Origin of the sequence: Chitinophaga sp. (assembly GCF_039596155.1) — a bacterium.
Lineage (GTDB): Bacteria > Bacteroidota > Bacteroidia > Chitinophagales > Chitinophagaceae > Chitinophaga.
The window spans coordinates 288,358-332,782 of sequence record NZ_JBCNKF010000003.1 but is presented as its reverse complement, the minus strand read 5'-3'; the positions used below and the strand labels follow the sequence as shown (position 1 = coordinate 332,782).

The following is a 44,425-nucleotide window of genomic DNA, read 5'->3' as shown; positions in this document are numbered from 1 at the left end:
TCTCGAAATCAGACGAATTATCTAATGTTTTCGCTTAAACAATTACCTGTGTTTATTATGCTGTTGTTTCCAATCTTTCAAAGAGCTTATTTCTGTTGCCAGAAAATTGTTGATGTTTCAGATTCGATCTGCGTGAATCCTTGTGATTCGAACATCTTAGCTTTTTCCGTTTCGCATCGTTTGCGTTGGGGTTGCAAAGGTAGCCATTTTTTCATTTCTACCAAATCTTTTTTTTAAGAATTTTTATCTTTCGATAATCGGCTCAAATGCTTGACTGGAGAGAGTTCTAGCTTATTGCAAAACGGATAAATAAAGAGCTTTTTGTGCCGTGCTTTCTATCAAAGCGGGATGCAAAAGTAGGACTTTTTTCTTTACTGCAAAATCTTTTTTGAAAGATAACTGGCACAAAACACTCAACTAGCTGAAAACCAATACTATATTTTTAAAACATTTCTTTCTTAAGCACTCCTGAAGCATATGCTACCTGCACCAGGAACAACCCCTGAGGTGGTACCGCAAAGTCTGCATATGTACAATCCCTCTTCTCTATCGCTTCCCTGAACCCCGCTATACTCAGCTTTCCACGCCCTACCCGCAGCATCGTACCTACCATCCCCCGTACCATGCCTCTCAAAAAACGGTTAGCCCGTACACGATATACCAAATGCCCCTCCTCTATCGCCCAAGCCGATTCCATGATGTTACAGTTGTAAGTTCTCACCTGCGTATTCCGCTTACTAAACGTCATAAAGTTCTCATACGTTTTCAATATGCCCGCCGCTTCCTGCAACAGATCTACATCCAGGCTATAAGGATAATAATATCCCCTATCCTGCATAAACGGATCCTTCTGTGTATATAATGTATATCTATAAGCCCTGTTCAATGCGTCAAACCGGGAGTGCGCTTCATCACTCACCTCATACACCTGTTTTAATACAATGTCCCTCGACAGAATTGCATTCACCTTATAGAGAAATTGCGGATGTAAAGGCTGCCCGATATCAAAATGCAGGAAGTTCTGCAACGCATGTACCCCCGCATCCGTACGGCTGGAACCTGTCGTTTCCACCTTCTCCCTCATCAGCAGGCTGATTGCCCGGTCTATTTCAGCCTGCACCGTATGCGCTGTATCCTGCACCTGAAAACCACCGAATGCTGTTCCCTTATATGCTACCTCTAAAAAATATCTCATAATGCCGCGAAGGTAAGACGCAAAAAGCAGAAGGCCACAAGTTGACATGCAACCTGTGGCCTTCTGCCCTGCTATCATGAGGTGCTTACCTGTGGACCATTGCCTTGAAGCGACCTTTGTAATAATTATCAGTGAGCACACTTTCCAGTGATGCGAAATGCTCAGAATCATACACCTTCGGATAAGCCTGATCCAGCAAACGATAACGGGATTCATCCGTTCCCAGCAACTGCACCAGCGTCTTTACCTGCGATGTCTCCAGACAATATCCCTTTGTCTGTTTCTTAAACGCATCGATCATACCGTCATCATCCTTCCCACCTACATACTTACGCAGCAACTTACGGAATGTCTCCTCATCCATCACCTTACCACAATCAGAATTGATCATCTTCACAGCAGAAGACTTCTTTGTTTCCCCGGTTGCTGCCGGAGCTGTAGCCGGCACCTCAGCGACCGCCGTTGCAGGAACAGCCGTTCCATCCTCAGCAACTTCGGCCTTTTTCTTCTTACGATCCTTCCTGGTCGGATGATCTATATTCAGATCAGTTACGGCATACCCGGAAGAATCATCTGTCAGTACATTATTAGAATGCTCTTCCGTATCTATACTCGCTTTACGTTTCTTCTTTTTAGGCGTAGGTGCCGGTTCTTCGTTCGTTACAACCGGAGCTGTAGTGACTGGTACAGGTGTACCTTCTGTTACAGTTGCCTGTGCATTACCATCCTGAAAATCTATAAATGCCGGGTCATCCGCTTTTTTCTTCTTCGACTTTTTTGACTTCTTTTCCGGAGCAGGTGCAGGTGTTTCTTCTACAACCGGAGCTGGTGCTGATTCAGTTACTGTACCTGTTGTTGCGACATCCGCCGGAGCCTGAGCAGGTGTTGCAGGTGTTTCTGCTGTTGCCGCCGCCTTATGCTCTTCCGCCATTACATCAGCCAGGATCTGTTGTTCTTCTGGTGTCAACGGTTCTCTATCCCTGCGTTTCTTACGTCCTTTCTTTGTCTCGGGCTGCTGTACGGCTACGGTTGAATCTTTTGCCGGTGCCAGGATCATACCTGTTCCCGCATTAGGATCTACCAATGGTTCCTCCGGTCTGTCATCCTTCACGACCTTATCCAGGGACTCTGAAAACTTATTCGCTGGTTTCACGGGCCGGCTACCAGGTCCTACTGTTACACCTGCATCTTTATTAGGGAAAGCTGCTGCCAGATCTTTCTGCATGGAATCCATCATCGCTTTCTGAGAGTCTGCCGGTACCGGTGGAGCAGGCGTTGCTGCTGCCGTTTCTACAACAGGAGCCGGTTCAGGCGCAGGTGTTTCTACTACCGGTGCAGGTGCAGGCACTTCAGTGGCCGCCACAGCCTCTTCTCCCCTCTTCACAGGCTTCGTAGCTGCAAACGTTACAATATTATACAAGCCATCCTGCTTCAACAGATAACCCTGGTCGTTGGATCCACCCACTTTAACCATGTATTGCTGCTCAGGCACATCACTTTTTGCAAATCCAATACGCATGTTGGCCGTACCAGCAGGTAATTTCGAGATAATAATGTAACCTTTATCTGAAGAGCTGAGAAGTTTACCATCAAAGCGCACATAGAAAGGCTGGGACCTTTCGCTTTGTATATAAATATAATACTGCTTATCCTGCGCTGTCATTTGCAATGCCATCAGGAGAAAGCACGGTATCAATAAAGATTTTTTCAAATACTTAATCATAGAAATATAATATAGACCCGTATGGGTATTCATCAAAACCCACGCGCCCGGCTTAGAAAACAAATACTATTCCAATATAACGAGGATCTCTCCCTTTTCGACTGCTGTCCGCTCGGAGACCTTGATTTCCTTTACAATGGCATCTGTAGTTGCCTTAAATACATTCTCCATTTTCATGGCTTCCAGTATTAATACCGGGTCCCCCTTTTTAATTGCCTGCCCAGGCGAAACCAGTACTTTCAGTACCAAACCTGGCATAGGTGCTTTAATATCGTTCACCTTGCGGGCAGCTCCCTGGTTGATACCCATAGCTGACAGCAGCTGATCAATTGGCTCTTCGATAGCGACCTCGTATTCCTGTTGCTCAATCAGGATCTTTACTTTTTTTGCGTCTTTGTCTATGTTGATGACCTGAGCTATATAACTCCGCCCATCCAATAATACACTATAATTACCCGCAGGCAACTCCAGCCCAGACCATTCTACGGCCTGTCCATTGCAGGAGATACCTTCTGGTGCCGTATTGATAGCAAATGGCGTGGCGCCATTTACGATTGCTTTGATCATAAGTTGTTTTATCTGAACTGTGACAAAAATAGCTTTTTTAGATGGCCCGCGGCAGGGCGATGGAATTTTTTTGGTGTAATATCCCGTATTAAAACCAATTATCCCGTTTATACGAATATTAACAACCCAAAAACTGTTTATTTCTAAGAATAGCCGTTAATTCGTGGCAAAAATATATTTCTTACAATGTCTAAATCTTTAAAGCAAGCACTAAAAGGCCTGCTGGTAGCATGTCTGACTGGTAGCATGTGTTATTCCCCCGCTTATGCACAACAACCAGACAACGCCAATGATCCTCTCCTGAAGATCTACAGGGCCACTGCAACAAGAGTGAACGATCTCTCCCATACTAAACTGGACGTCCGGTTTGATTATGCCAAAAGATACCTGTATGGTAAAGCCTGGTTGACCCTCAAACCACACTTCTATGCTACTGATTCACTGACCCTCGATGCCAAAAGCATGGATATCAAAACAGTTGCTCTTGTAAAAGGTGGTAAAAACGTTCCGCTGAAGTATACTTACGACAGCACCCAACTCCATATTCAACTGGATAAAACATATAGCCGCACTGAATCTTATGTCGTTTATATCGACTACGTAGCCAGACCTGAAGAAATCTCCGCTACCGGCAGCGCTGCTATCACCGACGCCAAAGGACTTTATTTCATTAACCCCGATGGTACCGACAAGAACAAGCCTATCCAGATCTGGACACAGGGCGAAACAGAGTCCAACTCTGTATGGTTCCCTACTATCGATAAAACTGCCCAGAAATGTACAGAAGAGATCAGTATGACTGTTGATAAGAAATACGTAACGCTCTCTAACGGCAAAATGGTCAGTCAGAAGAATAACCCGGACGGTACCCGTACCGATACCTGGAAAATGGATCTTCCCCACTCTCCCTACCTGTTTATGATGGCTGTAGGCGACTTTGCCATCGTAAAAGAACAGTGGCGTGGCAGAGAAGTGAGCTATTACCTGGAAAAAGCATATGAACCCTATGCCAAAGCCATCTTCGGCAATACGCCCGAAATGCTCACCTTCTACTCCGATCTGCTTGGCTATGAATATCCATGGCCGAAGTACGCCCAGATCGTCGTGAGAGACTATGTATCCGGTGCTATGGAAAATACCACTGCTACCCTCCATGGCGACTTTGTTCAGAAAACAGCCAGGGAACTGCTGGACAACAACAACTACAATGAATCTGTCATTGCCCATGAACTGTTCCACCACTGGTTCGGCGACCTGGTAACCGCAGAATCATGGAGTAACCTGACCCTTAACGAATCTTTTGCCGACTACAGTGAATACCTGTGGCTGGAGCATAAATATGGTAAAGACGAAGCAGATGCCCATTCTCTGGAAGCCGGGGAAAGCTACAAACAGTTTGCAGAATATGCCGGTGACCGTGACCTGGTACGCTTCCACTACCATGACAAGGAAGACATGTTCGACGCTATCAGCTACCAGAAAGGTGGCCGTATCCTCCACATGCTTCGCAATGTTGTAGGAGACAGCGCATTCTTCAAATCCCTTAACCTGTACCTGAAAACCAATGCCTTTAAACCAGCTGAAGCACACCAGCTTCGCCTGGCTTTCGAAGAAGTGACCGGCGAAGACCTGAACTGGTTCTTCAACCAATGGTACTTTGGCGATGGTTTCCCTAAACTGGACATCAGCTACCAATACAATGATGCTGCTAAAAATGTGACGGTGACGATCAACCAGACACAGGAATCCGGTAAGATCTTCCAGCTGCCGATAGCCATCGACGTATATGCAGGTGGTAAAAAAGTACGTCACCTGGTGACCATTACCGACAAAACATCCACTTTTACTTTCCCTTATTCGACCAAACCAGACCTGGTAAATGTGGATGCGAACAAGGTATTGCTGGCTGATATCAACGACCAGAGAGACCTGAATACCTACATTTTCCAGTTCAACAACGCACCGAACTACCTGGATCGCCACGAAGCACTGGAAGCATGTCTGAAAGAGCAGGCAAATCCTGCTGCCCGTAAGGTAGTAATCGCCGCCCTGAAAGATAAGTTCTACGGTCTGCGCGCGATGGCTGTTAAAGGCCTGAATATGAGCGATGGCGATGTGAAGACAGCCGCCCTCCCGGTATTACAGCAGCTGGCTAAAGACGATAAAAATGCCACTGTACGTGCTGCTGCCCTGAAACAACTGGGTAGCCTGCGGGATGCACAATACACTTCCCTGTTCGAAGCAGCGACCAAAGATTCATCTTATGCTGCTGCCGGTGCAGCACTGACCAGCCTCTCTTCACTGGATGCTGACAAAGCTTATACTTTAGCCAAACAAATGGAATCTTCTTCCAGAGGTTCACTGCGCAATGCCATTGCCAATGTGTATACAAAGAAGGGTAACGAAGATGACATCGCTTTCTTCGCCAGTACTTTCGACCAGGCCAGCGGTCAGGAAAAAGTAGAAGATGCTATTCAATATGTTACCATCCTGGCAAATGTGGATAATGCTGATATCGTGATCAAAGGCATCGGCCAGATCAAGGATATGGTAAAAACATTCAATAATAAGATGGTAACCAATTACATGGTGAACATGCTGCAACCCTTAGCCAAAAAGAAACTGGACAAGGCAAGCATCGCACCTGCCGATAAAAAAGCCGACCTGATGAAACAGTATGATTACATCAAAAAGGTAATCAGCGAGATAAAGGAATAAAATTAATCTTATAAGTAGAAAGAGCGCCGCTTTGCATTGACAGCAAAGCGGCGCTCTTTCTTTATGATTACTATACATCCAAAACGCCGGCAATAGGGCATCTAAAGGGCATCTAAAGGGCACCAAAAGGGCACTTCAATATCCCCCGGATATACAGGTGTACTTTTGGTGTACTATTAGTGTAGTAGTGATATCGAACAACAGTCGAAGAAGCGTCGAAGAAGCATCGAACAAGCACCACCCCAGCTCCGCATTTTTAACCTATCCTAAGCCCACCTCAGCATGCCTCTCAGGCACTTCTATATCCTTAAATCCCTTTTTCAGCAACCAATCCCTGAATATCGTCTGCACCTCATACTCCCCGTGCACCAGGAACAACTTCTTCACGGCTCTCGGATCCTGGCAGGACAACCATTGGCTCAGATCCTCATAATCGCCATGCGCACTCATCGACCGGATACTTCCTACTTCCGCCTTCACCTCATAGCGGGTACCATAGATCGAGACCTCCTTCGCGCCTCTCATCAGCCTCCCGCCCAGGGACTGTGGTTCACAATAGCCCACCATCAGAATAGTATTCCGGGCATCTCCGATATTATTAGCTATATGGTGCTTTACCCTGCCCGCTTCCGCCATACCTGACGCAGAAATGATCACACAAGGCTCCTGACGGAAGTTCAGGTTCTTCGACTCATCGACCGATTCTATAAAGTGTAATCCAGGGAAATCAAATACATCATCATCTATCTGCAACAGCTTCGCTACTGACTTATTGAACAACTCCGGGTGGCTGGTCACCACTTCAGTCGCTTCCATAGACAAGGGGCTATCCACAAAAATATCCACCCTGGGCAATTGGCCATCCAGCTGCGCCTTGTTCAGGGCATACAACAATTCCTGGGTACGACCTACACTGAATGCCGGTATAATCAGCTTTCCCTTTTTCACCTTACAGGTCTCATGTATAAACCGCAGCAACACATCGGTACTGGGTGACGCCTCTGCATGCAGGGTGCTGCCATAGGTAGATTCCATCAGGATGAAATCTGCCTGAGGGAAAGTATCCGGCGATTTCAGGATCGCATCATTATACCTGCCGATATCCCCACTGAAAGTGACCAGGGTTGGCTTGCCACCTTCGATAATCCGGAGGGTCACAGCAGCGCTCCCGATGATATGGCCCGCATCGGTAAACATCACTTCCACGTCATTGTCTATCCGGTGCCATTCCTTATAGGTCTTTACCTTCTTGAAAACGCTGATGCTCTTCCGGGCATCATCCACAGTATATAGCGGTTCTTCCTGTGGTAAACCTACCTTTCTGCGTTTTTTATTTGTATACTTCACGTCCTCTTCCTGGATCCGGGCGGAGTCCATCAGCAGGATCTGTGTGAGATCGAATGTAGCGGGGGTACAATAGATATGCCCTTTAAAGCCTCTTTTTACCAAAAGCGGAATAAGGCCGGTATGATCAATATGTGCGTGGGATAATACCATCATGGTGACGGTAGCAGGGTCAAACCCGAGGTCAAAGTTCATGGCATCCGTGTCCTTGCCCATTCCCTGGAACATTCCACAATCCAATAAGATCTTTTTCCCATTCTTTAATGTAATCAGGTGTTTCGAACCCGTAACGGTACGTGCCGCCCCATGGAAGGCTATCTTCATAATGATTGAGTTTTTATCAGCGTTTCTTAAACGACCAGGTGATCGCGAACGTGGCAATTACTGTGCCATCGTGGCTTTTGCCAGTTGTATCGACTGTAATGGTGACAGGTTCTCCCGAAGCAACAGCCTGTTGTACGGCTGCCTGCATCCCGCTCAGTTCTTCACATGTAAAGTAAGTAGTTCCCGTAGCCTTCTTCAGGAAGCTGGCCTGCATGCCGGTGACCAGCATGGATACCCGCGCAGGCGAAGCCGCAGCCGTAAACCACATGGCAGGTATGCCGGTACTCATTTCTGCCGCCATCGCCAGGCAGGCGAAGTAGGTGGACCTGAAAGGATTCTGTGACAACCACCTGAAAGGTACGGAAGTGATACAAACTGCAGGGGTTAATTGTTGTACACGTACCCCTGCCAGCCATGCTGCAGGTAATTTATACAACAAAAACAGGGAAAACTTCCATCGCTGCTGTACTAAACGCTGGAACCGGGACATAACGTGAGTTATTGGTTAGTGTAATAGGCGGGGTTCAGGGCATCTGGCCCCCATTGCTTCAGTAACGTGGCTATCTTTTTCTGATCATATGAATCTGCCGATTCCAGTAAACCTGAATCCTGTGTATGGAGTCGGTTGCCCTTTGCATCCAGTATGACAATCACCGGAAACCCAAAGCGCTGTGGATAACCCAGTTTCTGCAGGATGGGCAGGTTCTTGTTCTCCTTACTATAGTTAAGATGGTATACAACAAAGTTCTTTTCCAGCAGACTTTTCAGCGTGCTGTCTTCTTCTGTGAATTTATAAAACCGCTTACACCAGATACACCAGTTGCCACCTATCTGTACCAGTACATGTTTTTTAGTAGCCGCCGCCTTTTGCTGGGCAGCAGCCAGGTCTGCTGCAGCATCCGCAGCCGGGTTATAGATATGCTCTAAATCCAGTCCATGCTTTTCCTGGGCATGCAGGGTAGCATTGGTAAACAGGCAGAGCATACCGATGAATAAGTGACTAAATACTTTCATGTTCCAATGATTGAATGTATTGATAAATTCCCAGCTGGGCATTCACAGCTCGTGCACCTTTTTCAGGGCTCAGGGGTACATTATGTAATGCTGCATCCAGCATAACTGCATTGGTATTGTCAGCCAGCTGAAGGTGGATAATCTCCCTGAGCTGCGCCGCCAGTTCCTTTGTATAAACAGGGAAACACACTTCTATGCGCCTGTGAATATTACGGTTCATCCAGTCTGCAGACCCCATATACACTTCCTCTTGTCCATTGTTATGGAAGATGAATACGCGTGCATGCTCCAGGTAGCGGTCCACAATCCTTCTGACGCGGATCTTACTGCTTTCGGGCTGACCGGGTTGCAGGCAACAGATACTGCGTGCAATGAGATCTACCTGTACACCAGCTTCACTGGCTTCGTACAGTTTGGCAATCATATCCTTTTCCTGCAGGTTATTCAGCTTGATAATGATATGTGCGGGCTTTCCCGCTTTTACATTGGCAATTTCCCTGTCTATCAGTTCTATGAACCTTGTCTTCAGATTGAATTGCGCAACCAGCAGGTGCTGAAATTGCAGGTAGCGGTATTTATCCGGTTGCTGGCGGGCCTGGAGGTATAAGAACAACAGCTCCAGTTCCTGCGTAATACCCGGATGTGCTGTAAGCAATACATGGTCTGTATAAAAACGGGCCGTGCTTTCATTGAAATTACCGGTGGCCATGAGCCCTACATAATCCCATTCATAACCGCGTTTACGTTTTACAAGCGCGATCTTGGCATGTACTTTTAGTCCCGGTATGCTATAGATGATCTTAACACCGGCAGCCTTCATTTTCTTCGCCCAACGGATATTGTTGGCTTCATCGAAACGCGCTTTCAGTTCTACGAATACCGTCACCTGCTTACCATTGCGTGCTGCGCTGATGAGCGCATTGGCGATCTGAGAACTGGCGGCTATACGGTAGAGTGTAATGTAAATTTCCCTGACAGCAGGGTCAGTTGCCGCTTCATTGAAGAAACGAAGAATATATTCATACCGCTGGTAAGGGGGGTGGAGAATGATATCGCGCTTCAGCACCTCTTCCAGCAAATGCGGCACCTTATCCAGTTGCGACAGGTGAGCCGAGGGCTGTTTCGGATAGGTAAACAGCGGCGACTTCACCGGCATTGGCAGGTCGGCCAGGTCTTTCAGGTTGTGATATCGCCCGCCAGGCACCATTTCCTGTTGTACGATATTGAAGTAAGTACCCAGTAATTGTCTCAGTGCCAGTGGCATACTGCTATCATACAGGAAACGGGTAGGGATGCCCAGTTCCCGTTTGGCGATCATGGTTTCCACCTGGTCCAGGATATCGCTGGCCAGTTCGTTCATATCAGTTTCCGCATCGCGGGTGATCTTGATACTATAACAACCATTTACAGTATATCCCGGGAACAACCACCCAACGTTCTCCCGGATGATGTCGTCCAGCATTACGATATAACTTACTTCCCGGATCTGAGGCAACTCAAAAAAACGAGGCAACTCATTGCTGGGGATATTGACTACAGCATATTTCAGCCGATCAGGTTCGTCTTCCGGGGAAAGAGAAATCACCAGATAGAGTTGATTATTCTCCAGGAATGCATCTTTGGGTTTCTTCTGATCCAGCCAGAAAGGCTGCAGGAAGCCCTGGATCTTCGTCTGGAAATATTCCCGCATAGGCGCCAGATGTGCAGGCAGGATCTCCTGATTGTAGTAAAGATCGATCCCATTATCTCTTAAAGCAGGCAGCAGCTGCTGGGTAAGAGTAGCTCCAAACTCTCCCAGTTGCCGGTTGATTTCCTGTTGAATAATGGGAAGTGTATGGGTGGAAAGGGTTTCCTCCCCTGCTACATCAGGATTGTCGCGCACCAGTTTGTGTACTGTCATGACAGCAGGCATACGTACGCGAAAGAATTCGTCTAAGTTGGAAGAGAAGATGGACAAAAAACGGATACGCTCATATAGCGGTACCGCAGGGTCTCTGGCCATGCTCAGCACCCTGTAGTTAAATGATAACCAGCTCAGATCACGGTCATACAGCGGAGTATTCATATTTCACTTAGTTATTCACTGGAAAGAACAGCACAGCAATCACAAAAGCCAACACTGATATGATCAGGCCAAACATAAATATGTTATACGCTATACGTAGTTGTTTATACTTTTTACCCAATACTACCCCCAGGTGATAAATATCCTGGATCATGCTACCATACAGGTAATCACTGTCCTTCATCATTTCAGTCATCCCCCAGGCATACTGGTCCAGTTGCATTTCATGGAAGTTACCAAAGAAGAGCAGGTTGGTCTTCTTATTGGCAATGTCTTCTCTTGTAAACTGGCCTTTATTCACATTAGGACGGGTAGCGAGTACGGAAAAGATAATGGTGACTACGCCCGTTGTGAGAAATAATATCGAGGGGATCACCAGATTGGGATAATCTTCCAGCTTGCGGAAGAGTACACCCAGGATAACAGATACGATGATAGAATTTACCGAAATCATAATGTGCGCCTTACTATCGGCCATTGCACTCAGGCGTATATGGTTGGACGAAGTGGTACGGAACATGGTTTCTACCCCTCTTCCAGCTTTCGGCTCCTTATTCTTCTTCTCTGGTTTATCGACCTTAATCTTATTTTTTTCTTTTTCTTCCGTCTTTTCCTCTTTCTTATCGTCCTGCTTCTCTGCTTTCCTTTCAGCCTTTTCCTCCTGCTTTTCAAGGCGCTTCTTCAGCCATGCAATGTTCTCTTCTTTCTGTTCCTGCAATAATGCCTGGCAATAGGCGGTATGATAGTGATGTTCGGTCAACAGTCTCAACGTGCCTTCTGTCCATGTGGCGCCGGATATTTCCGTACCATGTGTCAGTTCTATTTCCTCGTGCAGTACCTTGGTACGCTTCTTAAATTCTTTGGTACCAAAGTTGAACAGATCCGCATCACACACGATCTCTTCCAGCAGGTTGTGCGGTTCCTGTGGCATTTTAGTTGCCATGATACAACCGGTTACCTGCTCTTGTATATTTAGCGGTACTTTTTGTTCATTCAGGAAGTTGCAGGCCAGTGAAGCACCGGTCTCCTCATGCGTTTTAGACTCTCCCAGCAGATAACCCAAATCATGAAACCAGGCGGCTATGTACACTACAAGAAGGTCGGTATCCTGCAACCGATAATGCGCTGAAATTTGTGCTGCTGCGGCAACGACCTGTCTGGTATGCTCCAGGTTATGATATACCAGATTGGGATGCGGGTGGTCCTGGTATTGTGCTGTCACATATTGTTGCGCGGCGTCGATGATTACACTTGTCTGCATAAGGATTAGTTAAAAAGCAAAACTGAGATCAGCAAGTTACTGCATTTTTTGAGTTAATTTTATTCTACCATACGGCTCATTCTATGACTCTACGACATTTATTACTCATCGCGCTGATGCTCTCTTCCTGTAATTATTACAACAACAGGACTAAAAAATACGAATCTCCCAAAGGTTATAACCTCGCGGAACCCACACGGTTTCGTGTGAGACAGTCCATGCAGGAGATCTCAGGCATCGTGCTGGCGCCAGATGAGCATCATATTCTCGCTATCAATGACGAACAGGGGAAGATATTTGCGATCGACGTAACAGCACAAACGCCTTATGCCAGCTGGAAGTTCCATAAAAGCGGAGATTATGAAGACCTCGCTACTGATGGTAAAAACTGGGTGGTACTGAAAAGCAACGGACATCTCTATCATGTAACAGGACTCTTTTCTGACTCAACGGCTTCTGAAACATACAAATTGCCGCTGGAAGGTAAGAAAGAGTTTGAAACGCTTTACTATGATGCCCGCAATGATGGGATGATCATGTTATGCAAGGAATGTGCTGATGATAAAGGGAAGGGCTATAACACTGCCTACCGGTTTGATATGCGGACCTGGACCTTTGATGAAAATCCTTTTTATCGGATCAATATTGCAGATATTGAGCGCCTTTCCGGCGAAGACATGAACTTGTTCAAACCATCTGCAGCAGCGATACATCCGATTGAAAAGCGATTGTATATACTGTCTGCCGTGAACAGAATGCTGGTGATCACTGACCCGGACGGGAAAGTGCAGGAAGCTTATAACCTGAAGCACACTATCTTCGGACAGCCTGAAGGCATCTCTTTTGCAGCGAATGGAGATATGTATATTTCCAATGAATCGGCCGATGAATCGTCGGCTAATATCCTCAAGTTTAAATACAACCAAAGACCTCTGTAACGATGAAGTACCTTTTACATCTCTCCCTGCTGTTCCTTCCATTCGTAGCCCAGGCACAGGATACACTGGCCAGAAGGATCATCCTGATCGGGGATGCCGGCGAACTGCACCAGGATGGGCACAATCCCGTTATAGATGCCGTTAAGAACCGCTTTGACCTGCAGGATGCAAGAAATACTGTGCTTTACCTGGGAGATAACGTCTACCCATATGGGATGCCTGACCCTACCAGCAGCCGGTACCCACTTTCCAAAGAGATACTTGATTACCAGGTGAACCTGGTACGCAATACCAATACCCAGGCGATCTTCATTCCCGGCAACCATGACTGGGAAAAATCAAAGCCCAATGGCTGGCAGACCATCATCAATGAACAGCTGTATGTAGATTCACTGAATCTGCCCAATGTAAATTTCCTGCCGAAAGATGGTTGCCCGGGTCCGATTGAAATCCCGCTGGATAATAACATTACTCTCGTGGTGATGGATACCGAATGGTGGCTGTTTCCATATGCAAAACCAGGTCCGGAGTCTTCCTGCGATTACAAGACCAAGCAGGATGTACTCACTGAACTGAGTGACATTGTGATCCGCAACCGGAACAAACTGGTCATCTTTGCCTCACACCATCCTTTCCGTAGTTATGGTATTCATGGCGGCTACTATACCTTGAAGCAACATATCTTCCCACTCACTGATCTGAAAAAAGGATTGTACATTCCGCTGCCGGTGATAGGTTCTATCTATCCCCTCACCCGTGGCGTATTTGGCACGCCTGAAGACCTGCCTAACCCTGACTACCAGGAACTGGTGGATGGTGTGGAAGCGGCTTTTAAAGCACATGGCCCTGCCATTTTTGTAGCGGGTCATGATCATGCACTGCAGTTCATCAAAGACAAAAGGAATTACTATATAGGTAGTGGTAGTGGTGCCAAAGAAAGCCGTGTGAAGAAAGGTGCGAAATCATTGTATGCAAGTAACGAAAACGGCTATGCGGCTTTGGAAATTTCAAAGAATGGAAACATCACCGTACAATACTATACAGTCGATAAAAAGGATGGCCCTTCATTTGCCGGCACGCTGTTCAACATCCAGGATATCCGTTCTGAACAACTGGCGAATGCGAGTCCGACCGCTAAAGAGTTGCCTCCATTCGTTACCATGCCTGCAGATACACAGTATATACATAAAACCGGTATTCACTACTGGCTACTGGGCCAAAACTACAGGAATGTATGGGCTGCCCCGGTTAACTTCCCGGTTCTTGATATCAACAAAGAAAAAGGTGGTCTGAAAATATTGCAAAGAGGTGGAGGTATGCAAACCCTCTCCCTTCGTATGGAAGATAAGTCTGGCACCGAATGGGTACTGCGCTCCGTAAAGAAGTACCCTGAAAAAGCCATCCCTGCCGAACTGAAAAATACTATTGCCAAAGATGTCGTGCAGGACCAGATATCTGCCTCTAACCCATATGCTACCATGGCAGTGGCGGCGCTGGCGGAAGCAGCGGGTGTACCACATACCAACCCAACCTTTGTATACCTGCCCAAGGATACTTCACTTGGTATCTATGCCGGTACACATGGTGATGATGTATACCTCTTTGAGGAAAGGGAACCTGTCGTGAAAGGTAAAACATACAATACCATCAAAGTACTGGAACAAATACAGGGAGACAATGATAACACCGTTGACCAGGAAGCGGTAGCCCGTGCACGTATGCTGGATCTGCTGATGGCTGACTGGGATCGTCATGATGACCAGTGGAGATGGGGGGTGAAGAAACATAAGAAACGTGATACCAAGGAATATTACCCTGTGCCCCGCGACCGTGATCAGGCTTTCTTTGTAAACCAGGGTGTGATCACCGCGATCGCTGCCAGGAAATGGATCATGCCTAAATTCCAGGGCTTCAAACCTTACTTTCCAAATATCGAATACCAGAACCCATCTGCCCAGCCATTTGACCGTTCTTTCATGAATGAGATTGACGAAAAGAAATGGAAAGAAATCAGTCATGAGCTGGTAGTTAGTCTGCCAGATTCCGTCATTGCAGCGGCAGTAGCGCGTTTCCCTGATACGGTGCGGAAACAGGTTGGTGATTTTACCATCAAAACCCTCATTGCACGACGGGATAAATTAGAGCAATCATCTCTTGATCTGTATCGTTTCCTCTCCAAAGATGTGGATGTAACCGGTACGAAGAAGGATGAGCTATTCACCATCGAAAGACAAAAAGATGGCTTTGTGTCGCTGAATGTGAATAAGATCAGTAAAAAAGGAGAAGTACAGCAAACTATCTATTCCCGCACTTTCGATCCGAGTGTTACCAGAGAAGTGAGGATCTTTGGCCTGGGTGGTGAAGACAAATTTGATATCAAAGGAGATTACCATACACCGATTCACATCCGCATCATTGGTGGTAAAGATAATGATACCTACAGGGACAGCACTTCACAGCATGCAGGCAATCATATCCGCATCTATGAGAAAAAGGGCGGTGCAGATACTTTCCAGCTGGCAGGTAATGAACGTAGAATACTTTCTTCCGATCCGGCGAATATCAAGTATGAACGTACACCGCTATTGTACATCTACGACAAGCTCATGCCGCTGGCTACTGCTGGTTTTAACAGTGATGACGGGTTATCGCTGGGTACAGGTTTTCAATATACAAAACAAGGTTTCCGCAAGCGCCCGTTTGCTTCCAGGCAAACAGTAACAGCAGCACATAGCCTGGGTACCCAGGCATGGCAATTCCGCTATCTGGGCGAATTTACTGACGTGATCGGAAATACAGATCTGGCCCTGACGGCAACTGCAAAGGCACCGAACAATACGATCAACTTCTTTGGATATGGTAATGAGACCGTGTTCCAGAAAGATCTGAAGATTAAATATTATCGTACCCGATTCAGCCTGTTTAATGTAGAACCTTTGTTCAAAACCAACCTGTCTAATAAGTTCCAGCTGATCTACGGACCTACCTTTACTTACTACACACTGGACAAGGATGCTACAGAGGGCAGACATATTGAAGACTTTGCGCACAATGGGCTGGACTCATTATCAGTATACCAGCCCAAAACATATGCTGGTTTAAAACTGGGCTATCAGCTGGATACCCGCAATAATATTATAGCGCCTACGCGGGGCTTCTACTGGAATACCACCTTACATGGCAACCAGGGCCTGGATGCACAACAGCGTCACTACCTGCAACTGTCTACAGACATGAGCATTTATACCAGTTTTAATTCAGCAGCTAACCTGGTGCTGGTGACAAGGTTTGGTGGTGGTAAGCTGTGGGGACATTATGAATATTTCCAGGCAATGTATTTAGGGGGTGTGCAAAACCTGCGTGGATATCGTAACTATCGCTTTGCGGGCGATGCCATGGCCTTCAACAATACAGAGCTGCGCCTGAAATTATTCGAATTCCGTTCGTACCTGTTCCCGGCTTCAGTAGGATTAATTGCCTTCAACGATGTGGGCAGGGTCTGGAAGAGTGGAGAGCAATCTTCCGCATGGCATGATGGATATGGAGGAGGGCTCTATTTTAGTCCGGTGAATATGCTGATACTCACAGCGACGGTAGGTAGATCTGAAGAGGAAGTGTTACCTTATATAACGTTTGGATTCAGATTTTAGCTGAAAAAGAGTATGCATTCACATAACACCTGAGCAATGATTAAAGCGCTACCTGATTTCATCAGGATATACATAAAAAAAAAGGTTGTATCTGTTCGATACAACCTTTTTTTTTATGCTTTATGCGTCCATGTTTACTTTCACTCTTAGTGCCCTTAGGCCGCTCACGCCTTGCAGGTCTTCCAGGTCCAGCATTTCTACATCCGGCAACAGGATATTTTTGTTCTGCAGGAAATTGATATACTTCAGGTATTCTTCCATCTCTTTCGCATAGGCATATACGATTGCGATGGTACCTGGTTGGGTAAGGCGTTTACCTGTCTGGCGGATGTGCACCTTGTCAATACGTTTTTTCAGTATTTCATAGCGGATGTTGTATGCACCTTCTACGTCGAAGCGGCGTTCATCCTGTCTGAAACTGATGTCGATCGGATTGCTATGGGCCAGTACCAGCTGGGTTGTTTGCAGCGGCACCTTCAGTGATGGGATCAGCTTGTTGGTGAGTCTTGCAATATCGGCCATAGACTGGATTTGCCACAGGCGCAGGTTACGCAGGTAGAGCAGGTCGAACTTGCGGGATTGCGCAATGGCCTGTCCTATATAGATATTGTACTCAACTCCATCCGTACGGTACTTCTCAAAGTAGCAGGGGAAGGAGTGTTGTATATTTTCTTTTTCTTTATCCAGGTACATGTTCAGCTCAGCATTGATCATGGCCAGGCTATCTTCATAATCCTGGCGGTGGTGCTGAATGTGACCTTCGGTCTGGTCTACCAGTGAGAAATAAGTTTCCAGTGCCGGCTGCAGTTCAGGATGACTTTCGTGCAGGTGACGGAACAATGGACCGATCTCTTCGTCGAGGTAATTATTGGTGCGCAGCTCATCTTCGGAGAGCATGCCACTGGTAATACCGGTGATCAGCTCATCGTTCTTGAACTTCAGCTCTTCCAGCAATGGCAGGTAGATGGTATTGCCAATGTGGTCCAGGGTTTCCCTGATCAGGAGGAGTTGTTCGCGCAGGTCTTCATGAATCGCATTGCTACGTTCGGTAGAAGAGTTCCGGATATCTACTGCACCATACAATGGATAAACATCTTCGAAGGCAATGTTGCCTATATCTTTCCTCTTGGCTTTAGGGGTGTGCAGGTAATGCCATGCGGCATCGATGAATTTCCATTCAACGGCAGGCTGCAGGGCAGTGAACTGTTCTTTGATCACCTGTGTGATACGGTTAGCAGTAATATCTGCACCTCTGTTCAGCAACATGACCATTAGCGGGTAGGCTGGCATCGCCTGCGCCATCATTTCGCCCGTGATCTTATTAGGTGTACCTGAGGCCAGTTCCACAATCCCCAGCAGGGTGTCTTCGTGCCATACCGGTATCAGTACAAAGCTATTGATGCCTTTCAGGGGCAGGTAGCGCAGGAATGGATAAGCATAGAGTGAGCTTTCAGTTACCACCGGCAACATGAGGGGTGTTTTATTCTGCCCTACATATTGTATCAGCTGCTGGAATAGCTGTTGCTGTTGCTTCTCGCTACCTGTTACACCCAGGGTTACACCACTTTCACATTGTTCGCATTCCAGTACATAGCGACCGTTGATCTTTGGGATAGGAACCACATGCACACTTATATCGGTATCTGCGAGCAGTGCCTGTACTTCCTCTTCCATGCGGCGATAGGTACGTCTTTCGTTGCCCTCATGCATGTTCAGGATGAGGTTCTTCATGACATTCTGCACCTCGTCTTTGGTAACGTCCTGTAAAGTCCAGATCACAAATCCTTCGAGGGCGAAGTTATCCAGTGGTAAGATATCCTTCAGGCCTTCCGCACTGAATTTTTTCATACATACGGTATCGTATGTAAGCGGGGGTAGTTCGCCTTTTACTTTTACATCTACAAAGCGAGGGTCTACATTCACTTTTACATATCTCTTTCCGCCGTTGCTGTCGGGCATATTGATATGGTGAATGATCTCATTCTGGTAAGTAACAGGAAAACCGTATGCCTTTTCAAGAATCAGCTTATAGAGCCACTCCAGTTTGTCCTTCTTCATTTTCTCCGGGGAAATACCTTTAGGTACCTCCAGCATCCTGTCGCTGTTACCGGCGAAGATATTCTTGAAAAGGTCGGAGTAATAAAATATAGCGAACTTCTGAGGGACACCGATACCATAGATATCTTTGTCCATATCGGCAGTGATTGGAAAAATAGTAGCGATAATGAGGTCGATATACTCCTGGTAGGCAGACAGGTCATCTGCTCCGGCTATTGGGCCCAACAGTGCCGGGTTGCTTTCAAAGCGTTCGGCGATCTTTTGGTAATACGCCGCCCGGCTATCTGATTTGCTGGCCGCTTTCTCCTTCAAAAACCTGACATAGGGAGCAAAGGAGATATGGGAATCTATCAGCGCCTCCTCCTTTAATTGATCGGGACCGGCTGTTAAAACTTTCATAATCTAAAATATGTAAAAATGACTCATCTAGTTATTTGACGAATGGGCAAATGAAAAATTGTAAGTGTTACTTAACAGTGAATTACAGCATGCAGGATTAAGAAGAGAAAGGTGTTGGTTGATATAAGGTACAAATTTAGTGCAAAACTACCATTCCCTACATAAAAAGTTATAGGTCTGCCAATCCGGCAGACCTATAAATATATTGTAATCTGTAAATTATTCTGATTATAACTCGATCTGATTTTTTAGCAGGTCTTCGAAGGTATCTCTTCTACGGATCAGTTGGGCTTTACCATCTTTTACCAGCACTTCGGCAGGTTTAAAACGGGAGTTGAAGTTCGATGCCATTTCAAAACCGTATGCGCCGGCATTATAGAATACGAGGAGGTCGCCTTCTTTCACTTCGTTCAGTTTACGATCCCAGCCAAAGGTATCGGTTTCGCAGATGTTCCCTACGACGGTATAGATCCGCTCAGTACCTTTTGGATTAGAGATGTTCTTGATAAGGTGGAAGGCATCGTAGAACATGGGGCGGATCAGGTGATTGAACCCGGAGTTTACGCCAACGAATACGGTAGCGGTAGTTTGTTTGATCACATTTGCCTTTACTACGAAGTAACCGCTCTGGCTTACCAGGAATTTACCTGGTTCGAACCATACCTGGAGGGGGCGGTTGTATGTTTTGCTAAACTTATTGAAAGCATCGGAGAGCTTTTTACCCAGCAGCTGGATGTCTGTTTCAGGGTCGCCCTGTTGGTAAGCAACTTTGAAGCCGCTACCCAGGTCGATGAATTCCAGGTCAGGGAAGTTCACGGCCAGTTCGAACATGATGTCGACCCCGCGGAGGAATACATCTACGTCCTTGATTTCGGAACCGGTGTGCATGTGCAGGCCCGTTACTTTCAGTTTGGTGCTTTTTACAATGCGTTCAATGTGGCGGATCTGGTGAATGGAGATACCGAACTTGCTGTCTACGTGACCGGTAGAGATCTTGTAGTTACCGCCAGCCATGATGTGTGGGTTGAGGCGGATGCAGATCGGGTAAGAGTCACCGAAACGGTTACCAAATTGCTCCAGGATGGAGATATTGTCGATATTGATATTTACTCCCAGGTCTTTGGCAGCAACGATTTCGTCGAGGTCTACGCAGTTAGGGGTAAAGATGATGTTCTTAGGATCGAATCCTGCCCGGAGGCCGAGTTGTACTTCGTTGATAGACACGGTGTCCAGTCCACAACCCAGGGAGTTAATGTACTTCAGGATGTTGATATTGGTGAGCGCCTTACAGGCATAGAAAAAGCGTGCGTCCGTCTTTTGGAAGGCGTCCTTTAACTTTTCGTACTGGATGGCAATCTTTTCTGCATGGTATATATATACCGGAGTTCCAAATTCTTCCGCTACTTTGACAAGGAAGTCTGTAGAGAGTACGTCGCTTTGCTTAGGCATTTATTGATTGGTAATTTTAGAGGATGCGAATTTACGCAGCAAATTTTAAAGTTTCCGGGAAAAAAAGAGGCCCGGGCTAAAAGCCCGGGCCTCTTTTTCTTATTCTTCTTCGTCTCCGGTCATGAAACCGTCCAGATCCCGGCGCTCTTTCTTCGTAGGCCGGCCGATCTTGCTGGGTCGTTTGCCGGTATGGAAACTGGCGGCTATTCTTGTATTCATCTCCTTATCTTCTTCAGGGGTCAGATCTACATAGTGCTTAATAGCCTCTGCGTACTGCACCCTGTTTGCCAGCAGACTTACCACCTCAATTGTCCATTTCCGGGATTCAGCCCTGATTTCATACTTATCACCGATACCGACTGCGCGTGCAGCTTTCACGTTGTTGCCGTTCATTTTCACCCGCCCGCCATCACAGGCAGTTGCAGCCTGTGAGCGGGTTTTAAATATTCTGATCGCCCAGAGATACTTATCCAGGCGGAGTTTCTCTGTGTTTTGCATAATTATTTCTTATTCATTTCCGCAAAGAACTTGTGGAAATAAGGAATGGTTTCAATTCCTTTATAATAGTTAGCCAGCCCATATTTCTCATTGGGAGAATGCAGGTTATCGCTATCTAATCCGAAGCCCATCAGGATGGTCTTCAGTCCCAGTTCTTTTTCAAACAGTGCTACGATAGGAATGCTACCACCACCACGCACGGGAATCGGAGATTTACCAAAAGTTGTCTTGATGGCCTCGCTTGCTGCTTTGAATGCTACGTGGTCAGTAGGTGTAACATATGGGCTGCCACCGTGGTGAGCAGTTACCTTTACCTTTACTGACTTTGGAGCAATCTTCTCAAAGTGGGCTGCGAACAGTTCGGATATCTGAACCCAGTCCTGGTTAGGTACCAGGCGCATAGAGATCTTTGCATTGGCCTTGGAAGGGAGTACGGTCTTGGAGCCTTCGCCGATATAGCCACCCCAGATGCCATTTACCTCCAGGGTAGGACGGATACCTGTACGCTCGATGGAAGTATATCCTTTTTCGCCCCACAGTTCTTCAACGCCCAGGTCTTTTTTGTATTCCTCTTCGTCGAATGGAGCTGCGTTCAGGGCGGCTCTGTCTTCCTTGCTCAGTTCCTGTACGTTGTCGTAGAAGCCAGGGATGGTAATGTGATTATTTTCGTCATGCAGGGACGCGATCATCTGGCAAAGAATAGTAGCGGGGTTGGCTACAGCGCCGCCATAAACACCGCTGTGCAGGTCACGGTTAGGGCCGGTTACCTCTACTTCCATATAAGACAGACCACGCAAGCCGGTATCCAGGCTGGGGTTCTCCAGGCTCAGCATAGAGGTGTCAGAGATGAGCACCACGTCTGCCTTCAGTCTTTCCTTATTTTCTTTGATAAAGATACCCAGGTTGGCAGAACCTACTTCCTCCTCCCCTTCGATCATGAACTTAATATTGCAAGGTACAGAGTTGGTGTTCATCATGGTTTCGAACGCCTTTACGTGCATGTAGAACTGACCTTTGTCGTCTGCAGAACCACGGGCGTAGATCTTCTCATCCTTGATCACAGGTTCAAACGGACCACTATGCCACAGTTCAAGCGGATCAGCAGGCTGTACATCGTAGTGACCATATACTAATACGGTTGGGAGGGCCGCATCGATGATCTTTTCTCCATATACGATCGGGTGACCGGCAGTAGGGCAAACTTCTACATTGTCAGCACCTGCTTCTACCAGGCGTTGTTTTACCGCCTCAGCGCAATCCGCTACATCTTTATTGAAACGGGAGTCAGCGCTTACGGAAGGAATGCGCAACAAGGCCAGCAATTCTTCCAGGAAACGTTCTTTATTCTTTGTCTGATAATCTTTCCAAACTTGCATATTCCACTAAGTTTTTCTTTTGAAAGCTGCAATTTAAGGGAAAGTCTATAAATAGGAGATCAGAAAAATCGGATTTCGTTAACATGGTATTAACGAAATTGTCATCCTTTCTTTCGAAATTTAAAGAGTATTGGGGACACAATACCTAGCGCATTATTGGAAGACAACTAACCGCAAAATAACCTTATTCATATGATTACCAGCGAGGATACCGCTATGTTATCCGCATTAAAGAAGGATAATACCCTGGAGGCCTATCAATACTTCTTTATGAAATACTACAAGCCCCTTTGCCTGAAGGCCTGTGCAATGTTGGGAAATATGGATGAGGCGAGGGAATTAGTACAAAAGATATTCATAGAAGCATGGAAGACCCGGCAATATCAGCAGATAGAGCATGCCCCAGGTGGTTTTTTCTATCAGCTCATTGATGCCCGCTGTCGTCAGCTGCAGGAAAAAGCTGTGGTTGCTGCACAGCAATACAAAGCGCCCTGCCCGCCCTGTGAAACGGGACCGGCTTTGGTGCCCACTTCGCTTACAACACCACTGATCATGGCTATAGAAAGGTAACCCGGCCCCATGACACAATATATAAAACCAAGACTCAACTGATTATTATCTTAAAAAACCCTCGTAACCACGCTAATAAGCAATGAAATACGACCAAGAGTATATCTATAGTTTACTACTGCGTAAGCAACTTGGCGATTTAACTGAAGTGGAAGACAAGCTGCTGCAGAAAGAAATGCACCAGAATGAAAATGTGCGTCGCTGCTGGCAGGAATATGAAGAAGCCATATTGTTCACCAACAATGCTTTTCTGGACGACCTCCGGGTAGAAGCTGACTGGCTGAAAGTAAAAGCCATCCTGGAACCACCACCTGTACACATCAGGGTATTGAAATACCTGAAAAAAGTGCGGGTTGCGGCGGCCCTGATATTTACTATAGGCGCCGCCGCCGCAGGTTATTACTTTATGGCTGCCAAACAGCCAGCTCCGCAGCCAACCGCCAGCCATTACCGTATTGTACTGCCACAAATGGCCAGCGTACCGATCATGTCGATGCCTGCACCTCCTGCTGCTACGGAAGAGGAAGAAGCACCAACAACAGACTCCGCTATCAAAGTGACAGGTGACTCAGGCACAATTGCCATCAGATCGATACGCCCGGATACTATCTATCAAAGTAAATCGCTGGAATGGAACACACTTACCGTGCCCCCCATGCAGGATTACCATATTGAACTGGCAGACGGTACAGAGGTACATCTCAATGCAAGTTCCACCCTCCGCTTTCCTTTTATCTTTGCGGGGAAAACAAGGGAAGTATACCTGGAAGGGGAAGCTTACTTCACAGTAGCCCACAACCCTGCAAGACCGTTCATTGTACACACAGGAACGACCTCCGTGATAGCCCTGGGTACGGCTTTCAACGTCAATTCTTATGACAATAATACTGTTACAACCTCTCTGGTACAAGGTACAGTAGTGACAGATGTAGGAGATAGTCTTGATGTAACGCTCAAACCCGGGTTTGAGGCCATTTATCACCCTGGTGAGCGGTTCAGGGTAAAACGGTTCGACGAAACCGTGACGCTGGGGTGGAGAGAAGGTGTTTACCGCTTCCGCAACAGGCCGATTGAAGAATTAAGACCTGTATTATTACGCTGGTTTGGACTTAAACTGGACTTTTCTGCTGCGCCTTCCGCTGAAACTGCACATTTCTCAGGCAGCCTTGAAAAAGATAAAAAGGTGGAAGATTTTCTCAGCGAGATCTGTAGACAATTAAAGCTGGACTATCAGATATACGATAACACGATTCACTTCGCTAGGAAATAAGTTTCTGACGGAGCAGGAACTCCAGCTTCTCATTCACATCCAGCAACTTTGCTGTCAACTCCTTATTCTCTTTACGAAGGGCATACACTTCGAATGCCTTTTCAATGTTGTGCCGGAGATCCTCGTCATTCCACGGCTTGGAGAAATACTTATACACCTGACCTTTGTTAATGGCGTCAATCACCGCGTTGATATCGGCATAGCCTGTCAGGAGAATCCGGATAGGTTCAGGATACTTATCCAGGATAGATTCAAAGAACTCAATCCCGGTTATCCTGGGCATCCGCTGATCTGAAATGATGATGTGGATTTCCTCCTTTTCTAACACCTTTTCTGCTTCCTCAGCCGAACTTGCCGTAAATATTGTGTAAAGCCTACGGAAAGATGCTTTGAACGCATTTAAGTTGTGTATTTCATCATCGACATATAGAATATGGATGTGTTGTGCACTCATTAAAGCAGACTTAAATACAAGTTATTAAAATAGAGGCGTACAAAACGAATGAAAAGTATATTTAAACCACCAAAATTATAGAGAAACCTACATTTGCCGGCTGATTTTTTCACCAATGGTGATTTCTTTCCTGTGAAAGTAAAATATACTCCTTTTATCGTTCCTGCAGTCATTGTTCAGTAAGCTGGTTAGCAGGCTTTAGTATAATAACTCCTTGTACTTTGCGTAATTTCTTGTAGGTTTGGATAAGCCTGTCATTACTCACTATACTAATTTACAGAAAATCAGGGCAATACAAACAGGCATTAACATTGTTATTATTGTAAATAAATCTTAGCACAAATGAAAAAGAGTACGCTCACACTTATTATTATTCTTGTCGTGGTAGTCATTTTTGGAGGCTGTGGTGTTTCCAAATACAACAACATCGTGCGTCAGGACCAGGCTGTAAAAAGCAAGTGGAGCAATGTGGAAGCACAGTATCAGCGCAGGGCGGACCTGATCCCCAATCTGGTAGCTACTGTAAAAGGTGCAGCCAATTTTGAGAAAGAAACCCTGACACAGGTAATGGAAGCGAGGGCCAAAGCTACCCAGATCACGATCAAAGGTGAAGACCTGACTCCTGAAAAAGTACAACAGTACCAGGCTGCACAAGGTCAGCTGAGTACTGCGCTGGGCCGACTGCTGGCTGTATCTGAAGCTTATCCTGAACTGAAGGCTAACCAGAACTTCCGCGATCTGCAGGCACAACTGGAAGGTACTGAGAACCGTATTACCGTAGCCCGTAACGACTTTACTACTGCTGTGGAAACCTTCAACGGTACTGTCAGCACTTTCCCTAACAATATCGTAGCTGGTTTCGGTGGCTTCAAAGCCAAGGAATACTATATGGCTGACAAGGGTGCCGAAAACGCTCCTAAAGTACAGTTCTAATATTATAACAGCTCACTCATTCGTCTATGCGTTTATTCCCTAAAAAAGAACTGCTCACTGATGCAGAAAAACAGCAACTGGTACAGGCTATCCGGAATGCGGAAAGAATGACCAGCGGAGAAATCCGGGTATATGTTGAAAGCCATTGCAAATTTGTAGATCCGATAGACAGGGCACAGGAAATCTTTGTTCAACTGGGCCTGGAGAAAACAAGGTTTCGCAACGGTGTGCTACTATATTTTGCGTTGAAAGACAAGCAATACGCCATTGCAGGGGATACTGGCATTCATGAAAAAGTGGGCAAAGATTTCTGGAAAGAGAAAACACACCGCATGCTCGCACATTTTGCGAACGGCCAGCTGGTAGCAGGTATCGAAGCCTGCATCAACGAAATCGGCGAAGCACTGTGTGTACACTTTCCACACGAAGGAGATGACATTAACGAATTACCGGATGATATCGTAGTAGGGAGATGAGGGCAATAAAATTTATTAAAATGAGGCAAGTATATTGCCTGCTGATAGGTTTCTTCTTGGCCATGGGTATGGTACAGGCGCAGGAATTAAAAATTCCTCCCCGGCCCAATCCACCCCGGCTGGTGAATGACCTGGCAGGCGTTCTGCAGGGAGACCAGGTGGCGAGTCTGGAAAACAAATTGTTGGAATTCAACGATACTACGTCTACACAGATTGCCATTGTGACCATCCCATCCACCAATGGAAGGGACATTGCCGAAGTAGGGCTGGCTATACTCCGTAGCTGGGGTATCGGTACCAAAGACAAAAACAATGGTATCCTGATACTGGCAGCTATTGAAGATAGAAAGATCCGTATTGAAGTCGGCACTGGTATGGAAGGCGTAGTACCCGATGCGATCGCTAACCGTATTATCGATGAGAATATTAAACCCAACTTCAGAAACGGCAACTATTACCAGGGCTTTGATGAAGCGGTAGACAGGATCATCGAGGCGTCGAAAGGCGAATACAAAGGAACCCCCAACAGACGGGATGATTCCAGCAATGCACCCGGATTGGTGATACTGCTCATTATTATTGTCGTGATCATTTCCATCCTGCGTAACCGTGGTGGCGGTGGTGGTGGCGGCACGACTATCAGCCGTCGTGGATGGGGCGGATGGATCGGCCCAATGGGTGGCTTTGGCGGCTTTGGCGGTGGTAGCCGTGGAGGCAGCTGGGGCGGTGGCGGAGGAGGCGGCTTTGGCGGCTTCGGTGGTGGTTCCGGCAGCGGCGGTGGCGCCAGCGGTAACTGGTAAAATATTCAAAAGGGGGGTCTTGAAAAGAATGACATCCTGATCACTTTCCTGAAGCAATACCTGTTTGTTCCAGGTATTCAAAATATGGGCTGACCAAAAAATGGTCAGCCCATATTTTTTATGGTACCTGATGGGAATATATCTCTGGTGGGGCAGCCTCCTTATAATGAAAAATATCTCCCATTCTTCCGGGTCCATTAATATGTTACTTTTCATCCAACGGGAACCATACGTTCACACGGGTACCTGATGGCTGATTTTCTTCATCATACAGGTCTTCAATATTAAAGGTCACATCCAGATTGAATCGCTTGTTATACAAAGCCAGCCTATCGCGCGTGATCTGGATCCCCCTGGAATGATGCTCCTCTCCCGCCTGCTGTTTTAAGGCTGCTGACCTTTGCCTGCCAATACCATTGTCTTCTATGGTACACTGCACACGATCTATCTGCTTCGTAAATATTATCCTTACTATCCCCTTTTCCTTTTTATGTAACAATCCGTGCCAGATGGCATTCTCTACAAATGGCTGGAGGATCATTGTCGGGATATCTGTAAAATCAGGATCCAACTCTTCGTCTATATGGATATCACAATCAAATTGATCGGCAAAGCGAAGCTTTTCCAGCTCCATATAATTTTCCAGCATCCTGATCTCCTTTGCAATGGGAATGCTGTTCAGCTGTGAACTATCCAATACATTCCTGATCAGCCTTGCAAAACGCCCGAGGTATGAGAGTGCCTGTTCTGTTTCGCTTTTCATCATGAATGTCTGAATAGAGTTCAGGGCATTGAAAATGAAGTGGGGGTTCATTTGTGCTCTCAGGGCCTTCATTTCCAGCTGGGCTATCTGGTGCTCTATCTCAGTGCGCCTGCGCGCCTCTCTTTTGATGAGGTAGATCCTGATCCTGAAATAAGTGTAAATAACGGCGATGATCAGTAACAGGCCGAGTAACCTGAACCAGGTGGTTTGCCAGAATGCCGGCATGATATTAAAGTACAAAGTCGTTACCCCCGACGAAAAAGTTCCTGCGGTATTCATACTTCGCACCCTGAATACATAGTTGCCGGGAGACAGGTTGGTATACCTTGCTACCAACACCCCATTCGCCTGCACCCAGTCTTCATCTACCCCATCCAGCTGATAAAAGTACTGGATGGCTTCATGGTGGTATTGCAGGCTTTTAAATTCTATGTTGATAAAGTTCTGACGGTGATTCAATGCCAGCGGCGCCGCTTTGTCAAACAGGGTATTCAGCTGTATGCTACTGTCCATCGCCCTGAAACTGATGATTGTCACTTCAGGAGGGGAAGGTGCCACCTTCAGGGCAGCCGTGTCTAATATTACGAAGTGATCTGAAGCACCTATCATCAATCGCCCGTCCGCCAGCCGTACAATCCGTCTTCTTACCTTCCGGTTGTTGTCAATGATCTGCTCTGTCTGTACAAAGGTTTCCAGTCCAAAGTTCCTCCTGTTAAAACGATAAAAGCCATAAGGTGTAGTAAACCATAATCCCTTAGTGCCAGACGATAACATACTCAGTACCCATTCGTCAAAGAGCGCATCATTGATCAGGAGCGGATTGGCAGTATGACTCAGGATATTATATATCCAGAGGCCATGTTCTGTACCGGCTACCAGCGTGGAGTCGTCCAGCAATTCAAGACAGGTAATGTTACTAACGGATAACTGGCCATGCGCAAACAGCTCTCTCGACACGATCTTCTGCGAGATATGATCATACCTGATCAGGCCAGCATCACTGGTCGCCAGCCATAAAATACTGTCTCCCTGCCTGGCTATATCCATGATGGTGATAGGATGCCGGATCTTGTTCAGCAGGTTCCGGCAAACCATAAAAGTATCTGTGGCAGGATTCCAGCGTACCAGCCCATTCTTATATAACCCTATCCATACGGACGTGTCGCTTTCCGGCAATAGGGTCATGAGTGTCTGATTGCCAAACACATCTTTGTGCTTATGAGCAGCAAACTTCCCCCGGCGGGGATCAAATATTGAAAGCCAGCCATTCTCCTGCCCTATCAGTACATTACCATCCGGCATCTGCGCAAAGCTCCATACCAGTCCTTTTTCTTCAGGAATTTCCGACAGGAATTGTTTCTTCAATTGCAGGGAGGGGTTCAGCCAGCTGAAGCCCTTGCCCCAGTAACCCGCATAGATATTTCCTTCGTTATCCTGGAAAAGATCAGTGACTTCCGCCTGGGGTAATTTAGCATGGGGATTTCGCTGATCCATGATACGAAATGCCTGATCAGGTGGATTCAGAATATTCAATCCCCTGTCAGTGCCTATCCATAGCCGGCCATCTCTGTCGTTTAAAAAGCAGTTGACTTCAAAGTCATAGTGGAGTCTTTTGTCGTCTTCATTATTTGCGCGGATGTTGACGTGGAAATTGTTGTTCTTTTCATCATAACGGTAAATGCCTCCCTGTTCGGTAGCTACCCAGATCTGCCTGTCCTTATCTTCGGTAATGTCAGTGACCATATTCCCTTCCGGAGGTTTATTGATCCTGAAAGGCCAGGCCTTCAACTGGTTTTGTGCGGGCAGATAACAGTATAATGTGTCGTCAAGTCTACCGCCGGCCCACAACCGTTCGCGGCTGTCTATGAAAAACTGCTTCACGCTGGTTGGTAGATTGAGCAGGGGAATATGCAGGGGATTGTTATCACGGCCATATAGGTGTTTGCGGTCGGCACTTAGCATATAGATTCCCTTCTTTCCGCTGATCCAGAGGTTGCCGGCACTATCTTCAGCGATGGCACTGTACATTTCTTGTCGTGCTGCCTCAGGTACTTCTTTAGGAATGACAAAGGACGCTGAGTTTTCGTTGTAGCGGTACAATCCTTCCTGGGTAGTAACCCAAATGACGCCTGCATGATCCTGTATGATATGACTACAATATACATTACCGATGCCGGCAGGGAGCATATCCATTTTCAGGACTTTTACTTTGGATGTAGCAGGATCATAGAACCTGATGTTATCAGGTGCCCCCATCCAGATCCTCCCTTTTTTATCTTCACAGAGGCAGATGTCATCATAATAAATAGACCCCGGCACTTTGTCAAAACTGGCAATGGTGATCAGGTTACTCCCGTCATAACGTTGCAGGGCGGTACTGGCGATCCAGATAAACCCCTTATGGTCCTGTAAGACAGCAGATACATGATTGCTGGCCAGGCCGTCGCTAAGATCCAGGTGTTGGAATGAATATGACAATGTTGACTCCTGTGCATGCACAGGGTAGCCATATATTGTAAGCAGCCAATATATAAAAACAGCAATACGGTATTGCACATTCATAAAGGTGGGGAAAAACTAAAAGTAACTAATATTACTGAACACCTACAGCCAGCTTATATTTTTCCTCGTCAAAGGCCTTTTCACTTTTGGCCATCACGATAGTAGCTACCCCGTTTCCGATCAGGTTAGTGATGGCCCGGGCTTCGCTCATGAAGCGGTCCACCCCTATCAGCAATGCAAGTCCGCCGGCGGGTATTACCTTGATCACGGCCAATGTAGAAGCGAGTACGATAAAACCGCTGCCGGTTACGCCGGCTGCACCTTTGGACGTGATCATGAGGATGCCGATAATGGTTAATTCCTGCCAGATGGTGAGGTCTACTTTTGCCGCCTGGGCCAGGAAGATCATAGACATACTGAGATAGATGCTGGTGCCATCCAGGTTAAAGGAATATCCTGCGGGGATGACGAGCCCCACCACTTCCTTATGACAACCCAGTTTTTCGAGTTTCTCCATGATACCTGGTAGTGCGGATTCAGAGCTGGATGTACCCAGTACGATCAGCAGTTCATTACTGATAAACTTCAGGTATTTCCAGAGGCTGAATTTATACAGGTACGCGATTGTTCCCAATACGATGAAGATAAAAAGGAACATGGTCAGGTATACACAGAGCATAAGTGAGATCATGGGGTGCAGTGCTTTGAGGCCAAATTTACCAATGGTAAACGCCATGCCACCGAAAGCGCCGATAGGTGCCAGTTTCATAATAAACCTAAGCACATTGAAGAACACTTCTGATATGCGTTCAAAGGTATTGAGCAGGCCATCGCCTTTGCCATTCAGTTTGGTGATGCCGTAGCCAAACAGAATGGCGAATACCAGCACCTGGATAATTTCACCTTTGGCAAAGGCTTCGACTGCATTGGCGGGCACGATATGGAGCAGGAATTCCGTCCAGCTAAAACCGGCAGCGTCCTGTTGAATCTTCGCTGCTTTTTCAAGGTCGGCACCTGAGACGGCGGAAAAGTCCATGCCTTTGCCGGGCTTGAGGTAGTTAGCTACCACGAGGCCAATGGTAATGGCAAGGGTGGTAACTATTTCGAAGTAGAGTAGCGCTTTGCCTCCGACCTTTCCTACTTTCTTCATGTCGCCCATCCTGGCGATGCCCAGTACGATGGTGAGGAAGATGATGGGGGCAATCAGCATCTTGATCAGGTTGATGAAGATAGTACTGATCAGTTCTCCTGTTGGGGCTATTTGTGGATAATAGTGGCCTACAAGAATGCCGATGATGATAGCAATGATAACCTGGAAGTAGAGGTGGCGCGTTAGTTTTCTCATTGCATCAAGATAATAATTTCTTTCAACGAGCCACAGGGAATTTCTACATCCTTTGTCTATTGCAGCAGCGGCCACGGGTGATGCAAAAAAAAACACCTGATGCACATGCACCAGGTGTTTTTACTTATAAAAAGGTATATTATGCTTTTACAGCAGCGATACCTGGCAGGGTCTTTCCTTCGAAGAACTCCAGCATAGCACCACCACCTGTAGATACATAGCTTACTTTCTCAGCCAGGCCAAACTGGTTAACCGCAGCCACTGAGTCACCACCACCTACCAGAGAGAATGCACCCTGTGCGGTAGCCAGTACGATAGCATCAGCCACAGCTTTGGTACCATTCTGGAAAGCTTTCATTTCAAACACGCCCATAGGACCATTCCACAGGATGGTTTTGGACTGTTGGATAGTTTCGCTGAAGATAGCGACAGATTTAGGTCCGATATCCAGACCCATCCAACCAGCCGGGATGTTGTCATTGCTAACGGTCTGGGTGTTTGCATCGGCAGCAAATTTATCAGCTGCTACAGAGTCAACAGGCAGGATCAGCTGAACGCCTTTCGCCTTCGCCTTAGCGAGCAGTTCCAGCGCCAGATCCAGTTTCTCGTTTTCACACAGAGAGCTACCGATTTCTTTACCCTGCGCCTTCAGGAAGGTGTAAGCCATACCACCACCGATAATGATGTTATTTGCTTTTTCCATGAGGTTTTCGATGATCAGGATCTTGTCGCTCACCTTTGCACCACCCAGGATAGCGGTGAAGGGCTGTGCAGCACCATGCAGTACTTTCTCTGCGTTGCCTACTTCCGCTTCCATCAGCAGACCAAACATACGTTTGTCAGCAGGATAGAATTCAGCAATCACAGCTGTAGAAGCGTGTGCACGGTGGGCAGTACCGAATGCGTCGTTTACGTAAACGTCACCGAGTTTAGACAGTTTCTCTGCGAAGCCTTTATCACCCTTTTCTTCTTCTTTGTAGAAGCGCAGGTTTTCCAGCAGCAGTACTTCGCCTGGTTGCAGGGCAGCAGCCGCTTTTTCGGCTACTTCACCAATACAATCGCTGGCGAACTTCACGGTCACACCATCCAGTAATTTGATCAGGTGGTTAACCAGGTGTTTCAGAGAATATTTATCGGTAGGACCATCTTTAGGACGACCCAGGTGAGACATCAGGATTACGCTACCGCCATCAGCGAGGATCTTCTTGATGGTAGGAACAGCAGCGGTCATACGGGTATCATCGGTGATCTGGAATTGATCGTTCAGTGGCACGTTAAAGTCAACGCGCACTACTGCTTTATGACCTTTAAAGTTGAAATCGGAAAATTTACTCATTGGTTCTGTTTTACTCTCGGGTGAATAAACGATAAATGGTGAACAGTGAATGGTGGAAACAAATTTTCACCATTTACCATTCACCATTTACATCTTATGATCTATAAAGCTTATTTGCTGATCAGACCGGCGAAGTACTTAACGGTACGAACCAGCTGAGACACATAGCTCATTTCGTTGTCATACCATGATACAGTCTTAACCAGTTGTTTGTCGCCTACAGCAACGATCTTAGTTTGAGTAGCATCGAACAGGGAACCGAAAGTGATTCCGATGATGTCGCTGCTCACGATCTCGTCTGTAGTATAACCGAAAGATTCGTTAGAAGCAGCCTTCATAGCAGCGTTGATTTCTTCAACGGAAGTCTTCTTCTTCAGAACGGTAGTCAGTTCAGTCAGGGAACCAGTGATGGTTGGAACACGCTGTGCGTTACCATCCAGTTTACCTTTCAGGCTAGGCAGCACCAGACCGATAGCTTTAGCAGCACCAGTACTGTTAGGTACGATGTTAGCAGCAGCAGCACGTGCACGACGCAGGTCACCTTTAGCGTGAGGTGCATCCAGGGTATTCTGGTCGTTAGTGTAAGCGTGGATAGTGGTCATAACACCCAGCTCGATACCGTAGTTATCTTCCAGTACCTTCGCCATTGGCGCCAAACAGTTAGTAGTACATGAAGCACATGAAATGATAGTTTCGCTACCATCCAGGATGTCATGGTTTACGTTGAATACTACAGTCTTCAGGTCACCAGTTGCAGGAGCAGAGATAACAACTCTCTTAGCACCCGCCTTGATGTGAGCTTCAGCTTTGTCTTTATCAGCGAAGAAACCGGTTGATTCGATTACAACGTCAACACCGTGGTTACCCCAAGGAATTTGAGAAGGATCTTTTTGAGCGTAAATTTTCACCTCATGTCCGTTAACGGAGATAGCGTTATCGGAGTGTTGCACATCAGCATCGAAACGACCCTGAGCTGAATCGTATTTCAGCAGGTGAGCTAAAACTGCGGGACTTGTAAGGTCATTAATAGCTACCACGTCTATACCTGGCATATTGAAGATCTGGCGGTATACTAAACGGCCGATACGACCGAAACCATTAATACCGATTTTAAGATTAGTTCCCATTTTACACTGAGTTTGTTGAGATTGAAAAAAATTGATTGCGAAGTTACATGCTAGACGGGGATAAAGCAATAGAATTTTAAGTTAACGAAATTTTTTTTGGAAATATGAAAATCCCGCTTACCTTTGCAATCCTAAAATATGGAATCGCGCCATAGCTTTTAGATAAGCCGCGTTGGTCAATCGGCTAAGACGCCTCCCTTTCACGGAGGAATGACGGGTTCGACTCCCGTACGCGGTACCAGTAAAGAGGTTGCTCAATCGGGCAACCTTTTTTATTTTGTGCCGCATATGATTATACCTGAATCCCTGCTCCTGACTCATTGTATAACCACACCCAGCGTCCTGGTAGCCGCTTTGTTTTTACAAAACTCCGTCACATAAAAGCTGCGTTCTTATCCGTTGCCAATTCCATTGCCGCAGGAATTGCGCTGGTGATTGTTATCTATTTGTTTATCGAACTGTTTTTTACTTTTGACCAGACCAGTTCCTGGCCAGATTCCCGGGTCAGTTCTTTTTCAACTACCGTGCAGCATTCTTCTTACTATTACTGATCGTTTATGTGGCTGCAATTTCGCTCACTTTTTTCACGAAACTTAGGACCACAGTCGTATTTTCATTGATTTTGCTCATTGTTTATAGCTGTCTGATCTTCTCTGAAAAGCGCTATTTGGTCATTACTGGTTTCGATCGGGATACATTATCCTCCAGCTGGCCTTATTACGCACCTCCCATTTATGAATTGTTATACCCTTTTACACTGGCTGCCGGCTATTTCGTAATTTGCTACTTCATTGCCGTAAAGAAACATGCAAGCCAGCATCACTAAATACGAGTTTAAATCCGGACTACCCGTAGAATTCGAAATCATTCCACTGGATAAGCTGTATAGTCACCACGCTGACATGCTGACGACGCCACATCGTACCGGCTTCTATCACATCCTTTGGTTCCGGGAAGGCACTCCTGTTCATTGGGTAGACTTTGAGCCCATTCAAATACAACCCGGCACATTACTCTTTCTGAACAAAGACAGGGTACAGCGTTTCGATGTACAGGCCGACGCCGAAGGCTATGCCATCCTCTTCACTGCCGATTTCTTCAACAAAGACCTCAAATATCTCCATGGCAACATCCTATTCAACGACCTGATGAAGGTGGCCATGATCCATTTGTCCAATAATACCCGGCCCTTCAGTGAGCTGGTAGATCTCATGCAATGGGAACTCGCACATCTCAAAGATGCCGGCCAACCGGATATTTTGCACAACCTGCTGCATAATTTCCTGCTCTATGCAGAACGTGAATACCGCCAGCAAGCATTCACAGAACTGAAGAAAAACGCAGACCTGGATTATTTACTCCTATTCAGGGAAATGCTGGAAGTGCACTATCAAATACAAAAACAGGTACAGTTCTACGCCCGCGAACTCCTGGTCACAGAAAAGCGGCTAAATACCGCGACCTCCAATACGGTAGGCAAAACCCCAAAGGAAATGATTGACGACCGGGTCATGCTCGAAGCCAAACGCCTGCTCGCCCATACACACGGCACCATCAAGGAGATTGGCTACACTCTGGGCTACGAAGAGCCTACCAACTTCATCAAGTACTTCAAAAAGCATGATGGTCGTACACCTGTTGAATTCAGGGAACAATTCCTCAGGGAGTAAAAGTATCATACAATATCCCATTCCTACCTTTTCAGGGCATCCTATAAGCTGCAACTTTGCATTATGAAAGACAGCAAACAAAAGGTCATAGACCTCCTAAACAGCCTCGAAACTGGTGACGCAGCTCCGGTTGCCTATATCAATCCAGAAAAGTATACACAGCACAACCTCGCGATTGCCGATGGCCTCGCAGGCTTTGGTGCATTGGTGCAAAATAAACCGGCACAGGGTTTCAAAGTGAATATCGTACGCGCCTTCCAGGATGGCGATTATGTATTCACCCATACCGAATATGACTTCTTTGGTCCCAAAATCGGTTTCGACGTTTTCCGTTTTGAAGAAGACCGTATTGTAGAACACTGGGATAATTTACAGGAACCGGTATCACCTACCGCCAATGGACATTCCATGACGGATGGAGCGACAGCGATCACTGATCTGGACAAAACCACAGCCAATAAAGCATTTATACAGCGTTTTGTGGAAAAGTTCCTCGTAGAAGGCGATACAACGGTCATTCCTGATTACATCAAAGCTACCGGCTACATACAGCACAATCCTCATATCGCCGATGGGTTGGAAGGATTACAACAGGCATTGGCTTACTTTGCAGCCAATAAAATAGGGTTTAGCTATACTACTATCCACAAAGTGCTGGGAGAAGGCAACTTTGTACTGGTGATCAGCGAAGGCCAGATGGCAGGTGTACACAGTACATTCTATGACCTGTTCCGGGTGGAAGGTGGAAAGATTGCCGAACACTGGGATGTAATTGAGGCTATTCCCCCAGCTGATCAATGGAAAAATCAAAATGGAAAATTCGGTTTTAGATAAGTTATTAGATCATTTTGGATCTCACTCACAGATGGCTTTGGACCTTAGCCCACGCGAAAGGCTCAAAGCCATCCTGACCACCACACCTCCCCCACTGGCGGAGAAGGTACTGGCATTGACAGATGAATTATTCAGTCAGGAAACACGGCCGGCTGTAATAGTGAACGAACTATTGTGGAAAGGAGATATCACCACCCTTAAAGCAGATGCGATTGTAAATGCAGCGAATTCGCAGATGCTGGGTTGTTTCCACCCTTTTCACAAGTGTATTGACAATGCCATCCATTCAGTGGCAGGCCCCCGCTTACGGGAGGCCTGTTATCAACTCATGCTACAACAGGGACATGCAGCACCTACCGGGCAGGTGATGATTACACCGGGTTATTTTCTGCCTGCCAGGTATGTACTGCACACAGTAGGTCCCATTGTCGGACACAGGCAACCGACGCCTTTACAGGAACAACAACTGGCCACGTGTTACACCAATTGCCTGGAAATGGCAGCTGCTCATGGTGATATTGAAAGCATCGCATTTTGCTGTATATCCACCGGCGTGTTTGGCTATCCTCCTGAACTGGCAGCGAAAGTCGCTGTAAACACTGTACAAGATTGGTTAATAACACATCCGCATAGCCGCGTACAAAAGGTCATCTTCAATGTATTCAGCGACGCTGATTATCTGGTTTATCAAAAAGAATTAGCTGTATGGAAATTGGGAAATTGATCCGTGATGCCAAAGTTGTTTTGATTGGCGCAGGTGCTGGTATGAGTGCTGCAGCAGGCATAGACTATACTGACGCAGAAAGATTCCGGCAACTCTTTCCCGTCATGTATCGACGGGGCTTTCGTAACAACTACCAGTTAATGGGCTACCAGGGTTTATCTGAGGCGATCACCTGGGGATACCATGCCATGCATGTGCAAAACGTAGCTTACGATCACCAGCAGGCAACTGTATACCAGCAATTATTCTCTCTGGTAAAAGACAAGGAATACTTTGTCATCACTTCAAATGTGGATACTATGTTCGCGAAGAATGGCTTTGACACCGGGCGAATTTTTACACCACAGGGTAATTATAAGCTGATGCAATGTATGCATCCCTGCTCTGACGAAACATATGATACACGACCTATTCTGGATAGACTACTGGCACACCTCGATCCTTTAACACATGAGATTACAGATCCGGCTGTAATCCCCAGGTGCCCAAGGTGTGGTGGCGATATGTTCATGAATGTTCGTGGCGGCAAATGGTTTATTGAGAAACCCTACGAGCAGCAAAGAGCACGCTTTCAGGCATGGATACATCAGCATTTACACACACCGATGGTCATTATGGATATGGGTACCGGCTTTAATACCCCCGGTGTAATACGCTGGCCCATGGAGCAGATCACCTACCACAACCCCTCCGCTTATCTCCTTAGATTTAATCGTGACCATCCTGAAGTGCCTGCTGAAATCGCAGCCCGCTCTCATCAGATAAAAGGAAATATCAGCGAAATGCTTGCTATGCTATCGTAAAAGCTCCTATCGGCATATCACAGTACAGAATCAGGTATTTATACGCTACTGAATTATTTCAGGAGCTGGTAATTTTGGGGTGTTCGAATTCATAACCCCAATAATTACATCATGAACTTCACTAATCTTCAGGAACAGGTGATTCAAAAACCTGTCGTACAGGAACTACTCCTGTGGAACAAATTTTACACCAGCGCTGTGCTCAACTTTAACATGCAGGCACAGACTCAATCTAACTGGTGTTGGGCGGCTACCTCCAACAGCATATCTCATTTCTACTCTGCGTTATTAAATCCATGGTCACAGTGTAAAATTGCATCTGCCGAATTAGGACAAACCTGCTGCACATCGCCCGTACCCGGGCCTTGTAATGTACCCTGGTACCTGGATAAAGCACTCACCCGCACACAGAACTTTATCTCCATAAAAGGAGGTACCTTAACCTGGGAAGAGGTAAAAGCACAGATCGACGCTGGCCTTGTAGTAGGTACCCGCATTGGCTGGTCAGGCGGTGGTGGCCATTTTATGGCTATTTACGGTGTTTCTAAGATCCTTAATACAAAGTACTTCCATATTGACGATCCAATCTATGGGAAGAGCGTACTCACCGTTAGCCAGTTCTCTACTAACTACCAGGGTAGCGGTACATGGACACACAGTTACATCACCAAAAAACACTTTTACTTTATGTGGATCAAAGACCTGGTATTCAAACCAGAACTGCTCAAACCCATTCCTGAAGTGCGCCCCCTTATCCGCTTGCAGCACCCTGAACTGAAAGCTGACAAAACAGCTGCAGAGCTGGAACTGAGCTTTGCTCACCATACATATGTCGTAGGACTGAAAGATATAGACAAAGATTTTACAATCCCGGAAAGACCCAGTTCTCTCCGCGTGATAGAACTGGATCAAAAAAAACCTGTGGCACTCTACGACCTTGCTACTACTGCAGAAAATCCTGAAGTATTACAGGTGAACACAGATCATGACTACCTGCACCGCATAGAAAGTGGCATGGAGAAGATCAAATCCAGCCTGCAACAAAAAGAAATCGAAGGCGAAATGCGGGTAGTGAAATTCCCGGCGCTGAACCTCGAAGCACTGTGGTTGCACACAGATGGAAAAGAAAATGACCGATATTATTTACTGCGTCATTTTGGCCAGGAAGATACAGTGCTGAATGAAAGCAGTTTCAGAGAGTTAGTACTCAGACACAAGGCTGTCGCAGAAAGACAGGATGATTTGATGGGTGCTTAATTAAGTCATTCATTTTCAAAGCAGGTCCCTTTGTTGATTGCTGATGCCTATTGTATCGACAATCAACAAAGGGAGTTATTGTTTCCTGATAAGTTAACTTCATCGCGATCATTGATGCCATTTTTTTGTTAATAAATAATTATTCCCTAAACTTGTAATACCATATCATTATTCCTATTTGAAGACACTCATTAAAACCTATATTTTCTCCAAGGCCCAATTTTAGATACCCATTGGTCCCTTTACATTGATTATTAAATAGCATCCCATGAAATCCAGATTTTCCCTCGAACCTGCGAAGGGAGGCAAGCTGCTGCGCCTAACCCTGTTCGCCACCATCCTGACGATGGTCTCTCTTACACCCACGTATGCACAACGCTACAACTATGCAGAAGTTTTGCAAAAGTCAATGTTCTTTTACGAAGCACAACGTTCGGGAACTTTGCCTGCAGATAACCGCATTACCTGGCGAGGCAATTCCGCGCTCTCCGATGGTAGTGATGTAGGCGTAAATCTGACGGGCGGCTGGTATGATGCCGGCGACCACGTAAAGTTCAACTTCCCGATGGCTTTCTCTGCAACCATGCTGGCCTGGGGTGCGATTGATTTTGCCGATGGCTATAACACCTCTGGTCAGATGAAGTACCTGAAGAGTAATCTTCGCTTTGTAAATGATTATTTCATTCGCTGTCATACCGCACCAAACGAATTCTATGGTCAGGTAGGCAATGGTGGTACAGACCATGCATGGTGGGGCTCTGCCGAAGTGATGGCAATGACGCGACCTGCTTACAAGATCGATGCAACCCACCCGGGCTCTGACCTTGCTGCAGAAACAGCAGCTGCCATGGCTGCCGCCAGCATGGTGTTTAAAACAGACGATCCGGCTTACAGCGCCACGTTGCTCTCACACGCTATTCAGTTGTATAATTTTGCTGACACTTATCGTGGGGTATATTCTGCTGCCATCACAGATGCTGCCAGCTATTACAATTCTTTCAGTGGCTACAACGACGAACTGGTATGGGGCGCCATCTGGCTCTATCGTGCTACCGGCGATGCAGCATGGCTCGCCAAGGCAGAGACCTACTATGCAAATCTCTCTACCGAATCTCAGACCTCCATCAAATCTTACAAGTGGGGACTTGCCTGGGACGATAAGTCTACCGGCTGCTATGCACTGCTGGCCAGGCTTACCGGCAAGTCTCAATACAAAGAAGATATTGAAAGACACCTTGACTACTGGACCGATGGTTACAATGGAGCACGCATTAAATACACACCCGGCGGCCTCGCCTTCCTCGATGTATGGGGCGCGCTGAGATATGCTATCAATACAGGTTTCCTGGCTGCTTATTACAAGGACGCTGCTACTACAACAGCCAAAGGCACTAAGTACTACACCTTCGCACAGTCACAAATGAACTATGCACTGGGAAGCAATCCTAACAATCGTAGCTATGTATGTGGCTTTGGAAACAATCCGCCTGTAAAACCACACCACCGTACTGCGCATGGCTGCTGGACCAATAACCTGACAGGCCCTCCTGCGGAATCCAGGCATATCCTGTATGGTGCATTGGTAGGCGGTCCTAACAATGATGATTCCTATACTGATGATCGTAGCAATTATGTGAACAACGAGGTGGCTACTGACTATAATGCTGCATTCTCTGGTCTGGCAGCAAAGCTGGTACAGGATTTTGGAGGTACTCCGCTTGCTAACTTCCCGGTGGCAGAAACGCCTACCGGTGAATTCACTATTGAAGCAAAGATCAATGGTAGTGGCACTACTTATACCGAATGGTCTGTGTGGGTGAACAACCATACTGCATGGCCGGCACGTATTGCCTCTAAACATGTATTTCGCTTATTTATTAATATCTCAGAAGGTCTGACTGCCGGTTATAAGGCCACTGATTATGTCGTTTCTTCCAACAATGCAGATGTAACTTTTACACAATTACAACCCTGGGATACCACCCAGCACCTTTACTATACCCAGGTTACTTTCAACCCATCCATCAAGATCTGGCCAGGGGGTCAGGGAGAATCGAAGAAAGAATCCCAGATCCGCATCCGTCTTCCCTACGAAGCACCTGCCAGCGCATGGAACGTAGCAAATGACTGGTCTTCACAAGGCGTAGATGGTACATTGAAAGAGGTAAGCCACATTCCGCTCTATGTAAATGACCAGCTGGTATATGGCAGCACCCCGACACCTGCAGTAGTTGTACCCGTAACAGGTATCATGGTTACACCGGCTGTAGATACGCTGAACATCAATACTACCAGACAACTCACAGCCACTGTGTTACCAGCTGCCGCTACCAATAAATCTGTGACCTGGACTTCCGCCAATACAGCGATTGCCACTGTCAGCAGTACAGGTCTGGTAACTGCCCTCGCTCCTGGTAGTGCAGCCATCATTGCTACTACGGTCGATGGTGGGTTCAAAGATACCAGCTATATCTATGTCTCAAATGTAGTCGCACCTAAGCAGTATACGATCACTACAGCAATATCAGGTACCGGTGCGGTTGCACTCAGCCCTGCAGGAGGTACGTATACGGCAGGTACGATCGTTACACTGACTGCTACACCCGGTAATGGTTACCTTTTCAGCAACTGGAGCGGTGGTATAATTGACACGCTGAATCCTGTGACGGTGACCGTCAACAGTAACCTCGCTGTTACGGCGAACTTCAAGCAGTCTGTAAACACAGGTACCTGTGCGAATCCTGCTATAGTGGCTTTACCATTTGCGAAAGATGGTGCCGGTGAATTCTGCTATGTGATTACAGGAAATATCTCCTATATCAATTCATGGAATCTGTCTAAACTCGAAATCAATGGTACAGATTACACCAATACGTGGTCTAATAACTTACCAGCGAGAGTAAATGGTAATTACTATGTGCATTATGTAGGCGCTTATAACTGGTCTCATTTTGAAGCTGCCGGTACTGAGGCAGGCGCGAGAAAAGTTGCTGAAGAAAAAGCTATTACTGCTGCCATCTATCCTAACCCGGTTACACAGCATAGCTTTGCTATTCGTGTAGCAGATAAGGCGATTACAGATGTGATTGTAACAATGACAGATATGTCAGGCAGGGTCGTATTGAGAAAATCGGCGAAAGCAAACGAGACAATGACCATTCCATCTGCTATACCAACAGGCATTTATAGCGTGGAAGTAAGTACTAAGACAAAGAAAGTGATGAGCACTAAACTGATGATTCAGTAAGTAAAGGAGGTTGTATTGAAAGTAATCTGAAGAAGTGTACACTTACCCTACATCAGATTCCTTTCAATACAACCTCTGATTTTTTTAGGCTATTGACAGCACTATCTTACCGCGGGTTCTGCCTTCCAGTTGTTGTTGATGCGCCAGTTCGATCTGTGAAAAGTCGTACAGATTCAGGTTAGGTTGCAGGATGCCCTTACCCAGCCAGTCTGCCAGCACCTTCATATCTGCACCACTGGAGTGTACCAGGTAGAAGAAGGCATTCACATCTTTTGCCTTAGCCAGCTGCTGCATGTCTTCCTGAATACCATTCGGGATCTTAATATAAGTACCACCCTTTTTCACTGTTCTGATAGTAGTAGCAAAATCCTGGCTACGAATATTATCCATTACAAGATCTGCGTCTTTTACAATTTCATCTTCCTGTTGTGTTTTATAGTCAATATGTTCATCAGCACCGATGCTGAGGATATATGCTTTATTCGCAGCAGAAGAAGTACCAATAACATGCGCACCTATTTGTTTTGCAATCTGCACGGCAAAGTGCCCTACACCACCAGCAGCTGCAGTGATCAGCACTTTCTGACCAGGGGTTAGCTTACCCTGATGTACCAGCGCCTGATAAGCGGTAAGAGCCGCCAGGGTAGTCGCAGCAGCTGCTTCATGGGTAACATTTGCCGGCTTCAGTGCCAGGTGGGCAGCAGGTGCCGCTACATATTCAGCATAAGCTTTGCCATGGCCAGGGAAATTCACCATACCAAATACCTCGTCTCCCACTTTAAATTCCTTCACCTGGTCTCCTACAGCGGTAATCACCCCACTGATATCCCAACCCAGTATCACTGGCAACTGGTCTTTCAATCGGCCGGCTATGCCGGTGCCTCTATGTGTCTGAACGTCTACCGGGTTCACACTCAGCGCTTTTACCTGTACGAGCACTTCGTCTGCTTTGATGGTGGGAACAGGGAGTTCTACATATGTTAATTTCTCTTGCTCATTAAAACCGTTGATTATGATTGCTTTCATTTATTCTGTGTTTTTGGATTAATTTACAATGCAAAGATGCCATTAAGGGAGCGTGAGGGCATTGTAAAATTCAAGGTATTAAAAGTATGTTTTGAGGTTATGTTAATAGAAAACACCATACATCCGTTTAGTGTAAGTGCCGAGGAATTAGCAGCGTGGAGTCGTCGTCCGCATAAGCATAACTTCTTTGAACTGGTATATATTGAGAAAGGCACCGGCCGACAATGCATCAATGATCACAACATTGGTTATGGGGAAGGAAATATCTTTTTATTACCTCCGTTTGACTGTCACTCGTTCCAGATCCATACACCTACCCGGTTTATATTCATTCAGTTCAATGCACTCTTTTTTCAGAAAGATACCCACCAGTTAATGGATTATACAAACTGGTTCAATCACCTCCATTATATCATCAGCACGTACAACAGGCTGCCGGGAGATATTATTCACAGTGCGCAGGATAAGGCGTTGTTAATAAACCTGATCAAGGGCATAGAACATGATTACAGGACAAATCAGGATCCTGCCTGCACTATTATCAGGGCAAATATGTTTGCATTGCTTAATATACTAATGCGGAATTTTGAGAATGCTTTCAGAGAAAATAATCCTGTGACCGATAAGGCTGCTGGTGATATGCTACAGTATATTCAATACAACCTGTTCGACAATGAAAAGTTGCGTGTAGATGCACTGGCGAGTAAAT

At 46.4% G+C, this 44,425-nt stretch carries 33 protein-coding genes and 1 tRNA gene (1 of these 34 cut by a window edge); 16 read left to right on the top strand and 18 right to left on the bottom strand.

The features are described 5' to 3' along the window. Window positions 1-442 precede the first annotated feature (442 nt). The 3 genes from truA to ABDW33_RS04970 all read right to left on the bottom strand — a co-directional run bounded on the left by truA (window position 443) and on the right by ABDW33_RS04970 (window position 3,485). A complete protein-coding gene (gene truA / locus ABDW33_RS04980; protein ID WP_343688958.1) occupies window positions 443-1,195 on the bottom strand; it encodes a tRNA pseudouridine(38-40) synthase TruA in 753 nt (250 codons plus the stop codon). A gap of 85 nt (window positions 1,196-1,280) precedes the next feature. Next, the gene (locus ABDW33_RS04975; protein WP_343688957.1) at window positions 1,281-2,918 is read right to left on the bottom strand and encodes a DUF4476 domain-containing protein; all 1,638 of its coding nucleotides are present in this window, start codon (window positions 2,916-2,918) and stop codon (window positions 1,281-1,283) included. 66 nt (window positions 2,919-2,984) lie between these two features. After that, window positions 2,985-3,485 carry a biotin/lipoyl-containing protein gene (locus ABDW33_RS04970; protein WP_343688956.1) on the bottom strand — a complete coding sequence of 167 codons (501 nt, stop codon included), beginning with the start codon at window positions 3,483-3,485 and terminating at the stop codon, window positions 2,985-2,987. A gap of 186 nt (window positions 3,486-3,671) precedes the next feature. Between ABDW33_RS04970 and ABDW33_RS04965 the strand changes: the two genes are divergently transcribed. After that, window positions 3,672-6,203 (top strand): M1 family metallopeptidase, encoded by a 2,532-nt coding sequence (locus ABDW33_RS04965; protein ID WP_343688955.1) that lies wholly within the window; start codon window positions 3,672-3,674, stop codon window positions 6,201-6,203. A 261-nt stretch (window positions 6,204-6,464) separates the two neighbouring features. On the opposite strand, the gene ABDW33_RS04960 is transcribed toward ABDW33_RS04965, so the two are convergent. The 5 genes from ABDW33_RS04960 to ABDW33_RS04940 are packed head-to-tail and all read right to left on the bottom strand — an operon-like array spanning window position 6,465 to window position 12,211. Continuing rightward, window positions 6,465-7,871, bottom strand: coding sequence for an MBL fold metallo-hydrolase (locus ABDW33_RS04960; protein ID WP_343688954.1), 1,407 nt, complete (start codon window positions 7,869-7,871; stop codon window positions 6,465-6,467). A gap of 16 nt (window positions 7,872-7,887) precedes the next feature. Then, a complete protein-coding gene (locus ABDW33_RS04955; protein ID WP_343688953.1) occupies window positions 7,888-8,361 on the bottom strand; it encodes a DUF4442 domain-containing protein in 474 nt (157 codons plus the stop codon). An 8-nt stretch (window positions 8,362-8,369) separates the two neighbouring features. Then, complete coding sequence (locus ABDW33_RS04950) at window positions 8,370-8,885, bottom strand: thioredoxin family protein (RefSeq protein ID WP_343688952.1); 516 nt, start codon at window positions 8,883-8,885, stop codon at window positions 8,370-8,372. Beyond that, window positions 8,872-10,950, bottom strand: coding sequence for a polyphosphate kinase 1 (ppk1, locus tag ABDW33_RS04945; protein WP_343688951.1), 2,079 nt, complete (start codon window positions 10,948-10,950; stop codon window positions 8,872-8,874). Before ppk1 ends, ABDW33_RS04950 begins: the two co-directional genes overlap by 14 nt. A 7-nt stretch (window positions 10,951-10,957) precedes the next feature. Beyond that, window positions 10,958-12,211: a Pycsar system effector family protein gene (locus ABDW33_RS04940; protein ID WP_343688950.1), complete on the bottom strand. Its 1,254-nt coding sequence runs from the start codon at window positions 12,209-12,211 to the stop codon at window positions 10,958-10,960. An 83-nt stretch (window positions 12,212-12,294) separates the two neighbouring features. On the opposite strand from ABDW33_RS04940, the gene ABDW33_RS04935 reads away from it, so the two are divergent. Both ABDW33_RS04935 and ABDW33_RS04930 read left to right on the top strand, forming a co-directional pair. After that, window positions 12,295-13,149, top strand: coding sequence for an SdiA-regulated domain-containing protein (locus ABDW33_RS04935; RefSeq protein ID WP_343688949.1), 855 nt, complete (start codon window positions 12,295-12,297; stop codon window positions 13,147-13,149). 2 nt (window positions 13,150-13,151) lie between these two features. Then, window positions 13,152-16,799 (top strand): BamA/TamA family outer membrane protein, encoded by a 3,648-nt coding sequence (locus ABDW33_RS04930; protein WP_343688948.1) that lies wholly within the window; start codon window positions 13,152-13,154, stop codon window positions 16,797-16,799. Between the two features lie 120 nt (window positions 16,800-16,919). On the opposite strand, the gene ABDW33_RS04925 is transcribed toward ABDW33_RS04930, so the two are convergent. The 4 genes from ABDW33_RS04925 to ABDW33_RS04910 form a co-directional block, all read right to left on the bottom strand. Further along, the gene (locus tag ABDW33_RS04925; protein WP_343688947.1) at window positions 16,920-19,256 is read right to left on the bottom strand and encodes a hypothetical protein; all 2,337 of its coding nucleotides are present in this window, start codon (window positions 19,254-19,256) and stop codon (window positions 16,920-16,922) included. Window positions 19,257-19,484: 228 nt separating this feature from the next. After that, the gene (lysA, locus tag ABDW33_RS04920) at window positions 19,485-20,705 is read right to left on the bottom strand and encodes a diaminopimelate decarboxylase (RefSeq protein WP_343688946.1); all 1,221 of its coding nucleotides are present in this window, start codon (window positions 20,703-20,705) and stop codon (window positions 19,485-19,487) included. Window positions 20,706-20,804: 99 nt separating this feature from the next. After that, on the bottom strand, window positions 20,805-21,203 hold the full coding sequence (locus tag ABDW33_RS04915) for an RNA-binding S4 domain-containing protein (RefSeq protein ID WP_343688945.1): 399 nt from the start codon (window positions 21,201-21,203) through the stop codon (window positions 20,805-20,807). A 2-nt stretch (window positions 21,204-21,205) separates the two neighbouring features. Further along, on the bottom strand, window positions 21,206-22,579 hold the full coding sequence (locus tag ABDW33_RS04910) for a dipeptidase (RefSeq protein ID WP_343688944.1): 1,374 nt from the start codon (window positions 22,577-22,579) through the stop codon (window positions 21,206-21,208). 192 nt (window positions 22,580-22,771) lie between these two features. On the opposite strand from ABDW33_RS04910, the gene ABDW33_RS04905 reads away from it, so the two are divergent. Beyond that, window positions 22,772-23,149, top strand: coding sequence for a hypothetical protein (locus tag ABDW33_RS04905; RefSeq protein ID WP_343688943.1), 378 nt, complete (start codon window positions 22,772-22,774; stop codon window positions 23,147-23,149). An 82-nt stretch (window positions 23,150-23,231) separates the two neighbouring features. Next, window positions 23,232-24,419 carry a FecR domain-containing protein gene (locus ABDW33_RS04900; RefSeq protein ID WP_343688942.1) on the top strand — a complete coding sequence of 396 codons (1,188 nt, stop codon included), beginning with the start codon at window positions 23,232-23,234 and terminating at the stop codon, window positions 24,417-24,419. Here the strand turns inward: ABDW33_RS04900 and ABDW33_RS04895 are convergent. Continuing rightward, a complete protein-coding gene (locus ABDW33_RS04895) occupies window positions 24,409-24,873 on the bottom strand; it encodes a response regulator (RefSeq protein ID WP_343688941.1) in 465 nt (154 codons plus the stop codon). The genes ABDW33_RS04900 and ABDW33_RS04895 overlap by 11 nt on opposite strands. Window positions 24,874-25,215: 342 nt before the next feature. On the opposite strand from ABDW33_RS04895, the gene ABDW33_RS04890 reads away from it, so the two are divergent. Genes ABDW33_RS04890 through ABDW33_RS04880 form a run of 3 tightly spaced genes read left to right on the top strand, consistent with a single transcriptional unit; the run spans window position 25,216 to window position 27,082 of the window. Further along, window positions 25,216-25,806 carry a LemA family protein gene (locus ABDW33_RS04890; protein ID WP_343688940.1) on the top strand — a complete coding sequence of 197 codons (591 nt, stop codon included), beginning with the start codon at window positions 25,216-25,218 and terminating at the stop codon, window positions 25,804-25,806. Between the two features lie 26 nt (window positions 25,807-25,832). Beyond that, window positions 25,833-26,282, top strand: coding sequence for a TPM domain-containing protein (locus tag ABDW33_RS04885; protein WP_343688939.1), 450 nt, complete (start codon window positions 25,833-25,835; stop codon window positions 26,280-26,282). A gap of 20 nt (window positions 26,283-26,302) precedes the next feature. Continuing rightward, window positions 26,303-27,082, top strand: coding sequence for a TPM domain-containing protein (locus ABDW33_RS04880; RefSeq protein WP_343688938.1), 780 nt, complete (start codon window positions 26,303-26,305; stop codon window positions 27,080-27,082). A gap of 205 nt (window positions 27,083-27,287) precedes the next feature. Here the strand turns inward: ABDW33_RS04880 and ABDW33_RS04875 are convergent, their stop codons facing one another. From ABDW33_RS04875 to gap, 4 genes are all read right to left on the bottom strand, one after another. Beyond that, on the bottom strand, window positions 27,288-30,407 hold the full coding sequence (locus ABDW33_RS04875) for a two-component regulator propeller domain-containing protein (RefSeq protein ID WP_343688937.1): 3,120 nt from the start codon (window positions 30,405-30,407) through the stop codon (window positions 27,288-27,290). A 31-nt stretch (window positions 30,408-30,438) separates the two neighbouring features. After that, the gene (dctA, locus tag ABDW33_RS04870) at window positions 30,439-31,692 is read right to left on the bottom strand and encodes a C4-dicarboxylate transporter DctA (protein ID WP_343688936.1); all 1,254 of its coding nucleotides are present in this window, start codon (window positions 31,690-31,692) and stop codon (window positions 30,439-30,441) included. Between the two features lie 139 nt (window positions 31,693-31,831). After that, window positions 31,832-33,028 carry a phosphoglycerate kinase gene (locus tag ABDW33_RS04865; RefSeq protein ID WP_343688935.1) on the bottom strand — a complete coding sequence of 399 codons (1,197 nt, stop codon included), beginning with the start codon at window positions 33,026-33,028 and terminating at the stop codon, window positions 31,832-31,834. Window positions 33,029-33,138: 110 nt separating this feature from the next. Beyond that, window positions 33,139-34,155, bottom strand: a complete 1,017-nt coding sequence (gene gap / locus ABDW33_RS04860) for a type I glyceraldehyde-3-phosphate dehydrogenase (protein WP_343688934.1) — start codon at window positions 34,153-34,155, stop codon at window positions 33,139-33,141. A gap of 166 nt (window positions 34,156-34,321) precedes the next feature. Here gap and ABDW33_RS04855 point away from each other — a divergent pair. From ABDW33_RS04855 to ABDW33_RS04825, 7 genes are all read left to right on the top strand, one after another. After that, a tRNA-Glu gene (locus ABDW33_RS04855) sits at window positions 34,322-34,396 on the top strand. A gap of 565 nt (window positions 34,397-34,961) precedes the next feature. Continuing rightward, window positions 34,962-35,825, top strand: coding sequence for a helix-turn-helix transcriptional regulator (locus tag ABDW33_RS04850; protein ID WP_343688933.1), 864 nt, complete (start codon window positions 34,962-34,964; stop codon window positions 35,823-35,825). 63 nt (window positions 35,826-35,888) lie between these two features. Next, window positions 35,889-36,659 (top strand): nuclear transport factor 2 family protein, encoded by a 771-nt coding sequence (locus ABDW33_RS04845; RefSeq protein WP_343688932.1) that lies wholly within the window; start codon window positions 35,889-35,891, stop codon window positions 36,657-36,659. Continuing rightward, a complete protein-coding gene (locus tag ABDW33_RS04840) occupies window positions 36,637-37,383 on the top strand; it encodes a protein-ADP-ribose hydrolase (protein WP_343688931.1) in 747 nt (248 codons plus the stop codon). The genes ABDW33_RS04845 and ABDW33_RS04840 overlap by 23 nt, the downstream gene beginning before the upstream one ends. Continuing rightward, entirely contained in the window at window positions 37,365-38,186 is an 822-nt protein-coding gene (locus tag ABDW33_RS04835) for a hypothetical protein (protein ID WP_343688930.1), read from the top strand. The genes ABDW33_RS04840 and ABDW33_RS04835 overlap by 19 nt, the downstream gene beginning before the upstream one ends. Window positions 38,187-38,297: 111 nt before the next feature. Next, window positions 38,298-39,443, top strand: a complete 1,146-nt coding sequence (locus tag ABDW33_RS04830; protein ID WP_343688929.1) for a papain-like cysteine protease family protein — start codon at window positions 38,298-38,300, stop codon at window positions 39,441-39,443. A gap of 268 nt (window positions 39,444-39,711) precedes the next feature. After that, entirely contained in the window at window positions 39,712-42,690 is a 2,979-nt protein-coding gene (locus tag ABDW33_RS04825; protein WP_343688928.1) for a glycoside hydrolase family 9 protein, read from the top strand. Between the two features lie 84 nt (window positions 42,691-42,774). On the opposite strand, the gene ABDW33_RS04820 is transcribed toward ABDW33_RS04825, so the two are convergent. Beyond that, window positions 42,775-43,716 carry an NADP-dependent oxidoreductase gene (locus ABDW33_RS04820; RefSeq protein WP_343688927.1) on the bottom strand — a complete coding sequence of 314 codons (942 nt, stop codon included), beginning with the start codon at window positions 43,714-43,716 and terminating at the stop codon, window positions 42,775-42,777. A 99-nt stretch (window positions 43,717-43,815) separates the two neighbouring features. Here ABDW33_RS04820 and ABDW33_RS04815 point away from each other — a divergent pair, with 99 nt between their 5' ends. Beyond that, window positions 43,816-44,425: the 5' portion of an AraC family transcriptional regulator gene (locus tag ABDW33_RS04815; RefSeq protein WP_343688926.1), read on the top strand. Its footprint extends 254 nt past the window's final position; the window shows 610 of its 864 coding nt (coding positions 1-610); its start codon is at window positions 43,816-43,818; its stop codon lies off the right edge, out of view.

Coding starts and splice junctions, on each gene's coding strand:
- ABDW33_RS04935 (WP_343688949.1), top strand. CDS start 12,295: ATGACTCTACGACATTTATTACTCATCGCGCTGATGCTCTCTTCCTGT.
- ABDW33_RS04940 (WP_343688950.1), bottom strand. CDS start 12,211: ATGCAGACAAGTGTAATCATCGACGCCGCGCAACAATATGTGACAGCA.
- ABDW33_RS04965 (WP_343688955.1), top strand. CDS start 3,672: ATGTCTAAATCTTTAAAGCAAGCACTAAAAGGCCTGCTGGTAGCATGT.
- truA (WP_343688958.1), bottom strand. CDS start 1,195: ATGAGATATTTTTTAGAGGTAGCATATAAGGGAACAGCATTCGGTGGT.
- ABDW33_RS04925 (WP_343688947.1), bottom strand. CDS start 19,256: ATGAAAGTTTTAACAGCCGGTCCCGATCAATTAAAGGAGGAGGCGCTG.
- ABDW33_RS04900 (WP_343688942.1), top strand. CDS start 23,232: ATGAAATACGACCAAGAGTATATCTATAGTTTACTACTGCGTAAGCAA.
- ABDW33_RS04955 (WP_343688953.1), bottom strand. CDS start 8,361: ATGTCCCGGTTCCAGCGTTTAGTACAGCAGCGATGGAAGTTTTCCCTG.
- ABDW33_RS04950 (WP_343688952.1), bottom strand. CDS start 8,885: ATGAAAGTATTTAGTCACTTATTCATCGGTATGCTCTGCCTGTTTACC.
- ABDW33_RS04845 (WP_343688932.1), top strand. CDS start 35,889: ATGAAAGACAGCAAACAAAAGGTCATAGACCTCCTAAACAGCCTCGAA.
- ABDW33_RS04875 (WP_343688937.1), bottom strand. CDS start 30,407: ATGAATGTGCAATACCGTATTGCTGTTTTTATATATTGGCTGCTTACA.
- ABDW33_RS04825 (WP_343688928.1), top strand. CDS start 39,712: ATGAAATCCAGATTTTCCCTCGAACCTGCGAAGGGAGGCAAGCTGCTG.
- ABDW33_RS04835 (WP_343688930.1), top strand. CDS start 37,365: ATGGAAATTGGGAAATTGATCCGTGATGCCAAAGTTGTTTTGATTGGC.
- gap (WP_343688934.1), bottom strand. CDS start 34,155: ATGGGAACTAATCTTAAAATCGGTATTAATGGTTTCGGTCGTATCGGC.
- ABDW33_RS04820 (WP_343688927.1), bottom strand. CDS start 43,716: ATGAAAGCAATCATAATCAACGGTTTTAATGAGCAAGAGAAATTAACA.
- ABDW33_RS04915 (WP_343688945.1), bottom strand. CDS start 21,203: ATGCAAAACACAGAGAAACTCCGCCTGGATAAGTATCTCTGGGCGATC.
- ABDW33_RS04910 (WP_343688944.1), bottom strand. CDS start 22,579: ATGCAAGTTTGGAAAGATTATCAGACAAAGAATAAAGAACGTTTCCTG.
- ABDW33_RS04970 (WP_343688956.1), bottom strand. CDS start 3,485: ATGATCAAAGCAATCGTAAATGGCGCCACGCCATTTGCTATCAATACG.
- ABDW33_RS04975 (WP_343688957.1), bottom strand. CDS start 2,918: ATGATTAAGTATTTGAAAAAATCTTTATTGATACCGTGCTTTCTCCTG.
- ABDW33_RS04890 (WP_343688940.1), top strand. CDS start 25,216: ATGAAAAAGAGTACGCTCACACTTATTATTATTCTTGTCGTGGTAGTC.
- ABDW33_RS04895 (WP_343688941.1), bottom strand. CDS start 24,873: ATGAGTGCACAACACATCCATATTCTATATGTCGATGATGAAATACAC.
- ppk1 (WP_343688951.1), bottom strand. CDS start 10,950: ATGAATACTCCGCTGTATGACCGTGATCTGAGCTGGTTATCATTTAAC.
- ABDW33_RS04880 (WP_343688938.1), top strand. CDS start 26,303: ATGAGGCAAGTATATTGCCTGCTGATAGGTTTCTTCTTGGCCATGGGT.
- ABDW33_RS04960 (WP_343688954.1), bottom strand. CDS start 7,871: ATGAAGATAGCCTTCCATGGGGCGGCACGTACCGTTACGGGTTCGAAA.
- ABDW33_RS04930 (WP_343688948.1), top strand. CDS start 13,152: ATGAAGTACCTTTTACATCTCTCCCTGCTGTTCCTTCCATTCGTAGCC.
- ABDW33_RS04850 (WP_343688933.1), top strand. CDS start 34,962: ATGCAAGCCAGCATCACTAAATACGAGTTTAAATCCGGACTACCCGTA.
- ABDW33_RS04830 (WP_343688929.1), top strand. CDS start 38,298: ATGAACTTCACTAATCTTCAGGAACAGGTGATTCAAAAACCTGTCGTA.
- ABDW33_RS04885 (WP_343688939.1), top strand. CDS start 25,833: ATGCGTTTATTCCCTAAAAAAGAACTGCTCACTGATGCAGAAAAACAG.
- dctA (WP_343688936.1), bottom strand. CDS start 31,692: ATGAGAAAACTAACGCGCCACCTCTACTTCCAGGTTATCATTGCTATC.
- ABDW33_RS04840 (WP_343688931.1), top strand. CDS start 36,637: ATGGAAAATTCGGTTTTAGATAAGTTATTAGATCATTTTGGATCTCAC.
- lysA (WP_343688946.1), bottom strand. CDS start 20,705: ATGCCTAAGCAAAGCGACGTACTCTCTACAGACTTCCTTGTCAAAGTA.
- ABDW33_RS04865 (WP_343688935.1), bottom strand. CDS start 33,028: ATGAGTAAATTTTCCGATTTCAACTTTAAAGGTCATAAAGCAGTAGTG.
- ABDW33_RS04905 (WP_343688943.1), top strand. CDS start 22,772: ATGATTACCAGCGAGGATACCGCTATGTTATCCGCATTAAAGAAGGAT.